The 57,671-nt window shown below is 45.5% G+C and carries 54 protein-coding genes and 1 pseudogene (1 of these 55 running past the window's edge); 6 read left to right on the forward strand and 49 right to left on the reverse strand.

All coding sequences use genetic code 11. From position 1 onward, the window contains the following. The 21 genes from BUA14_RS24095 to BUA14_RS24195 form a co-directional block, all read right to left on the reverse strand. A partial coding sequence (locus BUA14_RS24095; protein WP_242954758.1) for a transposase occupies positions 1-243 on the reverse strand: 243 nt, incomplete at its 3' end. A gap of 178 nt (positions 244-421) precedes the next feature. Continuing rightward, complete coding sequence (locus BUA14_RS24100) at positions 422-649, reverse strand: hypothetical protein (RefSeq protein WP_072774915.1); 228 nt, start codon at positions 647-649, stop codon at positions 422-424. A gap of 263 nt (positions 650-912) precedes the next feature. Continuing rightward, on the reverse strand, positions 913-1,260 hold the full coding sequence (locus BUA14_RS24105) for a cupin domain-containing protein (protein ID WP_072774916.1): 348 nt from the start codon (positions 1,258-1,260) through the stop codon (positions 913-915). Between the two features lie 178 nt (positions 1,261-1,438). After that, positions 1,439-2,275, reverse strand: coding sequence for a class I SAM-dependent methyltransferase (locus BUA14_RS24110; protein ID WP_072774917.1), 837 nt, complete (start codon positions 2,273-2,275; stop codon positions 1,439-1,441). A gap of 412 nt (positions 2,276-2,687) precedes the next feature. Beyond that, positions 2,688-3,836, reverse strand: a complete 1,149-nt coding sequence (locus BUA14_RS24115) for a hypothetical protein (protein ID WP_072774918.1) — start codon at positions 3,834-3,836, stop codon at positions 2,688-2,690. 88 nt (positions 3,837-3,924) lie between these two features. Beyond that, positions 3,925-5,121 (reverse strand): hypothetical protein, encoded by a 1,197-nt coding sequence (locus tag BUA14_RS24120; protein WP_084078827.1) that lies wholly within the window; start codon positions 5,119-5,121, stop codon positions 3,925-3,927. 83 nt (positions 5,122-5,204) lie between these two features. Then, positions 5,205-5,816: a hypothetical protein gene (locus BUA14_RS24125; RefSeq protein WP_072774919.1), complete on the reverse strand. Its 612-nt coding sequence runs from the start codon at positions 5,814-5,816 to the stop codon at positions 5,205-5,207. A 261-nt stretch (positions 5,817-6,077) separates the two neighbouring features. Beyond that, complete coding sequence (locus tag BUA14_RS24130) at positions 6,078-6,698, reverse strand: KilA-N domain-containing protein (protein ID WP_072774920.1); 621 nt, start codon at positions 6,696-6,698, stop codon at positions 6,078-6,080. Between the two features lie 62 nt (positions 6,699-6,760). Further along, positions 6,761-7,393 carry a recombinase family protein gene (locus BUA14_RS24135; RefSeq protein ID WP_072774921.1) on the reverse strand — a complete coding sequence of 211 codons (633 nt, stop codon included), beginning with the start codon at positions 7,391-7,393 and terminating at the stop codon, positions 6,761-6,763. 659 nt (positions 7,394-8,052) lie between these two features. Further along, positions 8,053-8,700 carry a type A chloramphenicol O-acetyltransferase gene (gene catA / locus BUA14_RS24140; protein ID WP_072774922.1) on the reverse strand — a complete coding sequence of 216 codons (648 nt, stop codon included), beginning with the start codon at positions 8,698-8,700 and terminating at the stop codon, positions 8,053-8,055. A gap of 152 nt (positions 8,701-8,852) precedes the next feature. After that, complete coding sequence (locus BUA14_RS24145) at positions 8,853-9,203, reverse strand: DUF2200 domain-containing protein (protein ID WP_072774923.1); 351 nt, start codon at positions 9,201-9,203, stop codon at positions 8,853-8,855. 60 nt (positions 9,204-9,263) lie between these two features. After that, positions 9,264-9,557 carry an SRPBCC family protein gene (locus tag BUA14_RS24150; protein WP_072774924.1) on the reverse strand — a complete coding sequence of 98 codons (294 nt, stop codon included), beginning with the start codon at positions 9,555-9,557 and terminating at the stop codon, positions 9,264-9,266. Between the two features lie 38 nt (positions 9,558-9,595). Beyond that, complete coding sequence (locus tag BUA14_RS24155; protein ID WP_072774925.1) at positions 9,596-10,465, reverse strand: aldo/keto reductase; 870 nt, start codon at positions 10,463-10,465, stop codon at positions 9,596-9,598. Positions 10,466-10,487: 22 nt separating this feature from the next. Beyond that, positions 10,488-11,492: a lipoate--protein ligase gene (gene lplA, locus BUA14_RS24160; RefSeq protein ID WP_072774926.1), complete on the reverse strand. Its 1,005-nt coding sequence runs from the start codon at positions 11,490-11,492 to the stop codon at positions 10,488-10,490. A 46-nt stretch (positions 11,493-11,538) separates the two neighbouring features. Continuing rightward, complete coding sequence (gene dsdA / locus BUA14_RS24165; RefSeq protein WP_178371803.1) at positions 11,539-12,873, reverse strand: D-serine ammonia-lyase; 1,335 nt, start codon at positions 12,871-12,873, stop codon at positions 11,539-11,541. Between the two features lie 130 nt (positions 12,874-13,003). Beyond that, positions 13,004-13,861 (reverse strand): DUF6544 family protein, encoded by an 858-nt coding sequence (locus BUA14_RS24170; RefSeq protein WP_072774928.1) that lies wholly within the window; start codon positions 13,859-13,861, stop codon positions 13,004-13,006. A 182-nt stretch (positions 13,862-14,043) separates the two neighbouring features. Then, positions 14,044-15,141: a ribosome small subunit-dependent GTPase A gene (rsgA, locus tag BUA14_RS24175; protein WP_072774929.1), complete on the reverse strand. Its 1,098-nt coding sequence runs from the start codon at positions 15,139-15,141 to the stop codon at positions 14,044-14,046. 364 nt (positions 15,142-15,505) lie between these two features. Continuing rightward, complete coding sequence (locus tag BUA14_RS24180) at positions 15,506-16,111, reverse strand: hypothetical protein (protein ID WP_072774930.1); 606 nt, start codon at positions 16,109-16,111, stop codon at positions 15,506-15,508. A 14-nt stretch (positions 16,112-16,125) separates the two neighbouring features. Further along, on the reverse strand, positions 16,126-17,127 hold the full coding sequence (floA, locus tag BUA14_RS24185) for a flotillin-like protein FloA (RefSeq protein WP_084078829.1): 1,002 nt from the start codon (positions 17,125-17,127) through the stop codon (positions 16,126-16,128). A gap of 39 nt (positions 17,128-17,166) precedes the next feature. Next, positions 17,167-17,643, reverse strand: coding sequence for an NfeD family protein (locus BUA14_RS24190; protein WP_072774931.1), 477 nt, complete (start codon positions 17,641-17,643; stop codon positions 17,167-17,169). 46 nt (positions 17,644-17,689) lie between these two features. After that, positions 17,690-18,277 (reverse strand): DUF1836 domain-containing protein, encoded by a 588-nt coding sequence (locus BUA14_RS24195; protein WP_072774932.1) that lies wholly within the window; start codon positions 18,275-18,277, stop codon positions 17,690-17,692. Between the two features lie 271 nt (positions 18,278-18,548). Between BUA14_RS24195 and BUA14_RS24200 the strand changes: the two genes are divergently transcribed. Together BUA14_RS24200 and BUA14_RS24205 are read left to right on the forward strand one after the other, a co-directional pair. Continuing rightward, positions 18,549-19,778 (forward strand): aminopeptidase, encoded by a 1,230-nt coding sequence (locus BUA14_RS24200; protein ID WP_072774933.1) that lies wholly within the window; start codon positions 18,549-18,551, stop codon positions 19,776-19,778. Between the two features lie 94 nt (positions 19,779-19,872). After that, complete coding sequence (locus BUA14_RS24205) at positions 19,873-20,709, forward strand: CvfB family protein (RefSeq protein WP_072774995.1); 837 nt, start codon at positions 19,873-19,875, stop codon at positions 20,707-20,709. Between the two features lie 96 nt (positions 20,710-20,805). Here the strand turns inward: BUA14_RS24205 and BUA14_RS24210 are convergent, their stop codons facing one another. From BUA14_RS24210 to trkA, 4 genes are read right to left on the reverse strand one after another with little or no spacing between them, the layout of a single operon-like run. After that, the gene (locus BUA14_RS24210) at positions 20,806-22,050 is read right to left on the reverse strand and encodes a DUF401 family protein (RefSeq protein WP_072774934.1); all 1,245 of its coding nucleotides are present in this window, start codon (positions 22,048-22,050) and stop codon (positions 20,806-20,808) included. 59 nt (positions 22,051-22,109) lie between these two features. Continuing rightward, a complete protein-coding gene (locus BUA14_RS24215; RefSeq protein ID WP_072774935.1) occupies positions 22,110-23,567 on the reverse strand; it encodes a TrkH family potassium uptake protein in 1,458 nt (485 codons plus the stop codon). Positions 23,568-23,610: 43 nt separating this feature from the next. After that, positions 23,611-25,068: a TrkH family potassium uptake protein gene (locus BUA14_RS24220; RefSeq protein WP_072774936.1), complete on the reverse strand. Its 1,458-nt coding sequence runs from the start codon at positions 25,066-25,068 to the stop codon at positions 23,611-23,613. 1 nt (position 25,069) lies between these two features. Next, on the reverse strand, positions 25,070-26,422 hold the full coding sequence (gene trkA, locus BUA14_RS24225) for a Trk system potassium transporter TrkA (RefSeq protein ID WP_072774937.1): 1,353 nt from the start codon (positions 26,420-26,422) through the stop codon (positions 25,070-25,072). 189 nt (positions 26,423-26,611) lie between these two features. On the opposite strand from trkA, the gene BUA14_RS24230 reads away from it, so the two are divergent. After that, on the forward strand, positions 26,612-27,193 hold the full coding sequence (locus BUA14_RS24230; RefSeq protein WP_072774938.1) for a hypothetical protein: 582 nt from the start codon (positions 26,612-26,614) through the stop codon (positions 27,191-27,193). Positions 27,194-27,312: 119 nt separating this feature from the next. Further along, positions 27,313-28,662 (forward strand): MATE family efflux transporter, encoded by a 1,350-nt coding sequence (locus BUA14_RS24235; protein WP_072774939.1) that lies wholly within the window; start codon positions 27,313-27,315, stop codon positions 28,660-28,662. Here the strand turns inward: BUA14_RS24235 and BUA14_RS28895 are convergent. The 8 genes and pseudogenes from BUA14_RS28895 to BUA14_RS24280 form a co-directional block, all read right to left on the reverse strand. Beyond that, a pseudogene (locus BUA14_RS28895) lies at positions 28,627-28,819 on the reverse strand (hypothetical protein). The gene BUA14_RS24235 and the pseudogene BUA14_RS28895 overlap by 36 nt on opposite strands. A gap of 224 nt (positions 28,820-29,043) precedes the next feature. Next, positions 29,044-30,246 carry an LUD domain-containing protein gene (locus tag BUA14_RS24250; RefSeq protein WP_072774940.1) on the reverse strand — a complete coding sequence of 401 codons (1,203 nt, stop codon included), beginning with the start codon at positions 30,244-30,246 and terminating at the stop codon, positions 29,044-29,046. Beyond that, positions 30,243-31,211: a (Fe-S)-binding protein gene (locus BUA14_RS24255; RefSeq protein ID WP_178371804.1), complete on the reverse strand. Its 969-nt coding sequence runs from the start codon at positions 31,209-31,211 to the stop codon at positions 30,243-30,245. The genes BUA14_RS24250 and BUA14_RS24255 overlap by 4 nt, the downstream gene beginning before the upstream one ends. A gap of 238 nt (positions 31,212-31,449) precedes the next feature. Then, positions 31,450-32,211, reverse strand: a complete 762-nt coding sequence (gene larB / locus BUA14_RS24260; protein ID WP_072774941.1) for a nickel pincer cofactor biosynthesis protein LarB — start codon at positions 32,209-32,211, stop codon at positions 31,450-31,452. 135 nt (positions 32,212-32,346) lie between these two features. Next, entirely contained in the window at positions 32,347-33,099 is a 753-nt protein-coding gene (locus tag BUA14_RS24265) for an iron ABC transporter ATP-binding protein (RefSeq protein ID WP_072774942.1), read from the reverse strand. Next, on the reverse strand, positions 33,096-34,160 hold the full coding sequence (locus BUA14_RS24270; protein ID WP_072774943.1) for an iron chelate uptake ABC transporter family permease subunit: 1,065 nt from the start codon (positions 34,158-34,160) through the stop codon (positions 33,096-33,098). The genes BUA14_RS24265 and BUA14_RS24270 overlap by 4 nt, the downstream gene beginning before the upstream one ends. After that, entirely contained in the window at positions 34,157-35,170 is a 1,014-nt protein-coding gene (locus BUA14_RS24275; protein WP_072774944.1) for an ABC transporter permease, read from the reverse strand. Before BUA14_RS24275 ends, BUA14_RS24270 begins: the two co-directional genes overlap by 4 nt. 19 nt (positions 35,171-35,189) lie before the next feature. Further along, positions 35,190-36,203 (reverse strand): siderophore ABC transporter substrate-binding protein, encoded by a 1,014-nt coding sequence (locus BUA14_RS24280; RefSeq protein WP_072774945.1) that lies wholly within the window; start codon positions 36,201-36,203, stop codon positions 35,190-35,192. A gap of 415 nt (positions 36,204-36,618) precedes the next feature. Here BUA14_RS24280 and BUA14_RS24285 point away from each other — a divergent pair, with 415 nt between their 5' ends. After that, positions 36,619-36,975 (forward strand): helix-turn-helix transcriptional regulator, encoded by a 357-nt coding sequence (locus tag BUA14_RS24285; protein WP_072774946.1) that lies wholly within the window; start codon positions 36,619-36,621, stop codon positions 36,973-36,975. Here the strand turns inward: BUA14_RS24285 and BUA14_RS24290 are convergent. From BUA14_RS24290 to ytvI, 6 genes are all read right to left on the reverse strand, one after another. Then, positions 36,972-37,670 carry a response regulator transcription factor gene (locus BUA14_RS24290; RefSeq protein WP_072774947.1) on the reverse strand — a complete coding sequence of 233 codons (699 nt, stop codon included), beginning with the start codon at positions 37,668-37,670 and terminating at the stop codon, positions 36,972-36,974. The genes BUA14_RS24285 and BUA14_RS24290 overlap by 4 nt on opposite strands. A 934-nt stretch (positions 37,671-38,604) precedes the next feature. Beyond that, on the reverse strand, positions 38,605-40,050 hold the full coding sequence (locus BUA14_RS24305; RefSeq protein ID WP_072774949.1) for a sensor histidine kinase: 1,446 nt from the start codon (positions 40,048-40,050) through the stop codon (positions 38,605-38,607). A 9-nt stretch (positions 40,051-40,059) separates the two neighbouring features. Beyond that, complete coding sequence (locus BUA14_RS24310) at positions 40,060-40,812, reverse strand: ABC transporter permease (protein WP_072774950.1); 753 nt, start codon at positions 40,810-40,812, stop codon at positions 40,060-40,062. Next, positions 40,781-41,524: an ABC transporter ATP-binding protein gene (locus tag BUA14_RS24315; RefSeq protein WP_072774951.1), complete on the reverse strand. Its 744-nt coding sequence runs from the start codon at positions 41,522-41,524 to the stop codon at positions 40,781-40,783. The genes BUA14_RS24310 and BUA14_RS24315 overlap by 32 nt, the downstream gene beginning before the upstream one ends. Before the next feature lie 136 nt (positions 41,525-41,660). Beyond that, a complete protein-coding gene (locus BUA14_RS24320; RefSeq protein WP_072774952.1) occupies positions 41,661-42,908 on the reverse strand; it encodes a hypothetical protein in 1,248 nt (415 codons plus the stop codon). A gap of 155 nt (positions 42,909-43,063) precedes the next feature. Further along, positions 43,064-44,128, reverse strand: coding sequence for a sporulation integral membrane protein YtvI (gene ytvI, locus BUA14_RS24325; RefSeq protein ID WP_072774953.1), 1,065 nt, complete (start codon positions 44,126-44,128; stop codon positions 43,064-43,066). Positions 44,129-44,298: 170 nt separating this feature from the next. Here ytvI and BUA14_RS24330 point away from each other — a divergent pair, with 170 nt between their 5' ends. Beyond that, positions 44,299-45,621, forward strand: a complete 1,323-nt coding sequence (locus BUA14_RS24330) for a radical SAM protein (protein ID WP_072774954.1) — start codon at positions 44,299-44,301, stop codon at positions 45,619-45,621. An 8-nt stretch (positions 45,622-45,629) separates the two neighbouring features. Here BUA14_RS24330 and BUA14_RS24335 read toward each other — a convergent pair whose 3' ends face one another. The 10 genes from BUA14_RS24335 to BUA14_RS24370 form a co-directional block, all read right to left on the reverse strand. After that, positions 45,630-45,977 carry a hypothetical protein gene (locus BUA14_RS24335; RefSeq protein ID WP_072774955.1) on the reverse strand — a complete coding sequence of 116 codons (348 nt, stop codon included), beginning with the start codon at positions 45,975-45,977 and terminating at the stop codon, positions 45,630-45,632. After that, a complete protein-coding gene (locus BUA14_RS28630; RefSeq protein WP_143153506.1) occupies positions 45,970-46,113 on the reverse strand; it encodes a helix-turn-helix domain-containing protein in 144 nt (47 codons plus the stop codon). Before BUA14_RS28630 ends, BUA14_RS24335 begins: the two co-directional genes overlap by 8 nt. A 167-nt stretch (positions 46,114-46,280) precedes the next feature. Further along, positions 46,281-46,988 (reverse strand): TorD/DmsD family molecular chaperone, encoded by a 708-nt coding sequence (locus BUA14_RS24340; RefSeq protein ID WP_072774956.1) that lies wholly within the window; start codon positions 46,986-46,988, stop codon positions 46,281-46,283. A 263-nt stretch (positions 46,989-47,251) separates the two neighbouring features. Next, positions 47,252-48,589: a DEAD/DEAH box helicase gene (locus BUA14_RS24345; RefSeq protein WP_072774957.1), complete on the reverse strand. Its 1,338-nt coding sequence runs from the start codon at positions 48,587-48,589 to the stop codon at positions 47,252-47,254. 255 nt (positions 48,590-48,844) lie between these two features. Continuing rightward, positions 48,845-51,043: a DNA helicase RecQ gene (gene recQ, locus BUA14_RS24350; protein ID WP_072774958.1), complete on the reverse strand. Its 2,199-nt coding sequence runs from the start codon at positions 51,041-51,043 to the stop codon at positions 48,845-48,847. Position 51,044: 1 nt separating this feature from the next. Then, the gene (locus BUA14_RS24355) at positions 51,045-51,695 is read right to left on the reverse strand and encodes a cobalamin B12-binding domain-containing protein (RefSeq protein WP_011459878.1); all 651 of its coding nucleotides are present in this window, start codon (positions 51,693-51,695) and stop codon (positions 51,045-51,047) included. Next, a complete protein-coding gene (locus BUA14_RS24360; RefSeq protein WP_072774959.1) occupies positions 51,688-52,467 on the reverse strand; it encodes a GntR family transcriptional regulator in 780 nt (259 codons plus the stop codon). Before BUA14_RS24360 ends, BUA14_RS24355 begins: the two co-directional genes overlap by 8 nt. 106 nt (positions 52,468-52,573) lie before the next feature. Next, positions 52,574-52,744, reverse strand: coding sequence for a hypothetical protein (locus tag BUA14_RS28205; protein WP_178371800.1), 171 nt, complete (start codon positions 52,742-52,744; stop codon positions 52,574-52,576). Between the two features lie 40 nt (positions 52,745-52,784). Continuing rightward, positions 52,785-53,978 (reverse strand): uroporphyrinogen decarboxylase family protein, encoded by a 1,194-nt coding sequence (locus tag BUA14_RS24365; RefSeq protein ID WP_072774960.1) that lies wholly within the window; start codon positions 53,976-53,978, stop codon positions 52,785-52,787. Positions 53,979-54,057: 79 nt separating this feature from the next. Further along, positions 54,058-57,671, reverse strand: the 3' portion of a protein-coding gene (locus BUA14_RS24370) for a 2-hydroxyacyl-CoA dehydratase (protein ID WP_072774961.1). The gene runs 634 nt beyond the window's last position; the window shows 3,614 of its 4,248 coding nt (coding positions 635-4,248); its start codon lies off the right edge, out of view; it ends in the stop codon at positions 54,058-54,060.

Consider the following 57,671-nt stretch of genomic DNA (forward strand, 5'->3'; position numbering starts at 1 on the left):
GTTTCGGTCGCGAGGGACGGCAATTTCACTTTCGCCGTAATCGCTGATGATGGTCTTGCGATTATAGCCATTTCGGCTGTTACCGGAGTTGTTTCCTTCAATGCTGTTTTTTTCATACCCCAGATGGTCTTGCATCTCTGCTTCCAGCATCTGCTCAATGGTTCCGGCAAACAGTCTTTTCAGTTTCGACTGAATATCCCCTGTGCTTTGGCAGTCTTGCATCAGTAAGTTGACCAGTTCCATTTCCTTGTCTGTAAGAATGTTTTTTGACTGTTTCATTCCATAACCTCCACTTTTGTCTTATGTGGAGATTATTGCCATTTACACGGGTGTTTAGTCAGTCTCTAAACATGGTAAACAAATTCATTGTCATTACTGGTAAACTAATTCGCTGTCACGTGGTAAAGAAATTCGTTGACATTCACAGATAGAATTCATCTTCTGTCCAATAGAATAATTCCTTAAATACCTTTAAACATTTAAAATATTGCTCTCTAAAAAGATACTTAGGCAATAGGTCTTCAATTCGATCAGCGATGCTCATATCATTTACTATTTCAATATTTGCTCCATAAAAAATTTCAACTTCTAAAAAATGATGGACAATATAATTAAATGTTTTAATATGCTCAGTTTGGAAAACAATCACATGCACACCTCATTTTAGATTAAGTTAAGGAATATAATATTAAAGGTTATGATATCAATTATACACCGTTTGATCTGCTGATTGCGAATTAACTCACTATGCAAAACACTCCCTGGTTCTTTTCCCCAAGGAGTGTTTCCCGTATTCGACTTGCCTTCCACAAATTGTCCCTATGATACCGTGGACTTGGCGGAAAGCTATGTTCTTTTTACATTAACAGTATAAAAAAGAGTTCTTCACATGGCAAGGATAAAGATAAGTCATTAAACATTGGCATCTGTTGCAAAAGCCTCTGAACCCATTGGTGAAATTGTGACGTAAAGGCGCAAGACCCCTTCGCCGATGTTTATAACCTGCAGGCTTTCCTGCCCATCAACCTGCATTAACTCACCCACTTGCAACGAGGTCTCATTGCCATCCGTGACAACCTTGGCATTTCCCTCCATGACCTGCAGGAAAAGGGTGGATTCCAGATGGGTGTGTCCCGGTAGTATTTCCCCTTTTGCAATGTTTAGAACAAAGGCAATGACATTATCGCTTTTGAAAAGCATCCGCTTGGCGATTTTGCCTTGGGGCTCATGAAAATAATCATTGAAAATGAACTTATTCATAGATAAATCCTCCTTTAATTTAAACCTGAATTTTAATATACCCTATTTGACATATAATAACTGATTCCTTTTCTGCAACATGTTCAAATATACAAAAAAGCACCTCACAGGAAATGCTACATCTTTTTGGGAATAACAGTGCGAAAAAATTTATGCCAGTCTCGCTTTACGCAGCTACTCACTTCTGAGAAATTGCTAAGATATGTGTGGAAAGTCCCATAATATCATCTCTTATATCAAGCATTCTTACAGTTTTCATCAGTGCCTCACGGGAATCAGTATTTTTCCATAGTTCGTCAATATTCGGAGCCAACCAGGCACCACCAACTACACCATGAACAACATGAGAATGAAATCCGCCTTCAGATAATTCAGCCTTCAGTTCATCCGCACTATGAAAATGCGAACGTCCTATTCCTCTATAGTTGCTGTTCGTTGGCTTTATATGCTCACCGTCCAGAAGCTCTCTGGCAACCATATTCATAAAAGAGTCTTCTTCAAGCAATCTATTTCGAGTTCCAAAAACGGAGGTTGCCCATAATAACGTTGCGTATGGCGTAATAGCCGCCGTAAACAAATGGCCATTTTTCTTCAAAAGGCGAAAACACTCTTTTATAGCCAATAGCCGCTCTGATTTTTCCACAATATGATAAAGAGGTCCCATCAATAGTATTGCGTCTGCGCTTGAATCAGAACGTGGGATATCTCTTGCATCAGCTACTTCTCTTGCTGCCAGTTTTACTTCCGGATAACATGAACTCAACTCTTCAGACATCGCAATGTTCGTTTCGGAAATGTCAAAGAGATGCACCTCATATCCAAGAGAGGCAAGCCACCATGAGTATTCACCATATCCCCCGCCAATATCATATATAACTGACGGAGGTTTGGGGAGCGTCTCCATCAACAATTCCTTTGTGCGTTCAAATTCAATAAGGCCCAAATCTGTTCGAAGCCTATCGCGTTCAATTCCGGCATTATATCCAGCCAGAACATTTTTGTCTATAGTTTTCATATGAAATCCTCCCATAATTATTCCTGCTGCATACTTTATAATTCTGTTGGGGGAGATCTTGTTGTTCCGGCATGATATTCACCTTCCCTCTTTGATGAGTGGTTTACGATAGTCTTTGCATCATAGTATCAGGTTTTTGGATAGAAAGAAAGACATCGCTTCTCCTTGTCTGAAGCTATGTCTTTTCTGTGAAAACAGTGGGAAAAAGATTTTTGAGTTTTAGCAAAACATATCTCAAGTAAGTAAAATAATATGCTTAGTTTAAACATAATGGGAAATTCATAATGCTCAGAGATGTTTCTACTTATTTATTGTGGAGTGGAGTTGACTTTGACGAAATGGTCACAGAAGACGGAGGATTCCATCTGCCGGTATTTTGTTTTGCTTATAGTATCCATTCATGCTACATTGCCTAATATAGCGGGTATTCTGCAATATCATCTTTTGTAAATCCAATCCATAGCAAACTCATATTCCTGATTAACTTGTCGAGGAGGATGATCAAATGCTGTGTGTTAGAATCGTTTTTGAAATCATAGTAATACGCATATCCATGGGCAATAGTGCGCCTGATTTCCTTGATTTGTTCGCTGACCTTGTCTGAAGACAATTTAGAGCTCGATAACAATTGTGGGAATTCTTTGAACATATATGCCAACTCATTTTTTAGCGTAAACTTAGAATTCTGAGCTTTCTTATGATCCAGTTTGTCGAACAAATACTCGAATGCCATAACCTGTTCCACAAATCGTTGCGGCGAAAACATAGAATCAAAATTCCCTAAATGTCCCAATGGTATGCTTTGCGTTATTTTATTCCCCGAATCTAATGCTATGTTATGCAAGATTTTCGGGATGTATTTCATAACGTCAAGTTCATGGAAGAATCCATCATGCCACGAGAACGCATCATCTGAAACGAGAGGACAGTAAAACCAGCCTGCTTTTAAGCCCTTTTTATATAAGGTAATCCGATTGAATGGGACCTCTGCGTAGGATATCATAAACATTGCGAGTCGGTACAAAACCACCGAAATATCATAGCACTCCTGTATGTCATCAGTTTGAAGCGGGAGCAGTAGTTCTCCCTTTCGATCAAAGTCTTCCAAAAGGCCAAGACGATTATCGTGTCCTATACGGAATGTTAATTCATATTGCCTACCTTTCATAGAAAACGGTACTTTGTATGCATCTTTGGGCTCCACTGCCAGATTAGAACCTGCTCTGACCATATTCAAGTATTTATATTTGTACCTGAAAATGTCGTCGAGAAACGGTGATTGAAGGCCTATGGTGTCGTATCCATCTTCCGATGCAAGCATATTGATGATATAACAGCGCAAATAGCAAGTGCTTCCCATAGAGTGCTCTACAAAAAAAGTTGCTTTTTGCCCTTGGATTCCGCTGCCAAAATACTGTCCCTGAAGAATATAATTCGTCTTAAAATTGTATTCCTTTGAAAAATCATTCAGTAAACTATCATCTGTAAATAGTTCCATACGATAATTTTCAATTACGAACGGAATTTTCCCTTCTTTGAAGAAAACAAACCCTTTAACCATCAAATCACCTCATTTCACCTGTTTATACATTAATGACTGTAGGTTTTTTCCGATAAAACCTTATTACAGCTGGTTCGGTTGCCCAGCCTTATTCTTCGTTTTCGCTATTTTTAATTTTCATTTTCGACAAGGATCCGGCAACTATTCCGCTCATTTGATCGATTTCATCCACAGTCAGCAATTCGTTATGTTCTACGAAATATGGTGTATCGTCAAAACGAAAAACAGAAATATACGCCTCATCATAAGGCTGATTCACCAGATTTTCTGCTTCAGAAAAACACTTGAAATCGAGCCCAGACCACGACATCGCCTTTCTATTTGTGTTTCTATCAGTAAAATACATACTCAGTCCATGACTGCTGTAGATTTTTACTGCCTTTTCACATGATGATATAAGCAGTACGCTAATAATATCATCCTTGGGCAGAAGATGCAGTTGAGCAAAAATCTCATCCAGCCTGCTTGAATCAATATACTGATGTTTCATTACATTGAACGTAGCCTCATTCTTCTTTTCCTCAGATGAAAAAGAATCATATGTGCCCATATACAGTTCGGTACGCTTATATTGTTCTATCGTGGACACCCCAATATATTTTTTGACAAACTCCTCGCTATAGGGGTCGGTCATGGAATCAAAGCAACGATAAAGAATATCCTCGTCCATAATCAAAACAGGAAAAGGATCAATAGCCAGACGCATTACAGCTACAACGCCTATGCACCGCTGGAGATGTTTTTCAAACATATGTATAAAAAATTCTTGAGGTTTGTTCTGATTCATCGGATGATTCCGTAATACATAGAAATGCTGCAATCCCTGTTTGTGAACATATTTGTTCAATTCTGCGCTTAGACTCTTGGCGCCAGAAAAGAAAGCTGGCATTTTTGTTTTCATATCAACAAAGACATTTCCACATTGGGACAGTTGCTTAATCATCTGTCCTTGCATTGGGAAGTCTGCTGTAGATTTCCATGCACTCAAAAACTTCTCACGCCCATCATCAGGCATATCGTCCAAAAACACCATCGTCGTTGATATGTCCACGGCTGATCGCAAGGAGTAATAAGCGCAATCAAAATAGCCTTGCTCAAACAGTTCTATCGCATTTACCAGTTGTTGCTCTGCCTCCATAATGAAGGTATTGCAAATATTCCCATCTATTCGTCCAGACCAACTATGCTCAATATTGATCAAATCGGAATAGAATTGCTCCTTGTTCTTTAACTCAACAGGGCGTACATTTTCATGGCTGCGCCAGTCCATGTATGGATTGCCCAAATCATTTCACTCCCTTACAATTAAGCCCGTCAATATAGATGTCACAGAGACAGCAACCGTCCAATCTAACAATCGCCACCTGTTTAATTGTCGTATTCCTGGATTAAAGTCCGGCCTTTGAAGTAGACCTCGATCTTTGAAAGAACCTTTGCCGGATCCATGTCTTTATGATCACTCGTTAGTTGCCCTTTTTCTGGCTTGATAAAGAATTGTGCCTTTTCAGAAGAGTCCTTGTGCCCTACATAGACCACGATAATGGTATCGCCGTCTTTATCAGTCTTTACATTAGTGGTAATCCAATAACCGGATTCATCCTTTTTTCTTTCTTTTATTTCATGGACATACCAATCATCTAAACGTACAAGCTTAGCATCCTTGAACTCAGGAATATTCAACATTCTCAAGCATCTGCTTTTCAATTCACGGGGATTTTCAATTTCAATATTTTTACGGCACTTGGGGCATTGATAAACGACAGAACTGTATGATGTATCCACAATTCCTAACTCTATCTCCGGATGAGCAGTGCAGTGGAAATGGATACCATCTTGGTTGCAGCTGTAGTATGTTCTCCAATTTCTTTCCAACGTGCTAAAGTTTGTACAATCGCCAAACGTTAGTTTGTCATCATCAAATAAGAAACATTTCCGAAAAGAAATATCATCATTCAAGCGGTAAATTTCTTTGTCTCCCATTATTATACCTCCATCAGAGCTTTTTGATTTTCTTTATTGGTGCCAACGTACAAAGGAAGGCTTTATTTGTTTTCAATCCTCATCATGTAAATCTTTCAACTTCTCACGCAGCCTAATTGTCTCCGCAAGCAATCCTACCACATTTTCAATGTGGGTAAAAGTATGGCACAATAGAAGTTTAAACTTCCCATTATTGCTAAACTGGAAACCCTACAAAAAATATATTTAGGTTTGCACCTATCTAAACCGCAACTCTGTGCATCAAGATTCAGCCTCGTTCCCATGAGCTGGTGATTCATCCGATTCAAGCTGATAACTCCTATACCTTTTCACCATCTCCAGCATCACCTCTGGAAACAGCCAAGCACGAAATGCTTCAGCTATTTCTGGATGTGCCATTGTTCCGCCATTCTTGCCTGCTTTTGATTCGATTCCGACTGCCTTAGTAGCACTGATCCATATCTTTGGCGTTAGGGTAGCGCTGCTTGTCCGAATGGTTTGGATGAGCTTTTCACACTCATCATCAAGAAAGTTTGGATTAAACCTTTTTTCCCATAGTCTTAAATACTCAATGGTATTGCTGTTGCGCAGCCAACTTTGAACAAGGTACCCTGGAGATTTCCCATTCTTTTCTCGTGCGATATCCGTAAGTGATATATAAGGACTGTGTCCCCAATTGGCATCGACCATCTTTTCTCCAATAGAAGATAGATGGGAACCGGGGACATCCAACAGATTCAGTTGTTCAAAGAGATGATCAGACATATAGTCCGCGTGTTCTTGTGTAAAGATTCCCTTCTCGACAAGGCTCTTCAAAACTTTTTCCTGTGATATCCTATACGTCCAAATTGCTTCAGCACGCCGTTTTTCAGCTTCAGTCATGCCGCTCACCTCAATTCTACTTATACGGATATTATATCAAGATGAGCGTGACTTGCATAGCCTTAATATTCCAAATCATGCCTCATTTCGTGTTTATACTCGATTTCTAACCCGCCATCATGTCGAATCAGGATTCGTTCAATAGCGCTTTTGATAGCTTCCTCATCCCATTCCGCCATGTTAAGTGCCGTGCAAAGATATTCCTTAATTACGTCTTTACTGAGAGACGGTGCGTTTTGACAAATCTTCTTTCCATGCTCGACTTTATTGGCGCAGCGCCAGACTACCTCGCCGGAAGGGCGGGGGATGCGCCGATAATGAGCGCCACATTCCACACAAACCAAAAGACTACTCAGTACATTCTGTGAACTGTACCGAGTGGCCTTCCTCTGGTTGGTATCTTCATCTATGTTGCTACGGTTTCCCTTGTCGACTTGAACGGCGAAGTAATCCTCGAAGCTGATAATATAGCCGATATACTTAGCGTTGGACAAAAGTTTACTGATCGCCGGTCGTGTCCATTTTTCCTGCCCGGTTGGGGAAGAGATCCCGTGTCTAAAAAGAAAATCCGCGATACCACCCAAGCTATCACCGTTTAAATACCGCTGAAAGATTTCTTTTACTACCTCTGCCTGCTGAGGTTCTACAAAGATACCATCCTGCTTCTGAACAAAACCATATGGGATATATACCATGATTCTTACCTCTCTTTCTTAACTATAAAAGCCACGTATATTAGGATTTAAATTAAAGAAAGTACCAAAAGTCAATATACGTGACTTTTGGTGCTTGTCTTTTGTTTTGACACTGGCTCCAATCCTGAGTTTCGTGTCATTTTCTTATAAAATAGCAACAGACCTGTCTTTTGCTTCTGCAAAAAACAGGTCTGTTTACGTGGTGTCGATGGCCGGAGTCGAACCGGCAGGGGGTATTATCCGACACTTATAATATATCTAAATAAGTTTTATGTTGAAGGGCAGGAAAGGCGAGGTTCATTCCCCGCCAATCTTCCTCTTTGATTGAGATATCATAACCTGAGCATTATTCTTGACATGGTTGAGTTGAGAAGCCTTGGGTATAGCCATGACATTCTCCTGCCGTAAGGTAAAATAATGGAGTATCTGCTCGAAGACATCCGCGAATGTTGATATAGAATTCGTTTCCACAACAAGTTCCTTTTCCCGCCACAACGGTTCACAAGAGAGCACCATATCAACAATTTGATGATCCAACCGATAAGGGATGGGATTGCAGGCGATTGTTTCCGCTTCCAGCGAAGCCCAGTCTAAACAAGTTGTCGCTTAACCTGCTGAGCCGGAGACTTTCCTCCTCTATGATCGTAAGATACCGCAAATCAAAGCCATTCGTCCCAATTCACTGCCATATAACGCAACGCATCTATAAACCTCCCCACATGAAGACCGTCGCAAACTGCATGATGACATTGTATGGCAAGAGGCATTAGCGTCTTGCCCTTTTCTTTTCTATATTTTCCAATCGTGAAGATAGGCAAAAGATAGTTATCTTGTGAAGGAACATTTAGATTGAACGCCGTAAAATCCAGCCACGGGATACTGGAAATATTGAAAATGTTGGGCGGCAGATTGTCTTGGGGAAAAAGAACGCCGTTCGCATACTGTGTGGCATCTTCCAAACACGCGCGATAAAACCTGTGGAAGCAGCTGTCATACTTCGTCCATATTGCGGAAAAGGTTTCTGTTTCCCGATTCAAAACCGTATACATAGGGTTGATTACATCCCAATATCCTAAACGCTTTTCTTCATTTGTGGACATTCGGAACTCCTGAAATTGATTCGCCACTGCTGACAGCATATAAATTTGCGCCGGATAGGCTTTCCGCCCTTTTGCCTTTAAGCCGGTCAGCAGACCGGAAATATCAATCTCCACCGTCAGGCTATAGGAACAGCGAACATGTTTGCTGTAATGCTCGTAATGTTTTTTTCTCGCCCATTGCTCCATTTCTACTTCAATAAATTTCATAACATTGGCCTCCTAAAAATAAAAATCTAGATTTAGGAGGCCATATCACTTGCTTTCACCATATGACTCACCGCCTTCTAATCGACTGCAACACCACATACCCTCCCCATAACCACCTTGGGAAGTTGAAGGAGCTTCCGCCAGCTCTTGGTTCACTCTCTTAATATTTTCTGCATTGCTTTACCTTTAGCCAACTCGTCAATTAGTTTATCCAAATATCGGATTTGCCGCATTAATTCATCCTCTATTTCTTCTACCCGATATCCACAAATTACTCCTTTGATAAGTGAAGCATTGGGATTAATATGAGGTGCTTGTTTGAAGAAGGTTTCCAGATCCACTTCATCAATTATTTGTTGTTGTAATGACTGTTCATCATAACCGGTAAGCCAAAAAATGATTTCATTTACTTCTTTTTGGGTTCTTCCTTTTTTCTCTGCTTTTTGTAGATAGAGCGGATAGATGCTGGAAAAAGACATTGCAAAAATTCGCGGTTTCTCCATTTGGGAATTCTCCTTTGCTTTTTATCAAAAACCATGACAACATTATCTAAATACTGCACATTAACTATGAGAAACCTTCATCAACCTATCCTCCAATTGAGCAAGAACCAAAGGCCATGCTTGTTTGTGCTTATCCCTCGATTCTTCATCTGAAAACCCTGCCTGATTTAATCGTAATATTGTTCCACCCTCAACCTCTTTTAATTCCACAGTCACAACCGTTTCAGCACCTTTGGTTCCCTCAGCACCCGTTAGCCATGTAAGTTCAACCAGTTGGCCAGGCATAAGTCTAAGAAAACGACCATAGTGAGGATAACGATTCCCCTCATAGGCTGTTTCAAAGTAGAAAACAATGGATCATATATGTAAGATATAAACCTCTATCCGGAGTATTATAATATATCCAAGTAAGTTTTATGTTGGGGAGCCGGAAAAGCGAGATTAATTCTTTGCCAATCTTCCTCATGGATCGAGATATCGTAAACCCGGGCATTATCCTTGACATGGTCGAGCTGAGACGCCTTGGGTATGGCCATGATATTCTCCTGCCCCAAGACAAAGTAAAGGAGTATCTGCTCTACAGTCAGGCCATAGTTTTGGGCAATCTCCTGAACTACTGGATTTTGGGCTATTCTTTGCCGTGTACTCAGGTTATGAGCCATGGGGCAGTAAGCCATCATCGGCAGCTGATGCGCTTTGAGCCAGGGCTGCAAATCATATTCAGTTCCCCGGGAATTTAAGTGGTAGAGCACTTGATTGGTTGCACACCGCTCCCCTCCCGGTGTTTGCCAAAGCTCTTCCATATCCTCCGTATCAAAGTTGGATACGCCCCAATGCTTGATCTTTCCTTGGGCCACTAATTCGTTCATGCACTCCACAGTCTCTGCAAGGGGGATATTTCCCCGCCAGTGGAGCAGATACAGATCAAGATAGTCCAGGCCAAGACGCTTTAAAGAAGCCTCACAGCTTTTGAAGATCGTCTTGCGCCCGGCATGATGAGGGTAGACTTTCGAGACGATATGAAGGGTTTCCCGATCATAAGGCTTGATCGCTTCTCCTACCAGTTCCTCAGCCGCTCCCTCTCCATACATCTCAGCCGTATCGATCAAGGTCATTCCGTACTCGATTCCCATGGCCAGGGCTTTGACCTCTTGCTGCCAGAGCCGGCTTTTCTCCCCCATATACCAGGTCCCCTGGCCGAGTTTGGGCAGTTTGGTTCCATCGGGCAGAAGGATTTCCCGGAGGATCTTTTTCTGATTCATTCTCTCTACCTCCCTTTCCTCCTTAAACGTTTTTCACCTTTTCGCCAATCCATTCTTTCATATCCTGAAGAATCATCTGATCTTCTTCCTGAACCTGAAGTGACTCTAAAGCAAGGAGCAATTCAGCACTGTTTAGCGTTCGGTTAAGAAATGAAGCACTGATCTCCTGGATGAGGTGTGCATTCATGGCATCGGAATAGATGGTTGAGCCAATAATCTTGCCTTGGCGCAGAGTAAAGCCTAATTCTATCCCTCCCCAGGGAAAACGGGTTTCCAGCACAAGGTCAAATTGGGGCGTTTTACCGTAGCGCCAATCCCAGGAAGCGTATTTTTCATAAAGCTCGCCCAGGTCATACTCTGTGTCCTTTATCCGCAGCGGTTCCGGGCAGGCACCGTAGAGGCTTTGAAAGCTCTCCATCAGAGTCCCCTTCATCTCCTCAATGGACAAATCCGGCAAATAATTGCGGAGGTTGGTGATCCGGGATTGAACCGACTGTACTCCCTTGGCCGCCATTTTTTCCTTGGATACCTGAAGGTACTTCCCCACTTTTTCCCCGTCCACATGAACAAGAACTGTACCGTGGTGGTATGCTTTATCTTTTTCAAAATAGAAGGCATTCCCCGAAAACTTTTTTCCCTCCACAGTCAGATCGTTGCGGCCGGTAAACTCGGCTTGAATCCCTAAACTGTTTACTCCATCTAAGATAACCTGGAGCTGTTTATGCAAATCATAAAGCTCCCGATCCATGATAAAAGTAAAATTGAGATTGCCTAAATCATGAAAAACTGCTCCTCCCCCGGAAAGGCGACGGGCAAGTTTTCCTCCATCTTGTTCAAGGAGAGTACAGCGGCATTCCTGCCAGGGATTTTGATTTCTTCCGATAACTACAGTGTTTTGATTTTGCCATAGATAAAGGAGGATCTGATCTTTCTCCACCTTATGTAAAAGGAATTCTTCCAAGGCCAGATTGTGCCAAGGGTCAAAAGAATCAGACAGCACAATTTGAGTTTTTACCGGGCAAGACATGGGGACCACCTTCCTCTATTCTGTTAGTATTACCTGAAATAACCCTCTATTTTCCTCGTGACAGATAGTCTTTCATAACTTCCTCAGGGACGAGACTGCCGCCGGTCGCCCAAATCAGATGGGTTCCCTTTTTTAATCCCTCTTCAAGCCGGTGCTCCCTGATATATTGAGGGCCTTCCTGGCACAACAGGAGCCGGGCCGGGCCGGCCATTCCTGCCAAAGCCGAGGGCTCGCATTGTATCCCCTCTGCTTGATCAAGAGCCTGCAGCAAGCGGAAAAGTTCTGCATCCTCCACGGTGAAGGCCCCACTCAGCAAGCCTTCCATGATCTTGCCTACGAAGCGGGAAGCTCTGCCTACGGCCAACCCATCGGCTTCGGTCTTGTTATCCAGCCCAATATCCTGAACAGCGATGCCATCGTGGAGTCCTGTCGCTAATCCCAACACCATACAGGGAGAATGGGTCGGCTCGGCAAAGAAACAATGAACATGCTCCTGGAACACCTGCTTTAAGCCAAAGGTCACTCCCCCCGGTCCTCCTCCCACCCCACAGGGCAGGTAGACAAAAAGAGGGTGGTCGGCATCAACCTTACGGTTCAATTTTTCTAATTGCTCCTTAAGTCTCAGTCCTGCTACAGCATAGCCTAAAAATAGATCCCGGGAATTTTCATCGTCAATAAAATGACAGCGGGGATCATCTTCAGCCTGCCGGCGGCCTTCTTCCACAGCCTTACTATAGTCGGAGGTGTATTCAATCACCTCCACCCCCTTGGCGCGCAAAAGAGCCTTTTTCCACCCTTTGGCATCGGCAGACATATGGATTGTGACTTTAAAGCCCAATTCAGCTCCCATCACGCCGATGCTCAAGCCGAGATTTCCTGTGGAGCCCACCGCAATTCTATAATGGGACAAAACGTCTCTGAACGAAGAATCCTTTAATATGGCATAATCGTCTTCCCTGGTCAATCGGCCCTGTTTGATAAGAATTTCTTCGGCATGTTTGAGAACTTCATAAATCCCACCCCGTGCTTTGATGGAGCCGGAAATCGGCAGCTGATGATCGCATTTCAGCCAGATATCCCCAGGTATCTGCACGCCATAACGGGATTCTAAATAGCTCTGCATCCTTTTTATAGAGACAATGGGGGACTCAATGAGACCTTGAGCCGGCTGTGTCTCCGGGAAAGCTTTAGCCAGGTAAGGTGCAAAGCGCCGCAATCGTTCTTCTGCAGCGAGGATATCGGAGAGACTGATTCCGAATTGGGCCTCCTTGACTTCCTTCGTTGCCTGATAATGAGGATTAATCCAGAAAATTTCCCTGGCTGCCCGCAAATCCTCCATCACGGGAGTATGGGGTATAACCTCAGGGCTTTTCCCTGTCATGTCGCGCTTGTCCACCTCATTCCTCCTTCGCTTCCCTCTAAAGCTCATTATATCCTGACTTTATTAATAAAAACAGACCAGGAGCCAGGCCCTAATCTGTTTTACCGCAATATCTTCCCCACACTTCTGATCACTGATATGGAAAAGGCTTATTGTATTCCAGCTCTTTGACCTGAAAATGATACCAGTGGAAATCACCCGAATCCAGTTTCCAGATGAGATCTCCTTGGAAAGGAACAATCACTCCATTAAACTCCTGATGCTCTTGGATGGCACAAACCCATGTCTCCAGACGGTATTCACCATCAAATTCTCCATAGCGTTCAGCTTCGAAGCCAAGTGTTTCACCCTGCTCATTAAAGGTGAAGATTCCTGAAGCAGTTACCCCTTCATAACTCATGGTTGCTTCAGCCGATGTATCGCTTAGCTCCCGCCACTGAATATAATCATTTAAAGCCGCTGCGGGAGACCACATCATCTCAGCGAGATAGCGCAGGAGAGACCCTTGATCGATTTCCTTCCCCTGGCCGTCGGCTACAGTGAACAGGGACAGTGCTTTGATCAGCATCCGACCATGTCCGTCAACATACTTATCCCGGCCTGATATATGGAACAAAGGCGCCATTTGAATATCGGCATACCATATAAACCCAGGTTCGGCCATGCGAAAATACTGTTCGACCTCCCCCTTCATCCAAGGCTGATCGGCCTTTAATCTTAAACTTATATCCTGTTTTGTCCTTGCGGCTATCACCCGCTCTTTTCCCACAACCTGAGAATGCCGAAGCCATTTTTGAACAGCAGGGGGAAGTTTCTCAAGCTCAGAAAGCTGCACGGTCCCTTGGGTATTTTCTATTCCCTTATAAAATTGGTCAACTTCCTCAGCGACCCTTTGGGCAAATCGAAGTTTAGCAATTGTGGTTACAACGGCACAGACTATGAAAATCATGAGAATTATGGCGAGAATAACAAGAAGAATTTTTCCCACAGGAAATCCCCCTCACTCATTGATATCATTTAGCTATATCACTCCAAGTCAAGTTATACTATTCACATAGCGAGGTGAGGAAAGGGTCAGATGACCCTTTCCTACAGCCTTTTACGATATACTTCATTGAAACCGTGCCATTGAACCTATTCCATAAAACGCTATTCAATTGGGGTTAATCCCTAGCGCTTCGTCTGATAGTGCTCTTTGATCTGCTGAGTGATCTTTTTCCACTTCTTCTTTTCTTCAAGCTGTTCTTGAAGATTGGTCTTGCGGGAAATATAACGGGCTTCCCGCTGCAGCTTTTTATAGCTTTCATAGCGTTCCTCGCTGAGCATTCCTTCAGCAATAGCCTTTTGCACAGCGCAGCCAGGCTCACTTTCATGCTGACAATCGGAGAAACGGCAGTTCCCGGCATAGGCCGCGATATCTTCAAAAGCTTCACTTAAGCCCTCGCCGCTGCCAAAAAGCTGAATCTCCCGCATGCCTGGGGTATCAATCAACACCCCACCCTGGGGCAGGAGAAAAAGCTCACGGGAAGTGGTGGTGTGACGGCCCCGGCTGTCTTTCTCCCGAACCTCATAAGTCAGCTGGACATTCTGGCCCAAGAGATAGTTGACCAAGGTGGACTTGCCGGCTCCTGATGAACCCAGCAAAGCAATGGTCTGCCCCTGCCGGGTATAGGGAGCTATGGCACTTACTCCATCTCCTGTAGCACAGCTTATGGGCAGAATATCCACACCGGGGGCGGCATCTTGAACTTGCCCGACTTTCTCCTCAACATCATCACAAAGATCCGTCTTACTCAAAATGAGCACTGGATGAGCCCCACTCTCCCAAGCAAGGGTCAGGTAACGTTCAATTCTGCGCACATTGAAATCGAAATTCAAAGCATTGACAAGAAACACTGTGTCAATGTTGGTGGCAACAATTTGCTCAGCCGAGGTTTTTCCGGCAGCTTTGCGGGAAAATTTGCTTTTTCTGGGCAGTATGCTCTGAATGATGACATCCTGATCCTCATGATCCATCATACTCTCCGCCCTGCCCTCCAGAGCGACCCAATCTCCTACAGCAGGCAAATCACTGCGCTCCAAAGCAGCATAACGCATTTTTCCCGAAACGACGGCCCAGACCTCGCCCAATTCCGTCCATACTTTAAATCGATCGCGATATTCCGCCGCGATACGGCCCGGATAGAAACCAGACTTTAAATAAGGTTGAAAAAGCTCCTGCCAAGCATCATTCCAACCCAGTTCTTTAAGTTCATATTGACAATTCAAATGGGAATCCTCCTTGACTGCTAAAATGGTCACGGAAGTCCCGTTTTAGGTGAGCGTATCAGCTAAAAATAGGTCCTTTCGTGACGTTGAAAATTTGCATGGACCCTAAGACAATGACCGACTCTTTATTTAACATAATTCAACACCTCTCCATCTATTAAGCAGGCTTTACTTCAGATGAGGCTTTAATCCTATCCGAAGGCCAGCCGCCCTTATCCTCACTGAGGATAAGCTATAATTATTGTACGCTTAATGAGAAATTAATCAAGCTTCCCTAGTATGAAAAAATCGCCCAAGTTTTTACACTCAGGCGATTAATCTGTAATCTTATTCTTTGTTCAGTTCATTGCTAGCTTGCACCGGGTTAAATTCTGCGGTTATAAGCATATTTATTGTGAGCCCGCGGTTTACCCAGCACCTCTGCCCAGACAATCCCCTGGACAAGGGGGTTTTCCGACACGGCCGGGAAAACCGGCCTTGCCTGCTCTATGGGTTGAGAAGAAGCATTCCCCGGTTTACGCTCAGGTTTTCCAGAAGATCCCTGGCCTATTTCTCCGCTAAAAGTGCTTAACATCCCTTCCCTGCCGGCGCTGCCTTCAACACCGGCGGTCCCTTCCGTTCCCCAAGACCCTTCGGTAGAAAAACTATCGACCCTTTCGCTGCCTTCTCTGCCATAGCTCTGAGAGGTGCTTGGATATCTTGGGGCGGGTGAAGGCTGGGAAGGCTGGGAAGGCCGGCTGATCGGCTCTTCTTTAGGAAACAATTCCCGCTCCAGCTCTTCAAACATCTCCCGCCAGCCGGTCCGTGCCGGCTTTGTCTCCTGCCGCGAGTAGGGAGCACGGTTGTCTTGCGGTCCTTGAGTCCGGGTAGTGGGTGGGCGTCGGTTTTGTGGTTTTTTCTTGTTCGAACCGAAGATCGTGGATATTGCATAGATGAAAATTATAATCGGTAACCATGAGAATAGATCCATGTCATGTCACCACCCTACTTTTTCGGGTTGGAGTCAGTGTTGGAGCTGCTGGAACGGGCAATGTTATCCCGCATACTCGTATCAGCCATAATATTTTGCATATTGTAATAATCCATAACTCCCAGTTTACCTTCTTTTAATGCTTCCGCTAAAGCTCTGGGCACTTCAGATTCGGCTTCAACAACTTTGGCACGCATTTCTTGAACATAGGCAATCATTTCCTGCTCTCTTGCTACCGCCATAGCACGGCGCTCTTCAGCCTTGGCCTGAGCAATGCGCTTATCTGCCTCCGCTTGGTCTGTTTGCAGTTGGGCACCGATATTCTTACCCACATCCACATCGGCAATATCAATGGAAAGAATCTCGAAGGCCGTTCCTGAATCCAAGCCTTTGGCCAAAACCGTACGGGATACCATGTCCGGGTTTTCCAGGACTTGCTCATGGGACTGGGAAGAACCGATACTGGTGACAATTCCCTCTCCGACACGGGCGATAATGGTTTCTTCCCCCGCTCCACCGACGAGACGGTCGATGTTGGCCCGCACGGTTACCCGGGCTTTAACACGAAGCTCAATACCATTCTTAGCCACAGCGGAGACAATGGGTGTTTCAATGACTTTAGGGTTAACGGACATTTGGACTGCTTCCAATACATCACGACCCGCCAGATCAATAGCGGCTGCCCTTACAAATTGGAGAGGAATAGCTGCACGTTCTGCTGCAATCAAAGCATTGACGACTCTGTCTACATTACCGCCGGCCAAATAATGGGCTTCCAGTTGAGCCGTGGTCACACTTAAACCCGCTTTATGGGCTTTAATTAAAGGATTGACGATCCGGGAAGGAGTAACACGTCTTAACCGCATCCCGACTAAAGTAAAGATTCCTACATTAACACCTGCAGCTAAAGCTGAAATCCAGAGACCTACCGGAATAAAGGTAAAGATGACACTGATGAGAATAAAAGCTAACGCTAAAAGAATGATTGGCATTAAAACTTCAATTGGCATATTCATTCGCCCAAAAAGGGCTCCACCTCCATTTATTATAATCTACTAAGACACTTGCCGAACCACAACCCGTGTCCCTTCTACATCAATAACCTTGACACGGCTGTGAGTTTCAATGAAACCTCCTTCCGTAACAACATCCAGTCTCTTGCCGTCAAAATCTGCTGTTCCGGCTGGACGCAAAGGGCTGATAGCCACGCCTTCGCAACCGATATAACTCTCCAGATCCACGGTGGGAGCAACATAACCTTCTTGATTGGATTGCTTGGCATTTAAGGAAAACCGCTTCCAGAACCGCCGGGTGCGGGGAAAGCGAAAGCTCAAAGCCACAAGGATTCCCAGGATGAGCAGCATCGTACTGACATATGCCACCCCATGCAAAGCCGATTCTGCCGTCAGGAAAATTCCTGCCGATAAAAGAATCAGTCCTGCTATGCCCAGAATTCCACCAGGAATAAAAATCTCCAAAAACAAAAAAGATAAGCCTAAAATAACCAGCGCCACAACTCCACCTGTTACCATAAATTCTTCCCTCCTCTCATCTTATCCATGTATCTATGATTGTTTATCAGGACTCTTCTCCTGGAGTGCCAGCCTGGGAAATATTCTTCAACCATTGCTGAGCTATCTGCTTATAGAGGTTTGCCCTGGCCAAAAGATCTAAAATAACCAGAGTCGCTGCTACTTTATCTTTGTCATCTTCACTAAGATCTTCACCAGCAAGAATCTGATTGACTTCCTTAGGCAATTGCTCAAGAGAAGTGACCCAATCCTTTTGCGAGAGATCAAAGATCTCGCTGTAATACCTGTAGAGCTTAGCGGGATTAATTCGATCATCGCTGTTATCTTCAAGATTCAAGTTGACAAAGCTCAATAATTGGGATGCCTCTTCAAGGGATAGAATATTTCTTAAATCGTTGATCAGAAGAATATTGGCAACCTGCTCCCGGGTATATTTCTTCTTCTGAGGATTAGGCAGGTACTTCCTCTTTACCCAATTCTGGATTTGGGTGTTATTGATATCATTCTGGGCAACCCGGTGAGCCACTTCCACCACCTGAGAAAGCATCATCGAATCCAGTTCCAGATAAGGCAAAGCTTTCTTTTTCGGTTCAAAATGATTGGCTATTTCCATAATTTCCTTGAGATGATTCATAAATTGATCACCTCCTTTTCTATATTTACTCTTCCAAAGCAATCACATCATCAAAGCTAACTCATTTAATCATTTAACTTAACTCATTTAGTAATCTCATTAACTATATTATAGGTTCATAATGACCATGTGTCAATAGTCTTTTGACCTTTTTAAAGAATAATTTTCTTGCACCTTCGCCGGCTTTGAGTTCACTTCCTTAAGGAGGATATGCTATAATCTTTCATTAGAGGTAATTTATGTCCAGGAAATTGGAAAGGAGCCAACCAGCATGAATAAACAATTTCTCGATAAATACGCCCGCCTTGTCGTTAAAACCGGTATCAACCTCCAGCCTAAGCAAATTCTGGTGATTAAGTCGCCTATTGAATGCGCCGAATTCACCCGCAAGATTTCTGAGATCGCTTTTCAGGAAGGAGCGAAAGATGTCGTTATTTTTTGGGGAGATGAGCTCACCGCCAAAATTCGCTATCTCCATGGGCCGGAGGAAATCTTCGATGAGTTCCCCGCATGGCAGAAAACCTTCTTCGTCGACTATGCCCGGCAAGGGGCAGCTTTCCTGAGTATCGCGGCCTCCGATCCGGAGCTGATGAAAGAGGTTGATCCCGAACGTATGGTGAGAGCGCAAAGAACTCAATCCATCGCTTTAAAGGAGCACCGGGAGCGCCTTATGAGCAATCAAAATTCCTGGTGCGTGGTTTCCGTACCCACCCAGGCCTGGGCTCAAAAAGTCTTCCCCGATGCCGGCCCGGAAGCGGCCGTGGAAAAGCTTTGGGAAGCCATCTTGGCATCCGTTCGGGCCGACCAGGACGACCCGGTCCAAGCCTGGGAGGAGCACAAAGCAAACCTTAAACACAGTATGGATTTTATGAATACCCATCGTTTCCGCACCCTGCATTTCCAAAATTCTTTAGGTACGGATTTATGGGTTGAGCTGCCGGAAGACCATCTTTGGCTTGCCGGAGCAGAGCACACAGCCGAAGGCCTTGAATTTATTGCCAACATGCCGACGGAGGAAGTGTTTACCCTTCCCAAGAAGACCGGGGTCAACGGCAAGGCCGTCAGCTCTATGCCCTTAAATCACAACGGCAACCTCATCAGGAATTTTACCCTGACCTTTAAAGATGGCCGGGTCATTGATTACAGTGCCAAAGAGGGGTTAGAAAGCTTAAAAGGCCTCATCACCACCGATGAAGGTTCTCATTATCTTGGTGAAGTTGCTCTGGTGCCTTACGACTCCCCTATTTCCAATGCCAAGATCCTCTTCTACAATACCCTATTTGATGAAAATGCCGCCTGTCACTTAGCTCTGGGCAAAGCTTATGCCGTCACTCTGAAAAACGGCGATAAGCTAAGCGAAAAAGAATTAGAGGAAGCCGGTGTTAATGATTCCTTGCTTCATGAAGATTTTATGATCGGTACAGCCGATCTGAACATCACCGGAGTTACCGCCGAGGGTCAGGAGATTCCCATCTTTATTCAAGGGAACTTTGCCTTTTAATCACTGAAAGAAGTCTCGTTCAATCTGCCGGGGCCGCTTGAGCGGTATAGCCCTGATTCATTGCCTATTAAAACATGTTAAGGAGGCGCTTCCCATTATCCAGGTCGGTAAAATCAATCAGCTCAATGTAGCTAACCTTGCCTCTTTTGGGGTCTATCTCGATGCCGGGACAGGTAACCGCAAAGATAATGTTCTGCTGCCGGGAAATGAATGCCCTGACGACATCAAAGAAGGGGATAATTTAGAGGTATTCATTTACCATGATTCGGAAGACCGCTTGATCGCTACACGCCAAAAGCCCTTAGCCCAAGCGGGAGAACTTGCCTATCTGAAGGTTACCGCCAAGACAAAATTTGGCGCTTTCCTGGACTTTGGCCTGGAACGCGGTCTCTTCCTGCCCTTCCGGGAGCAGAAATACCCCATAGAAGTGGCTAAAAGTTATCTTGTTTACCTTTATTTAGATAAAAGCGGGCGCTTATCTTCCACAACGGATATCACTGACTTTCTCAGCTCCGCTTCTCCTTATCAAAAAAATGACTCCGTCACGGGGACAGTCTACCAAATTCATCCCGATATCGGCGTTTTTGTAGCAGTGGATAATCAATACCTGGGCCTGATTCCCCGTACAGAGAACTATTCAGATCTCAAATGGGGGGACCGGGTTCAGGCTCGGGTGATTCGAGTCCGGGACGACGGAAAACTGGACCTTTCTTCCCGCAATCTCTCCCACCAGCAGATGAGTGTGGATGCTGAGCTTCTCGTCAACGCCATGAATGCCCACGGAGGTGTACTTCCTCTCCATGAAAAAGCCAGCCCCGAGGAGATCGAAAGGGTTTTTCACATGAGCAAAGCCGCCTTTAAACGGGCTGTGGGAGCGCTGCTTAAGAGCGGGCGGATTAAGAAGAACGGTGACGAGCTCCGGCTTCCCTGATTTATAAGCTCTGGACAACCAAAATAAGAGAAACGGCAGAGGCCGGTCCTTCAGAGGACGGCATCTGCCGTTTTTACTTCATTATGAAACTGCTGCCTAAATCAAATGAACGGCCGCCATAAAGGTCAAGATAATCACTTCCAGCAAAAGCACCGGCTTTAAAATCTTAAAGAGATCGGCTTTGAAATACTCCGCCGTAACAATCAGACAAAGATGGGCCGGCGACAGCATGGCTCCAGCAATCGCCATGATATAAGCGACTGTAGCCGTCTCCAGATTTCCCGGGTAAAAGGCCGAAAGGATGGGGAAAATAACGGCCACCGCTCCCTGAGGGGAACCGGTGAGCAAGGCCACGATCAAAGAGCCCAGGCCCAGCATGACGACAACCGGAATATTTGTTCCCTGAAAAAAGGCAATAAGCTCCTGGACAATTCCAGATACCGTTAGGACATGCTGGAAAAACAAAATACCCAAAATGCCCCAAAGAATCTTCTTTTCAAAGGCTTCCCGAAGCATGGTGGCCAGCTGCTGCCTGGTAAAGCGGAGAATGATCACCATACCTAAGACGACTATGCCCATAGAAAGCGCGGCACTTAAATCAAAGGCCACCACTAAAATAATATTTACCAGAATGGGACCTACTCCCAGCAGAAAATAATGAAACGGACTTCTGGTCTTTAACGAATCAGCCTGATTTTTGCCGGCATCTGAATCCTTGACTAAATCATTTTGGACTGCAGGCCCACTCTCAAACCCTTTGCCTGTCAGAATAAATACCACCCCAAGGAGCAAGGCAAGCAGAGTATAGCCGATCATATTGGCCACAAAGGTTCCTAAAGGTATGCCTGTGATTTGGCTTGCCAGGAGAACTCCCGGAATAATCGGGTTGCCATACTCCCAAACATGGCGAAACCAATAGTTTATTGCCCCTTTTTTCTCAGGAGACAGCGAAAATTTCTTGCTTGCCTGCTCTACCATAGGGGCTGAGAAGATCGCTCCTCCCAAAGAAGGAAGCAGACCCAGGAAGGTGGGCATAAAGGCCAGCAGGACGCGATCACTGCGCAGCAAGGGTTTCATGGCAGCCATGAAGCCTTCGATGATGCCGGTGGTCCGCAAAAGCTGCTCCAGGCACATGACAAAATACATGGCAAAGACGACTTCCCAGGTGCCAACCTCCCGCAGAGTTGTCTGGACGGCGGCGTCCGCTTTGCCCAGGGTTGGCGAGGATATCAGGAATAAGACGATGGACCCGGCCAGCATGGCATGGCCGATTTGAATTTTTTTGCGCAGAAGCCAAACAACCATGGCTAAAGTAGCACCAATTTTAACTATGACAAACACAAACTTCAGCGTCCCTTCTTTAGTACCTGTAACACTTAAACCACACCATCATGCTCAGCTTACCAGCCGCCTTTGGTTCTCCAAAACTCGGGACGCAATAAAATGAGCAGGGTAAACAGCTCCAAGCGGCCAAGCAGCATACAAAGGGACAAGATAAATTTACCGAAGAGTGTGATACCTGCATACGTTGTGGTTGGACCTACTATGCCAAAGCCGGGCCCCACATTGCCCAATGAAGCGGCTACCGCACTCATGGCATCAAAAGGCTCCAGCCCTGTTCCCGCGATAATAATCGTAGCCAAAGCGAAAATCCCTACATAAAGGAAGAAAAACACACTGACCATATTGACTACGACAGCATCCACAGGCCTTCCATCCAGCTTGATGCTGGATACAGCCCGGGGATGCAGGCCGCGGGTTAATACGGCCCAAACATGCTTCGTAAGCAGCATGATTCGCGATACTTTCATCCCGCCTGTGGTGGAGCCGGCACATCCGCCAATGAACATCAGAGCCAGCAGAATTAACTTGGTGACAGCCGGCCATTGATTATAGTCCGTGGAAGAGAAGCCCGTCCCCGTAACCAGTGAGACCACTTGGAATAAAGCATGCCGCATGGCATAATCAGGCGGTTTATCGTGAGCCAGCCATAGTCCTCCCACAATCAGCAGGGTACTGCCTATGATAATGGCCAGATAGGTAATAAACTCCGTATTCCGCAAAGGCTTTAAACTCTTCTTCGTCCAAATCTCCAGATAGATACGGAAATTCCCCCCGGCAATCGTAATAAATAAGATCACCACAAGCTCAATCCACAGATTACCATAATGCATCATACTTGTGTTTTTGGTGGAAAATCCTCCGGCGGAAATAGTGGAGAAGCCATGGTTGACGGCGTCAAAGGGGCTCATTCCCGCCAGCATCAGCAGAGTGATGAGGACCATGGTCAAAAAGGCATAGATTTTCCAGATAGTAATCGCCGTATCGCGAATCCGGGGCATGGTGCGCTTGCTTAAAGGCCCCGGCACTTCGGCATTGAATAAATGCACCGCACCAAAGCCCGTACTGGGCAGCAAAATGATGAAGAGAACAATAATCCCGATTCCGCCCAGCCAGTGGGTGATGCTTCGCCAAAGGAGGATGGATAAAGGCAAGGCTTCAACATCATTGATCACACTGGAGCCCGTGGTCGTTAATCCGGAGACGGATTCAAACAAAGCATCGATAAAAGTCGGAACACTATCCGCCAGCCAAAAAGGCAAAGCCCCCAGCAAGGAGGTCAGCATCCAGGCCCCGCCAACAATGACAAAGCTCTCCCGAATACTCATTTTTTCCTGGGTAGGTTTTCGAAAATAAACCATGGCAGCACCAAGACAAGCAGTAATCAACAGGGTCAGCAAAAATGCCCACATGCTGTTTTCATTCTTAAAAGCCGCTAGGACCAAGGGAACGAACATGGTTAAAGCATATCCCATGAGAAGCCTGCCAACGATCCCTTGCACAAGCGAATAATTCATTTCTGTTCTGCTCCCTCACTTAAGATTCAACAGGTCAAAACCTCTACCAAATTTTTCGCCTTCGCCAAAATTCAGGACGAAAGATCATGAGCAGAGTAAAAAACTCCAAGCGCCCTAACAGCATACATAGTGTGAGCACCGCCTTGCCCCCAAGGCTGATCCCGGCATAGGTCGTCGTCGGTCCCACAGCCCCGAACCCCGGACCAACATTTCCCAAAGCGGCGGCTGCCGCACTCATGGCATCAAAAGACTCTAATCCTGTGCCGGCCATGGCGATGCTTGCTATAGTGAATGTCATGACATAGAGAAAGAAAAAAATCCCCACTCTGTTCAGGCTTTCTCCATCGATGACTTTCCCGTCAAGTTTTATACTGGAGACAACCCGGGGGTGAATCCCCCTCTTCAGTTCCGCCCAAGCGGCTTTGGCCAGCAGGATAAACCGGGAGATCTTCAGACCCCCTGATACCGAACCCACACTGCCACCAATGAACATAAAGAGGAATAAGATGATCTTGGTCATAGAAGGCCACTGCGCAAAGTCTGCCGAAGCATACCCTGTGGTGGAAAGAAGAGAAGCTGCTTGAAATAAGGCATGGCGAAAAGCATCCTCCGGCGAATTTCCACTACGAAACCACAGGCTTCCGGCGATCACCAAAGCTGCAGCCGCAATCAGCGCCAGATAAACCAGCAATTCCGTATTACGAAAAACTTTCATGGTTCTTTTCCGCCAAAGGCTGAGATAAATGGCAAAATTGACACCGGAAAGGATCATAAAGAAAGTAATAATCATTTCAATAGCCAAACTATCGTAATACATAATATTGTTATTTTTAGTGGAGAAGCCGCCGGTAGCTATGGTGGAAAAGGCGTGGTTGACGGCATCCAGGAAGGTCATGCCGGCACTCCAGAGGAGCAAGGCACAAAGCGCTGTAAAAACAAGATAGATCTTCCATAAAGAAATAGCTATATCGCGAATCCGTGGCATCATGCGGTCATTGGTCGGTCCAGGAACCTCGGCATTAAAGAGAAGGACCGAGCCCATGCCGGCTTTCGGGAGCAAGACGATAAACAGAACGATGATGCCCATTCCCCCCAGCCAATGGGTTAAGCTCCGCCATAAAAGGAGAGATTGGGGTAAAATCTCCACATCATTAATGACGCTGGCCCCGGTTGTGGTAAGGCCTGATACCGTCTCAAACAAAGCGTCCATATACGTGGGCACCACCTGGGCGAACCAATAAGGCAAGGCTCCCGTGCAGGAGGCGAGCAGCCAAGCCCCGGCCACCACGGCAAAGGCTTCACGGACACCCATCTTCATTTCAGGAGTCTTAAACCGCTTCATAAGCAAAAAGCCTGGAATCCCGGTAATCAATACCGACAGCAGGAAGGAAGTGATACTCCACTCCCCTAAGGCGATGGCCAAAATCATAGGGATACACATGGCTCCTGCATATAAAACCAGGAGCCTGCCCAGCACCCCCAGAATGACTGGAAGGTTCATCTTATTTACTCTCCAATTTATTCTCAAATAACCGGACAACAGTGGGAACCGTATCCGGCAAAGCAAAGACAATGACTCTGTCTCCGGGCTTGAGCACAGTATCTCCGTTGGGGATGATAATTTCTTCATCGCGAACGATACTGCCGATCAATGAATTCCTGGGAAGTTTGGCATCTCTCAGTTTTTTATGGGTCACCGGGCTTGAGGCAGGGATGATGATTTCCATAGCTTCCGCTTTGGCACCCTCGAGAAGAGATACGGATACCACATCCGAACGGCGTACATAACGCAGGATAACCCCGGCCGTAAGAATACGGGGTGACAGGACAACATCGACCCCTACTTTTTCCATGAGAGCAATATAATCGGGACGGCCAACCCGGACAAAAGTCCGCGGCGCCCCCAGATGCTTCGCCAGTAAAGCGATCAGAAGATTGAGCTTATCATCATCAGTCAGGCACATGACCGCGTCCGCTTCTCCTACCCCTTCTTCCGTTAATAAATCAATATCCGTTCCTTCCCCGCATAAAACCAAGCCCTCATCCAGGGTTTCCGCCAGTTCCTGGCAGCGTTCCAGATCCTTATCGATGATCTTCACGGATATGTCGGACTTTTCCAGGATCATGGCCAAATGGCGGCCGATTCTGCCGGCCCCAATAATCAGGACACGTTCTACTTTCGACTTTCTGACCGTAAAATGATCTTCAAGCTTCTTGATTGCGGATACTTCCCCGACAAAGAAAGCACAATCATTGGGTAAAAGCATATCCGAGCCATGAGGAATCAACATACGGCCATTTCTTAAAATACCCGCCACCAGGGTATGGGAGGGTAAGGTCAATTGGGTTAAAGATGTGTTAATCAGCTTCGAGTCAGAAGGCATTTTTACTTCGATCATCCTTACCCGGTCTCCGGCAAAGTCTTCCACATCCAAAGCGGAAGGGGTGAGAAGAATACGTTTTATTTCCAGGGCGGTGACCATCTCCGGATTGATAGTCAGGTCGATCCCCAAAGCTTCATTAAATTTAATCTTATCCTTTTCAGCATACTCCTGATTTCTGACCCGGGCAATGGTCCGTTTAATTCCCACTTGCTTAGCCGCCATGCAGGCAATCATATTAACCTCATCCATATCGGTCACCGCAATCATCAGATCAGCTTTGCGGACTTCAGGATCCAGCAGCACTCTCGGACTGGCGCCGTTTCCGGGGATCGTCATGACATCCAAAGTATTTTGCACAATGGCCCTGCGTTCTTCATTTTCTTCAACGACAATAACCTCATGATCTTCTTGGGTTAAATACTGAGCCAGACTATAACCGACTTTACCGGCTCCGACGATTACCACACGCACTAAAATAACCTCCATCACACCAAATCAATTGCTTAGAATTTCCTTTCATATCATCATAGTACAAGGCTCAGGTTCTATCAAGTCCAACCTGCTGCCGAAAACCGTCAAAGCAGGAAAAATATCCAGAAATGAATGTTTCCTCCCCATAACTCATAAATATAATTGCAAAAAAATAATTTTGGGGGAAGTATGCTGAAGAAGATAAAAAAGCCTACCTGGTCAACTTTTTTGGTTTCCGGATCGACGGCAGTTTTCGCCATCATATCCCTGATCAGCGTTTTTATAACCATCAATACCTGGCAGACCCAAAGAGAAGCAGCCCGGCCTTACTTTACCTTTAAAGAATCCCCAAGCATTCAATTAACCCATCAAGTCAGTTTTGAATTTAAATTTGTTAACACAGGCACCCACCCGGCCACAGAACTCACCAGCAAGGCCCTGGTCTTTCATGAGAATTTACAGGAACAGCCCATTTTAATCGATACCTATAGTGTAGTGAACGATATTCCCAGAGATACCGCCACAAGCCTTCTCTTATATCTCAATCCCAGCCAGCTGGATCCTGCCGCTTCCGACCTGGATGCTCATTATATCGTCATCAATTTAGATTATAGAGATCCCATACTTAAGGAAACCTATCATCAGATCATCTATCTCAAATGGCCCGGGGTAAATAATGGACATGTCCAACCCCTGATTCACATGGAAGCAGGTGAAAAAACGCAGGTTATTCAATACATTCAGAACAGAGAGCTTCTTTCCCTTCCTTAGCGAACATGCTAAATTTTAATTTAGGATCCTTTACTGCTTGATTTTTACCCCGCATTTGATAAGATGTTCATCATGCAGGCGTAATTCTGGCGTAATTTTTAGGAAGGGATCCTGTTTTTATGGAGCAAATCACAACACTAAAGCTAAAAGTTCACCAATTCATTCATATTCTTCTGCCCATTCTGATTTCCCAGGTCGCTTTGTTCTCCATGTCTTTTTTTGACACGGTAATGTCGGGACAAGCCAGCTCCGTCGATCTGGCCGGAGTCGCCATCGGTGCCAGTCTATGGGCCCCTGTCAGCACCGGATTAGGCGGGATATTAATTGCGATCACACCTATCGTCGGACATTTATTAGGAGCCAGAAGAAAGAACGAGGTTCCTTACAATGTTCTGCAAGGAATTTATCTGGCCCTGGCCATCTCTTTCCTTTTAATTCTGGCGGGAAGCATGAGCCTGGATGGACTGCTCTCCCTTATGAACCTGGAGCCCCAGGTGCGTCTCATTGCCCGGGGGTTTCTTACTGCTATCGCTTTTGGCATTCCTCCCTATTTTATCTACCAAGTGTTGAGGGGCTTTATTGATGCCCTGGGGTATACACGCATTACCATGCTGATTACTCTCCTCTCCCTGCCCGTGAATATCTTCCTCAATTATGTCCTTATCTTCGGCAAATTTGGGTTTCCGGCCTTTGGCGGCATCGGAGCCGGCATCGCTACTTCTATAGCTTATTATTGCTTGATGCTCATTGCTCTGCTCATTATTCACTTTCATCCCTATTTTAAAGAATTTGCGATCTTCAAACGCCTCCCCCCACTCTCCTGGAAGACCTGGCTGAAGCAATTGAAAATCGGCATCCCCATCGGTTTTTCTATCTTCTTCGAGACCGGCATGTTTTGCGCGGTAACCCTGCTCATGAGCCGCTTTAATACCGTAACTATAGCCGCCCATCAAGGGGCCATGAATTTTGCCTCCATGATCTACATGATTCCTTTAAGCTTTTCTATGGCTTTAACGATCCTGGTCGGGTTTGAAGTAGGGGCCCGCCGCTATCATGATGCCCGCCAGTATTCCTTGATCGGGTTGGCTTTTTCCTTCTCCATAGCCCTTCTCACCGCTCTCCTGCTTTTTCTGTTCAAAGAGCAAGTGGCTTTGCTCTACTCCAAGGAGTGGGATGTAATCCTCCTGGCCAAACAATTTCTCATTTACGCCATCTTCTTTCAGTTTTCCGATGCCCTGGCCACGCCCATTCAAGGGATTCTGCGCGGTTATAAGGATGTCAACCTTCCTTTTATCACCTCCCTCATCTCCTATTGGTTCATTGCCCTGCCGGTTGGTTATTTTTTGGCGGCTTATACCAGCTTCGGAGCCTTTGGCTTCTGGATTGGCCTGATTTCGGGAATTACTGCCAACGCTTGCTGCCTGTTGCTTAGGTTAAGGTATATTCTGCGTCGACAGCTCGCTGTTTAATCCCAAGTGCCCGCAAACTAATTCTCCAGGATTTTGCTTTACACCGTTCGCTCCATAAGCTGCGCGGACAAAACTAACGCTCAAGCTCTCCGCTCCTAAAGGTATCCGGCTAAATCGGCTCCTGCCTCATAGCCGGTTGGAAACGTCCTGTTTCCAACCTTTCTCCGCTACGTGCTTTTCGCGAAGTTTTGTTTCCACTCGCTTAAATTCGCTCCCTTGTGTAAATCAAAATCCTTGGGCTGCTTTTCGGGTCTGAGGGATGCAGCTAATCTGCGTAGAAGTCCGATATGCAAAACTCCCCTTGAATTATGGTGTTCCATAATCCAAGGGGAGTTATTTCGCTATCAGATTTCCCATCGCTCAGAGAAGCTTTGACTGATTTTACTCCATCACTTCGCCGCTTGCCAGGCGATTTCTTAATTCTCCGATCATATTGGGCACCTCGATCTGCATGGGGCAACGCTCCACACAGCGCCCGCAGCGCAGACAGGTATGGATTTGCGGTGCGGTAGCCTCTAATCCTCCGGAAGTAAAGACATTCCAGATGGTGCCGATACCGCCCAGATAGGTTTCGCCAAAGGTTCCCGCCGTGATCTGGAAGACTGGACATTCATACATGCATCCTCCACAGCGCAGGCAATGGGATGCTTGTTTGAAGTCATCATCCACAGCCATTTTCTCCCGGCCGTTATCGACGAAGATAACATAAAACTCTTTGGGGCCGTGGGCGCCATAAGTGGTCACTTTTTCGATGTCCCCGGTTTTGCTTGGCCCGGTGACGATATTGACATAAGAAGGCACACCATACTGGGCATACCGCCAGGTCACTTCAGCGACTTTCATCGCTTCCTGGAAGGTAGGCACCAATTTTTCGGTTCCTACAATCATCAAGTGAACCGGAGGCACCGCTGTTGACAAGCGCACATTGCCTTCGTTTTCAATGATTACAAAAGCCCCGGTGTCGGCCGCCACCACATTGGCTGAACTGATGCCCACATCAGCGGTAAAATATTTTTCACGCATAAACTCCCGGACAATGGCTACCTCTTTGGCAATATCGGGCTCCACTTCTTTGCCAAAGAATTGGGTAAAGATTTCCGCCACCTTTTCCCGGGGAATATGAATCGCCGGGGAAAGGATATGCATGGGACGATCTTTTTTCAGCTGGAGGATGAATTCCCCGAGATCCGTTTCCCAAACCTCAATGCCCTCTTCCTCCAAGTACTCCCGGAGATGGAGTTCTTCCCCTAACATGCTTTTGCCCTTAACAACAGTCTTCCCTTTACCAATGATCTCCGCAGCCATCACTAAGGCTTCCTGTTTATCCTTGGCATAAAAGGCTTTCCCTTTATTGCGTTCAACCGCCTCCATGGCCTGAGCAAGCAGTTCCTGCCGCTGAGCGACAGAACGGCGTTTGATTTCCCGCACTTCTTCAGCGAGAGCCGGCGTATGGGGAAAACGCTCCATGGTGCTGTCCGTGGTTTCACGATAGGCTTTTACCGCCCGGGAGATGGCTTTGCGAATATTCTCATCATGCTTGGCACGATCGATCTCTTTGGAGTACTCTTTAAATTCTTTTCTCATCCCACTATCCCCTTATATAAGAATTCGATCAAGTCGGCAATGCCATGTTGCTCCTTTTTATCTATGGCACCTTGCAAAGAAGATAGACAGTACGGACAAGAGGTTAAGATGAGGTCCGCTCCGGTATCCTGCAGCTCCACAACCCGTCTTTCCGCTATGGTATGAGACAGCTCCGGGAACATGAATTTATTGGGACCGCCGCAGCAGGTTGTCCAGGCGCGGTTGCGCATGGGTTCCTTGAATTCAACCCCCATGGCAATCAGGATCTCCCGGATCTCCTCCGTAACCCCTAAGTCACGGGCCAGCCGGCAGGAATCATGAATCACAACGGATTGCTGTGAGTCTATTTTTGGTAATTTGTGCCTTTGTTCCCATACCAACTCAACAAAAGTCTTCACTTCCAGATCATGATGAACTCCGAACTTGGGATACATAATCTTTATGACTTCCGCGGCATGAGGGGAAAGGCAAACCATGGTCTTGGCCTGGGTTCCTTTAAGAACTTTAGTGACCTTTTGGGCATAGGCGGCAAAGTCATCCCAATAGCCCAGTTCATACAACAAAGCCCCGCTGTAGAGTTCCTCATCCCCTGAATAGCATAGATCATAGCCCAAACTTTGCAGAATCCGTGCCGCTTTTAAGGAGACTTGATTAAAGCGCTCTTTGTCCGAGGCCAGTACGGAAGCATAGATCTTCTCAGGGGCGATGCCCGTTTTTTCCACAATGTTCCGCACGCCCATCAGCATGGAAAAGCCGGCACTGTTGGGATCCATAACGGTCATGGTTTTCACCAGGGAGTCTATATAGGGAAGAAGCTGATACTCACCACCGGTATAAAAAAGAAGATTCCCTGTCTTGGGTAACTTAAGTTCCTTAGCCCAGGAAGAAACTTCGCTTCCCTTGAGAGCTAAAGGATTGCCGTATTTGACAATATTACCGCGAATTAATTCTAATACAGGTGGCATCTTGCGCTCCACCGTTGTCGGCATTTCAATGGGATTGGTTGCCACTACATCCACCGCCTTCTCCGCTGATCGTTTGATTATAGATTACTTAAAACAAGATGTCCTTGTAAACACAAAGTCTCTATGTATTATGTATTATTACACCATAATTACCTAGAGAATGGATACAAAGAGAATTATACTATAGCTTATTCCTCTTTTTCAACACAAAAAGTATAGCTTTATTTTTAAATGTACATCATACTTCCCCAGTATGGATAGCTCGGATAATGGAATTGGCTAAAACTCCGGCTCCAAAGCCATTGTCGATGTTGACTACTCCTATTCCGGCTGAACAGCTGTTCAGCATAGCCAGCAAAGCGGCTAACCCTCCAAAACTGGCTCCATAGCCGACACTGGTAGGGACAGCAATCACCGGCTTATCGGTTAACCCGCCCACCACACTGGCCAGGGCCCCTTCCATGCCAGCGACAACAATCAGAACCTGAGCCTCATCCAGCCTCTCTTTATTATCAAAAAGCCGGTGAATGCCTGCTACACCGACATCGTATAACCGCTCTACCTGACATCCCATGATCTCCGCCGTTATGGCGGCCTCCTCCGCTACCGGCAAATCCGCTGTCCCGGCACTTAAGACCAGAATTCTCCCTCTCTTGGGAATCGCCTCTTTAACAACGGTGATGACACGGGCCAGCTCAGAATAGGAAGCCTCAGGGATAGCAGCCTGCACCGCTGCATAGACTTCAGGCGTGGCCCGGGTGGCCAGGATATTATGGCCACGCTGACCAAGGTTCGCTAAAATTTGAATAATATGCTCCTTCGCTTTCCCCTGACAAAAGACGACCTCAGGAAACCCATTGCGCAGAGCCCGGTGATGATCCACTTTGGCAAATCCCAAATCTTCATAAGGCAGATTTTTAAGCTCCAGCAGGGCACTGTCGCAGGATATCTGACCATCCTTTACTCCCTGCAATAATGCTCTCAATTGTTCTTCGTTCATCCCTTACCTCCATGACCAATGATGGTAAATTATAGCACATTTAGACGGTGATTAAAAATCAAAAAAACAGAAGAGACCGCTCATCGTGTGAGCCGTCCCTCCTGACACTTCTTCAACTATCGTTTTAAATTATAACTAATAAATCGCTACCGGCCCATGAGGTCCATCAATAATTTCGATTTTCGTTTCAAAGATATCTGTCAAAACTTCTGGATCCATCACCTCTTCTACTGTCCCAAAAGCGGCAATCCGACCATCTTTCATAGCACAGATTCGATCAGAATATTTCGCTGCAAAATTTATATCATGGAGAACAGTGAGAATTGTTCTGCCAAATTCATTAGCAGCATGCCGCAAATGCTCCATCATTTGCACAGAACGAGCAACATCAAGATTGTTCAGAGGTTCATCCAAAAGCACATATTCAGTCTCCTGACACAAAACCATAGCTACATAAGCCCTTTGCCTTTGACCACCGGAAAGCTCATCTAGATATCTGCTTTCCAGATCAGTCAAACCTAAAAAATCAATATATTTAGAAATAATCGCCTCATCCTCTTTTGTTAATCTTCCCTTTGAATAAGGGAAACGTCCAAAGCCAACGAGTTGTCTGACCGTAAGCCTTGTTACAAAATGATTTTCTTGTCGTAAAATAGTCAAAACTTTGGCTAAATCTGCTGATTTAGATTCAGAAACATCCATATTGGCCACCTTAATTTGGCCTTCATCCATATCCAAAAGTCTTCCGATCATCAAAAGTGTCGTCGACTTTCCAGCGCCGTTTGGTCCAATTAATGAAGTAAGACCGGCTTTGGGTATATTAATATGCAAAGGTCCTATTTTCACCTCATCAGTATACACCTTTTTAACCTGATTAATCTTTATCATAACGTTCCCTTCCTTAAAATCACAATTAAAAATGTTATGCCGCCAAACAACTCGATAATAATTGAAACCACACCTTGAGCATTGAATATATGATACATAAAGAAGTAGGCAGCCGTTATGATCAAAAACCCTATGGCAAGAGCCATGGGAAAAATATATCTGTGATCATAAGTTGGTGCCGCTTGATAACACAAGGTTGCCACTAAAAATCCATAGAAAGTAAGCGGTCCGACCAAAGCCGTGGAAATTGACATCAAAACAGCAACCAATATAAGCGTATAAATAACGCTGAATTGCTGATTAACCCCCAAAGAAGTGCTGGGATTCTTGCCAAGGGACAATACATTTAATTTTTTAGAATAAGCAAGAAGAAGTAAGGCGGCAATGATGACAACGGGAATTGCCACAGGAAAGTATCCAGCATCCGCATTATTGACAGAACCAAACAACCTGGTCAGTAAAATATCAAATTCAGACGGCGCAAGCAGCCTTCTCATAAAAGATGATAAAGACTTCAGCCCGGTGCCAATAATAACCCCAACCAAAAGCATAAGTTGTAAATTTCCATACTTTCCGGAAAGCAACCAGCCATAAAGTATCAAACACATCAGGACCATAGCCACAACTTGAAAGACAAAGGAGCCAACACCATTAAAACCTATAAATGCACCGGCACCAAAGAAAAATATTGTACTCGTATGAATTGTTGAGTAAAGTGCTTCAAAACCTAAAAGTGAAGGAGTAATAATCCGATTATTCGTAATCGATTGGAAAGCAACCGTCGACAAACTCTGACAGACTGCAGCAATGATCATGGCAACAAGAGCTACCAGCCTTCGTTTAACAACCGGGATAAAAGAAGGGGAATCTATCGGAACCGGATTGTTATAAACCAAAAGTCCATAGCTGGCAAAAATCCCCAAAGCAATCAATGTTATCAGCAATATCCAATAACGTTTTTCCTCTTTCTTAGAGCGAAAAGCTCCGGCTGATCTATTTTCATGATGAAGGCCGGCCTCGATTTCGCTGTTTTCTTTATGACTATAGACTAATTCGCTCATCTTAGCCTCCTTTGTCTCAATAAAATAGCAATAAACAGGACTGCTCCCACTGTTCCAAGTATCAAAGAAACAGGTACTTCAAAAGGCATGATGATGATTCGAGAAATTATGTCACAAAGTGTTATCGTACCCATTCCCAACACACATACCCAGGGCAAATTACTTCTAAGATCATCGCCTCTATACATGGAAACAATGTTAGGGACAATTAAACCTAAAAAGGGCAAATTGCCAATAACAGCTGCCACAATGCCAACTGCAAATGAAATAAGGGCAGTACCAAGAAGAACTATCCTATTATAATTTAAGCCAAGACTTTTTGTAACATCTTCCCCCAGCCCAGCTAAGGTCAATCGATCAGCATAGATAAAAATAAGAACAGTAGCAATAATAATCAGCCATAAGTATTCATACCTGCCAATTTGAACCGGTGCAAAAGAACCTACAAACCAGGTTTCAATATTTTGCGTCATATGAAAAACCAGACCAACAAAAGTGGAGACTGCAGATATAACTGCTCCCAGCATCATCCCAATAATGGGAACAATTAAAGACGAACGCAGTTTAACTCTTCTTAAGAACAAAAAGAAAATCATCGTTCCTATAAAAGAAAAAATGATGGCACCCGTCATTCTTAGAACTAAAGTGGGCGCAGGAAAAAACAAATAAACAAAAACAAGCCCTAAACCTGCCCATTCAATAGTTCCTGTTGTAGTAGGTTCAACTAAACGGTTCTGTGTAACAAGCTGCATTACCAGACCTGACATGGCCATGGCTGCTCCAGTAAGCATGAGTGCCGCTGTTCTTGGCACACGGGTTATGAAAAACATTTCCCTTCCATCCGCTTGTCCTTTTAGATCATAAACTCCAGTAAACAATGATATAATACCGACAGCAACAACAGCCAGAACCGCTAATGCAAAAGGTTTTGTCCATATTTTATTGTGATTATAACGTTGGGGCTGAGAATCCTCAGCCCCGGTCATTTTTTGTATGGTATTCCTCGGCACTACGTTATACTCCTTTATACTACTTAGCTAAAGCCTTGGCGAGTTCTTCAAATAACTCCAGATAAGTTTGTATTGATTCATTTGTGTAAGTATCTTTTGGTGCATAGACTATCTGTCCTTTAGTAACGGCAGTTGTTTTTTGCAGAGCAGGTGATTTATCGATAACATCCTGAGCCGGAACTGCATCAGTCATCGAAGATACCGCAGCATCACGATCCAGTACAAAAATCCAATCAGGATTACTTTGGGCAATAGCTTCAACAGAAATATCATCACCTTGATGATCCGAAGAGGCACCGTCAATTTTTAATGCCGGAGTCCAGCCAAAAATTTCATACATTGGTCCCCAAACACGTCCGGAATGAGGAGCTGAAAAGCCAATATTTCCACCGGAAACCACAACGCTCATCACTGTATCCGTCCCATTATAGGCAGACTTAGCCTCTGCGATAGCTTGATCAAAATCAGCTACCAATTGTTCAGCCTCTTTATTTTTATCGAAAATTTGCCCCAAAGCGATTGTAGAATCCTTAAGTCCATTGACTAAGTTTTCTCCAGGTGCATCCGCTTCTGTAGAAACATCAAAATTAAGATCAATAACAGCTGCATTGGGTACTAGCTTTTTGATATCTTCATAATATCTGGCAAATCTTTGACCAATAATAACAAGTTCAGGGTCTACAGCTGCTATAATTTCAAGGTTCGGCTCGCCATGATTGCCAATATTCTGAACTGATTCATCCTTTACATAGGGTGAATCTGCAGGCATTACAGGCTTTGGCACAGCCGCTAGTTCAATTCCCCAATCAGATAACGTTTCAAACGTTCTATTATCCAAAGCAACCACATTCTTGGGATTTACAGGAACAGTAACGGTTCCATGAACATCAGTGATTTCAACCGTTGAAGCTTCGCTTACTTGATCATTGCCTTGAGGGTTAACAGTTGGATTGCTTGAGTTTGTGCAAGCTGTCAACATCAAAGCAAAAGTTGCCATAATAACGGCTGATTTAAAAAATTTAGTTTTTCTCATACATCTCTCTCCTTAAATATATAAGCATTATTGACAAGCAGATTATTGAATTGATGAATCAATACCTATGTAATATTTTTTTATGATTTAAACCTTATGCGTATCACCTGCACTCTCTTCTTTGATTCCTATCTTCATACTGGAAAGACGTCTTTCACCAAAAGATACCTGATACTTCAAGCTTGATACTACTGTCTGCCGGTCAGGACACTGGGGCGCCATATTTAAACTCTTGCGCCGTTGACTATAATTTGGTATATTCAAAGAAGTAATTGATAATAAGTATCATTGTCATTACAACTTTATTAAGACTATATCATCACCCATCCCAAAAAATCTTAACTAAATTTGTTTTTCCCAGGTGAAGTTATACACTTTTCTTATTTGAATTTAAACGGGTTAAAAGGAGGCGCTTATGGACAAAAAAAGAACTATAAACCCACCGGTTTATAGTCCTCATGTAAAAAAAGCCGTCGATTTTACTTTTCAAAACCTCAACGAAGAATTAAGCCTGGAAAGGATCACCGGGCATCTCAATCTCAACAAATCCTATTTTTGCAAGCTGTTTAAGCATCATATGGGTACGACCTACACCAAATTCGTCAACGAGCTGCGCATTGAACAAGGTAAACAGCTATTGCTGGAAACAGAATTATCCATTCTCGATATCGCCCTTGCTCTGGGGTACAATAATCCTAATTACTTTATCAAGGCATTTAAGCAGCATTTAGGAACCACTCCCCTTAAGTACCGCAAAGCAAGGGAAATCTAAACTCGAAAACGATAGCCTGCTCCCCAGACGGTTTCAATATATTGGGGCTTGGAAGGGTCTATCTCCGTTTTCTCGCGAATCCGGGCAATATGCACAGTAACCGTTGCCGAATCCCCTAAAGATTCCAATCCCCAGATCCGCTCAAAAAGCTCTTCCCTACCAAAAACCCGGTTGGGGTTTTGCGCTAAATATAACAGCAAGTCGAATTCTTTCTGGGCAAGGTTCACTTCCTGATGGTTAACAAAGACTCGCCGTGAGTCTTTTTCGATTTTCAGCCCCCGGATGGTAATGGATTGGCGTTTTTTGATCCCGGCATTAAAACGTTCTTTAAGCCGTTCATAATTTTCAATATGGGCTTTGACCCGGGCCACCAGCTCCCCCGGACTGAAGGGCTTCGTGATATAGTCATCAGCTCCCAGGCTTAAGCCTTTGATCTTATCGATCTCCTCTTTTTTGGCTGAGACCAATAAAACGGGAATATCCTTATCCTCTTTCATACTCTTGAGAATCTCCAGTCCATCTAAGCCGGGCAGCATGATGTCGAGAATGATTAAGTCGAATTCGTTGTTCTGGATAGCTCTCAACCCTTCTACTCCGTCCGTGGAGAGAGTGACATCAAAACCTGCCACCTCCAGATAATCTCTTTCCAGCTCAGCAATACTGGAGTCATCCTCGACGATTAAAATGTGTTTCATGTTTGGCCCTCCTTGAGTAGCGTTTTCTTGCGTCCTTGAGTATTCTCCCTTGAATCCTTGGGTATTCTTATGGTGAAATATCTGGGTCGCGTAGCTTTACCCACAACGTACCTTCGGGCGTGAGCTCCTGAAACCCTCCACTGGAGGCTTTCTTCATCGGATCTCACGTACTCCATAGCTCCGGAGCTGGTCAACTCGCCTTCTTAACAGCTCCACCAAACCCCGCTGCTTTCTGCATGTTAACCGTGGCTCCGCTATGTTAAGAAGGCCTCGTTGACCCGGCCGCTCCTCCGCTAAAGCCGTTACCTTCGGGCGTGAATCCTAAAACCTTCCACCGGAAGGTTTCTTCTCCGGAGTTCACGTCTTTTGTGTGCAAAGCTACGGCTTGCAAGTCTTTTCAGTCCACATTATGAGCCTTCTGGGGATCTTTTTGGGTTCTCCTCAGGACAGGACCTTCTCAGGGCTCTTCCCTGAGCCGCCGGTCATGCCGCCAGCGGCATCGGCGAAAGCTGCAAAAACCGACGGGGACTGACCTTATCCCGTAACACCTTCTCAAGCCTTATCCTTCAACGCCTTTCTCAAGCCTAAACCCTGAAGCCCGAGAAGCAGCCCAAGGATTTTGCTTTACGGGAGGAAGCGGATTTAAGCGAGCGGAGACAAAACTTCGCGAAAAGCACGCTGCGGAGAAAGGTTGGAAACAGGACGTTTCCAACCGGCTATGAGGCAGGAGCCGATTTAGCCACGAAACCCGGACGAGGGTTTCGCCCAAGCCGCCGCGCCACAGAGAACGACTTAGCGGCGCAGGTGGACCTTTCGGAGCGGAGTGCTTTGAGCGTTAGTTTTGTCCGCGCAGCTTATGGAGCGACCGATGTAAAGCAAAATCCTGGAGACCTACTCCCCAGACCCAAAAGGCACGCAAGATGTGAAATGCGGCTCACCCCTCACCCCGGGGCAGCGAAATAAGCACACTGGTCCCTTTGCCCTCCCGGCTGACAGCCCATATCCGGCCCTCATGCCCTTCCACAATCTGTTTGGCGATGGCCAGGCCCAGGCCGCTGCCTTTGATTTCAGTGCGGGCCGTATCCGAGCGATAAAACCGCTCAAAAATCTGAGCCACATCTTTTTTCGGTATTCCCCGGCCATTATCCTTAATTTCAATGATGATGCTGGAATGGGTTTCCCGCAAGGATAGGGTGATGACCCCCTCTTCTTTATCCATATACTTACGGGAATTATCGATGATATTGAGAATGACCCGCATCATGCGTTCCCGATCCAAGGGAATTTCCTGAGCTGTAGTAAGCTCAGATTCGAAGAGGATTTTAATCCCGTTTCTCTCCATCTCCGGTTCTATTTCCTGAAGTCCGTCATCTAAAAATTCCCCGATATTGGTTTTTTCAAAACTAAAGGGAATTTGATTAAGATCCAGTTTGGCATAGAGCAGCAAGTCGTCGATCATGGTATCCACTTGCTCTGCCTTGCGGTAAATTGTCTTTAAGTATTTTTCTTTCTTCTCCGGAGAATTGGCAATCCCGTCCAGCAGCCCTTCCACATAGCCTTTAATGGAGGTCACCGGGGTCTTTAAGTCGTGAGAAATACTGGATATGAGCATCTTGCGGTTATCCTCATATTTAAGCTGGGTATGCACAGAATTCTTTAACTGAATACGCATGCGCTCAAGGTCGCGGCAAAGTTCCCGCACCTCTTGGTCCCCTTCTTCGACGATTTCATAATCCAAATTGCCTAAGGTGATTTCCATGGCCGCTTTCTGCAGGTTGTTAAGGGGGGTAAGAATTCGCAAGGAAAAATAGTAGGAGGCAATGGCATTGGCGCCGATAAAGGACAAAAGGAACACCAAGCCGCTGAAGACTAAAAAATTCGTCATATCAAAGGAGGCCGGATTGATCGGAACAAGGAGATAAAGAGTAGTTTGCTTCTCCCCTTGCGCCTCGTCACGAGATACATCAAAGGACTGGACAGTGTAAGACTGAGTTCCCAAATCCACCCGGGCACTGCGGAATTGTATCGCCGGTTTCTTCAGTTTAACCACATCGATGGCCGTTAAGCTGCGTGAGGAAAAAAGCACCCTTTCCCCTTCCAGCACCACGACTTCGCCATCCAGGATATCCATCCGCGCCTGGAGCTCCTTTTGAAAGGAGCTGTCCCTGATCTTCTCAGGATTTTGGCGAAGAACACTATTCTCACGGCCGACTAATTCCATAGTCAGCTGAGCAACCTCCTGAGTATTCTGAAAGGCCTGCTCCGTGTCCGCCAGCTTGCCGGCAATGTAAATATAAGCCATAGCACTAATAACCGTAATCATCACCGGGAGGATTACGGTTAAAGCATTGGCTGAAATAAGTCGTCCTTTCAGATTCATCCTGTCACCTTAAAATTCTTTTTTATCAAAAAGATAGTAGGCTCCTGTGAAAAACAGCAGAGCATATCCCAGCATTAAGAGGAATTGCCGTACTATCTTCATCAGGGGAAACGAGTTGGCCAACCAAAGATTATACCAATCAAAATAGGATGTCAGAAGAATTCCGGAATATTGAGAAAAAAGCATACCCAAGCCTTTAAAAAGAATGAAGGCTAGAATCGATACGAAAAAAACCGAAATACCGCTTTTCAATACATTAGCCAGGAAAACGATGCCTAAGGCCAGCACAAATAAAGGAATAAAGCTTACTGTGTAGGAAAGCGCGCTTTGCCATACCCCTTTCAGACTCATCGTACCGCCGTCAAATAAAAGCCCTGCCAGTAAAGAAAAGATCAACAACAAACCCAGATTGGTTAAGATAAAGATACCGATAGCCGACACTTTCGCTGAAAACAGCTTAAAACGGCTCACAGGCCTTGTCAAGGTTATGCGCATGGTATTTTGAGCAAACTCCCCTGAGAAGCTGTCAATGGCTACCAAGGCCGCAAAGAGAGGCAGAAGAGTATTAACGGCTACCGACAGGACCAGCATAGAAAAATCCGCGCTGCCCGCTCCGCGAATACCAAACCCTAAGCGAACCCCCAAAACCAAAAGCTGCCCCACAACAATCACCAGCAAAGAAAGAATGACCGCCACCATAACCTTCTTTTTCTTGCGTAATTTCTCAAGTTCATTGATTAATGCTGCTTGAAACACGGCCATTGCGCTCTACCTCACTCACAAAATAATTCTCCAGGGTAGCATAATTCTTAAGAATGTCTTCAGTGGTCTGGACATTGAGAAGCATCCCGTTATAAATAACGCCAATCTTGTTACAGGTTAATTCCACATCGTGAATTAGATGACTGGAGATAAAAAAAGTGGTCCGCTCCTGTTCTGCCAAATATAAAATCAACTTGCGGATATCGATCATGCCTTCGACATCAAGACCGTTTAAAGGCTCATCAAGAATAACCACTTTAGGCCGGGACAGAATGGCCGCCGAAAGTCCCAGGCGTTGTTTCATACCCAGAGAGAACCGTTTCGGCTTCTCATTTTTATAGCGGAGCATTCCCGTCAATTCCAGGACTTCTTCGATTCGTTGCCCATCCACATCCGGATAAAACCGGGCCAGTTGTCTGAGATTATCGTAAGCGCTGAGATAGGGATAGGTCTCCGGTATTTCAATGATACAGCCCACGTGAGCCATGGCTTTTTCATACTCTTCCAGGATACTGTGACCAAATATCTTAACATCACCCCGATCCGGAGCGATCAATCCTGTCATAATTTTCATTGCCGTGCTCTTCCCTGCGCCATTGGGACCAAGAAAACCGAAGATCTCACCTTTATAAATATCCAGACTGAGATCGTTAATACCACGACCGTTCTTATAAAGTTTCGTGAGATTTTGAATCTCAATGACTTTTTCCATGTGCTAACCTCCAAATGAAGCCCCTAAAGGAGCTGCCGGAGTCCCACTCCGGCAGCTCAAGCTATTTTGCTCTAATTATCACTGAACTAATCCGCCCTAAAACCCCCGCCTCTACAGGCGGGTGCCTAAGTCTCGTTCAATCCAAAACCGGATTAAAGGTTGAGTCATACATCAGGTTCATATTCGAATAATCGTTATTGATATAGAAGTTTATTTTACCCATATAGTTATCAAGGTAAATATGCCCTTCCCTGTTACTTCCCTCTCCGGCGGAGCCTTCAAAGCTTGCGTCACGCATATCTTCACTTAAGAACTTCGCGTTAAAGGTGAAGTCTTCGCTCTTATTGACTGAGCTTACGTAGTCCGCTTTATATACTTCCTGGTAGCGGCCGGTGATGCCGTTTTGATCAATATTGGTGATCTCCAGGATTCTCTCCCCGGCTTTCACCAGTCGTCCGTCTTTTTCCGTAATGATATCATTCTTAAAGGTCCCCACAAATTTCTGAGGATTGCTCATCACATTGCGATCCCTAATGATATCTTTGACCACTTCCTGGCCGGTGAGATCCGGTTTCGTGACAACGGTAGTATTGATATCTTTAATAGTGCCCAAAACTTCAACAGTCAACTCATGAACCTGGCCGTCCGCGTCTTTACCGGTTATGGTTGCCTGAGCCAGCAGATTCTGCAACGCTCCTGTTTCATCAATGCTGGCGGAGCCTGTCACTTCCTTCACGGCGATATCTTTTGTCATCCGTGGCCAGCCATTCTCCATTCTGGAATCATGAAACTGTTGTTTGATTGCAAAGGAGGAGACGGCATTGATCAAAGTAGGAATCTGCATTTCCGAAAGAGATCCTGACAATTCCTTCGACCCGTCGGGATTTTCCTTGACAATCACATGGTCTTTCAGGCTTCCCACAACGGCATCGATAATCCGCTCCACATCTTCAAACTCGTCTTCGGCAAAAGGATTATCAAAGGCCTGAAAATTCCGGCCCTCCGGATATTCCCCCACATAGATCTTGTCTCCATCCATACCCTTGCGGATCATGGTGTTATTGTCATTATAATAGCTATAGTTGGATACCTGGCCTTGGAAATTCTCAGAGGTAGTGGTACTTTCTGTAGCATTCTTGACCCGATCGATTTTCTGCACCGAACTTTCGGATTCCAGAACTTTCCCATTGGCTTTAAGTACTGCGGTCATTTCCATAGTATAATTGTCATACTGGCCACTGGCCTTTTCCGCAGTCATCTTTATACCATCCTTGAGTTGATCATAACCGCTTTTGCTGACGATATCAGCAAAGGCTGTGGTGGCAAACAGCAAAGCACCTATGGTAAAACCAGCGATGATTGCTGTTTTCTTTTTTAATTTCACATTGATTCCTCCTTTTACTTTGTGGAAGCTTCCCTTAGCTTTATTCTAACCTTCGTGTCTTGACTTTTCGTAAACAGATTCTAAATAAAGTATAAACTAACTATTAGCATTAATAAACTTGCTCAATCATAAAAGCAAAGCCGGAGTAAATCCGGCTAAATGCTGAAGCGATATTGGATTACTTTTGCTCTGACTAAGGCTTTATAGAAGATGATCAGCAGCGGGGCCAGGAAGACACCCAAGACTCCCATGACCTTAAAGCCGACCCAAATAGAAATCAACGTTGATAAAGGACCCAGACCAATTCTTTCCCCGAGAATTTTCGGTTCAATAATCTTGCGCAATACTGTGATCACGATAAAGAGAAGAATCAGGCCAAGGCCGCTGAAAATATCCCCCAGGGTAATTAAAACGATTCCCCAGGGAACGAGAACGGAGCCTGTGCCGAGAATGGGTAAAATATCGACAATCACAATCAAAAGCGCCAATACCAGGGCATAGCGCATGTCTAAGATCAAGAGTCCCCCGAGACTCACAATGTAGGTAAAGGTACTCAACACCACCTGAGCCTTTAAAAAGCCAATGGTTGCGTTGCGTAAATCGGAAAGGACGACAATTGCCTTAGGCTTCGACTCCTTTTTAAAATAAGAAAAAAAGTGTGCAGTTATATGATTCAAATTCAAATTAATCATATAAAGGGCAATGAAGAAGATCAGGAAAGTAATGAAAAAGAGGGGTATGGACGCCGTAATGGAGATGGTTTGGGCCCCCCAGGTGGACAGCAGATTGATACTGGATAATTGGTTGGCAAAGCCGGTAATGGTTTGATTGATCTGTGCCACCATCTCAGGGGGCAACACCATGATCAATTCATTGATGCGCTGATTAGCATCATTAAACCAAAACTGGATATTAGGAATATTGCGTTGGATGAACTTGATTAATTCATAAGCCTCACTTGTGATCTTGGTAATCAAGAAATAAGCCAGCAGCAGGAATCCGCCCAGAAACACAAAATAGGAAATATTAGCGGCAATAGGCCGGTTGATCTTCGGCCATTTCATGAGCCATTGATTGAAAGGCTCCAAAAGCAGAGCAAACACCAGAGCAAAGATAAAGGGAGCAAAATGAGGCAAAGCATAATAAGCAACCAGGGGGACCAAAATAAAGGCTATGATAACAAGCAGCGTCACCGCTACTTTCTTGGCAAATTCTTTCATGTAAGGCACTCTCTCCTATCTGCGAAAAATGTACTTATCACTCATTTTAGGGTATATGTCCACCTTTTGCAATGAAATAACAAGAAGGTTATAATGTGTTAATATAGTGTTAATAATACAATCTCTGCTCACCTTAAACTAAGGACTTTTTTCGTAAAAAGGAGTTATGTATGATCATCGAAACGACTAAGCAAAACCTTTCCCAAATCAGAAACCCGGATTTCTCCCAGTATGCTCAGATTTATGCCCGGGTCTATGATCATTTTATTGAGCAAATCAAGCAAACGGGCATGGCCCTGGATGAAAATCTTGAAAAAGAGACCGCCGCTAAACTGGAAAAAATCAAGCAACTGCAAGGAGTTTTCCGAAACTCTGATAAAAGCATCGTCAACACCTGGATTTCCTCAGCCTGTGAAGCCTGTCAAAAAGGTGTCGGAACAGTGACTATGTATGTCTCCCTGATGTGTCACCGTAACTGTTACTTTTGTTTTAATCCTAATCAGGAAGATTACGAGCATTTTACGCATAACAAAAGGGATCTGGTAAGTGAACTCTCTCAACATCTCAAACACGGCCCTAAACTGACCCATCTGGCCTTGACAGGTGGAGAACCCCTGCTGCATAAAAAAGAGATGCTGGATTTTTTCCGTCTGGCTAAGGAAAATTCCCCCAAAACCCATACCCGTCTCTATACCTCCGGAGATTTCCTCGACCGGGAAATACTTCAGGACCTCAAAGACGCCGGTCTCCGTGAAATTCGTTTCAGCATTAAAATGGAAGACCCTGAACGCCTCAAGCAGGAAGTCTATGAGAGGATTGCTTTAAGCAAGGAATATATCCCCGATGTTATGGTAGAAATGCCTGTTTTGCCGGGAAGCTTTGCCGAAATGAGGGAAGTCCTCCTTGAACTTGACCGCATCGGCATCTCCGGCATTAATCTCTTGGAGTTTTGTTTTCCCTTTAACAATGCCGATGAGTTTATAAAACGGGGCTATAAGGTAAAAAACCCTCCCTTTAAAGTCCTTTACGACTATTGGTATGCCGGCGGGCTGCCCATCTCCCGCAGCGAACTGGAATGCCTGGATTTAATGGCCTTCGCCCTGGAAGAAAAGCTGGAGCTGGGCGTCCACTACTGTTCTTTAGAGAATAAACAAACCGGACAAATCTATCAGCAAAATTACGGACAAAAAGTGTCCTCTCTTATGTTCTTTTCCCCAAGAGACTATTTCTTTAAATCGGCAAAAGTCTTCGGCGAAGATATTTCTAAAGTCAAGAAAATATTCAAAAAGAAAAACGTGACCCAATATCAATTCAATGCCGACTATAATTATCTGGAATTCCACGTCAGTCAGATCAAGCTCCTCAAGGACCTTGGTATTGAAATCGGCATCTCCTCAAATGTCATGGAAGTCCGGGAAGATGGCAAGTATCTGCGGGAGTTGAAAATCGATAGGACTTATCCCAAAGACTTTGACTTGTCAAAGGATATCTGACTCCTCGCTCAATGTAAAAGAAAACTGTTTACCATTCCGACAACCAATAAACCGATTATGAACAGCGCACAGGCGGCACAAATAAACCCCGGAAAAAAGATGAGCATAAAATTCCGTATTTTGTGAGAGCTGTCTTTGATTGCATTGAATTTATAAACCGCCATACAAGCTAAGAGCATAGGAATTGCCCCAAAGGCGAGCCACATAAACGCTTGCTCTCTCCAAGTGAATGGGATCATCACGTCAGGGTTTATCATTTGGTTTGAACCGAGAAGCGCAACACAGCCAAGACTGATAGCGATTGCCACACCTATGCCATAAATAGTATTACTGATAATTCTTACAGGTTTATTCATCGCTTTCTACCTCTTTTCTATATTCCAAAATATCGCCCGGCGTCAACATTTTGAGTGCCTTGTCCTTGCCATTCTTGATTATAGACACTTTTGACATCGTAAATCCGACACGCTCGCCAAGCTCCGTGACACTCATTTTGCGTTTCTTTCATTATATTACATTATAATATGAGCCATTGGCATATTACTGAGGCAGACAGCAGTTTAAACTGTCTGCCTTTGCCATGTGCGCCACGTACAAAAGGGCTCTTTGAAATTTAATTTCAAGAGCCCTTTCTCGTCAACAGACCTGCGTAAATCAATTTAAACGACTTCTTCTGTATTAATAAATTCATAATCCCACATCAGAAACTCGTGAGCTAATAGAGCCATCCCCTGAAAATACTCTGTGCGCGCATTCTGGATCACGTTTAAAGTAAAGTCCAAACTCCACTTTAATAGATGTTCCTCTAAGAATCTTTGCTGCTCTTTGAACAAATAAAGTGCTTCCTTAACAATTCCTGTCCTTAAATAATAAGACTGACGACGTATTAACTCAGCCATAAATTCGAGCTCTACGCTGTAATGATCCTCCGGTTCCTTGTGTTTCAGTACATATGCCAAGCCATGGCGGCCATAGAACTTCCGCACCTTCAGGGTGGTAAGGTCAGCGGTTGCTCTTTCCTCAGTGCGGTAAACATACTCCCAAGGTGGAGCAAGCAGTTGGCAAGGATCAATAAACAGCTTATTATAATCTTGATTCAATTGTGCTACCCTGTCTTCCAGATTCCACTCATCAAGGGAAGCAAACCAGGCTCTTAACAGAGCGAGACCTTGTTGGAAGCCTTCTCTATTGATTTCCAATGGTAAAGACTCAAACAGCTTCTCTTCAATGATAGCTTTAAGCAATTCCACACTGGGCGGGCTAAAAAAGCCTAAGTTTATCGTTTGGTACATGTGCTCCCTGACTTCGGAAAAGTGAGATTCTGCAAAGGGTACCTTTATGGTTTCATCAATATCCATATCCACCATATTCTTTACACCTTCTCACCAGCTTTGATATTTCTCCTCTACCCGGCATTTGACAATAAAATTTCTACTTCTATGTTAAAATTTAGGGTAATTTCTTCTTATATTGTGTATCCTATCACGTTTTTCTTAATTATTTATAAAAACTTCTTAACGAAATATTAATATTCCCTTACTTTTTCCACTTTTACCACATGTTATCTGAGCCATACCTATAATTCCGCAAAAAAGGCCCCCTATGACTTCTCATAAGGAGCTTCTAAGAATTACTTATAAAGTTGAGATTTGGATTTGTGCGGCTTGGTCTTAGCCTTAGTCCCGGTCTTTGCCTTAGCTTTAGCTTCGGTCTTTGCCTTAGCCTTAGCCTCGATCTTTGTCTTACCTTTAGTCTCGGTCTTAGCCCCGACCCCGGCCTTTGTCCTGGTCTTAGTTTGCTGTCCCTTCTGTTCCTCCTCACCGAGCACTTTGCCGAAAGACAGTCTCCGCAAAGGGATTGATATTTTCAAGTTATTTTCGATCTTATGCAACAAAGGAAGTTCTCTTTGAGTTACCAGTGATACAGCCATCCCACTCTGTCCTGCTCGTCCGGTTCTACCCACCCGGTGCAAGTAAAGTTGAGGTTCCTCCGGAATATCGAGATTAAAGATATGGGTGATATTCTTAATGTCAAGACCTCTGGCCGCCAGATCAGAAGCCACTAATAGCTGTGTTTTCCCGGCGCGGAAATCTGCCATGGCTTGACGGCGGTTCTCTTTTTGAGAAGCTCCTGATATAGCCACCGCATCCAAACCATGATAGCTGAGCCTTTCCACCGTTTTCTCAATCTCTTCAGTTCTATTGATAAAGATCAAAGCCCGCCCAGGCTCCAGGTGCCGGACTAACTTACGCAGAAGCTCCAGTTTATCTCTCTGCTCACACATAAAGTGCTGATGAATAATCGTTGGCACAACCATAGCCTTCATCGTCATTCTCTGGACTGCAGGATCTTTAAGAAAGCCGGCAGCCTGCCCTATGGCATCCTGAGATAGGGTCGCCGAAAACAAAAGAATCTGGCTGTCCTTATAGGCCGTTTTCAATACAGCTTTGACTGTCTGGATATTTCTTTCATCAAGCAATTGATCAGCCTCATCGAGCACAATGGTCTTGAGAGATTGAGCCGATATCTTTCTTTTCTGGATAAGTTCCAGGATGCGGCCAGCGGAGCCTACAATAATATGGGGCTTCTCTTTCAGCTTCTCAATTTGCCGCGCGATGTTAACATTGCCAATTATGGCTGCCGAAGTGATCATTGCGGCCAAATGCCGGGATAAATCCTGGATTTGCCGCTGAACCTGCAAGGCCAGTTCATGAGTAGGAGTAAGAATCAATACCTGATTCTCTCGTTTATTGTGGTCGATCTTTTGCACAACAGGCAGGAGATAGGCTAAGGTCTTCCCCGACCCAGTTTCAGATTGACCTGCAACATCCCGGTTGCTGAGAATGAGTGGTATGGTGATCTTTTGGATCTCGGTAGGCTGAACTATCCCCTCTTTCGCGAGGGCTTCCACAAGCTCTGCCTGGATTCCTAATTCTATAAAGGACTCTGGTCTTTCCATATTATCCATATTCGTTATATCCTCTTCTTTTATTCATTAACCAGGCTTGCGCGAAGGCGCTGCCCATGATGGTAGTATTGTTCATTATAGCTTGTTTTATAGGAAAGTAGTAGTAAGGATGGCTTTAGGCCAGGGAATAGTCAACTTCGCGAAAGACGCGACAGAGAAAGGTTGGAAACAGGATGTTTCCAACCAGCCAATTCGCACCATGCTACAAAGACTGCTCAGCGGCGCAGATGTACCTTTCCAAGCCCTGATTCACGGCTAAGTGCCAAAATTCTTGGCAATCACCGATTTGATCGCCATCCAATCCACCTCGGCCGGCAAAGCGTCTTTGATTGGCCGCAGCTTTTCCATGCCTACTTGTTGAATCGCGGTTAAGATAAGCTGCTCCTGATCCTCAGGAATAAAGTCGCTCCAGGAGAGGGGCTGCCCTTCCTTGAAAGCGCGCAGAAGATGATCCTGCAGGGTGATCAGCTTATAGCTTCTGAGCTTGGCAATCTCCTCCAGGGATTTCCCTTCCTGATAGAGCCGATAGGTGATCAGATGACTGGGGATTTTACTCTCACTTTTGTTCTCACCTTTTTGAGGCTCTTTCCACCCTGCAGGTTCAGGCTGAGGCTCAGGAGCCCTCTCCAATGGGGGCTTTGCCGGGGTTCTGTCCATCGTCTCAGAGGGATTTATCCCCTGTTTCCGAAAGAACTCCTCAATCCCTTGGAGGAAAATATCCCCGTACTTTTCCAGCTTTTTCTCCCCTACCCCGCCCAGCCGCAGAAACTCTGCACGGTTGCGCGGGCAGGATTCGGCCATTTCTCTTAAGGTACTATCGGGAAAAATCATATAAGGCGGCAAACTTTCCTTGGCTGCCGCTTCCCGGCGCAAGCCTCTCAGGTAGTCAAATAAAGTGAGGCTCTCTTCTTCCTGAAGCTTTGCTTTGCGCAGAACCTTTTGCAATACTTGTTCATTCCCTTTCAGTACCGGTACCGCTTTCCTGCCGCATTTAACCACAGGATATTCACCTGTGGACAAGCGTAAATAATCTTCAGCAATGAGGTAGTTGATCTGATCTTTAACCTCTTGAATCGTGCGCTTACTCATCAATCCGTAAGTACTCAACTGATGGAAACGAAAGTCCATGATTTTCTTATTGCCGGACCCTTTGAGGACTTCCGCCACCAGGTTAACCCCGAAACGCTCCCCCATGCGCAGGACACAGGAGAGGATCTTCTGGGTATCCACCGTAATATCCACAACATCCCAGTCATCAGTGCAATTGCCGCAGTTCCCGCACTCCGCCGGGATCTCGGTTTCCCCGAAATACTCCAGGATTTCCTTGCGCAAACAACGGGCCGTATGACAATAGTCCGCCATGTCCTGAAGCTTTTTATGTTCATTGGCCTTACGCTCCGGGTTAAAGGTGTTATTATCGATCAAATACCGCTGCAGCACCACATCCTGTGGAGCAAAGAGCAGGATGCACTCAGCCGGTTCTCCGTCCCGTCCCGCTCGTCCCGCCTCCTGATAATAAGCCTCCATGTTTTTAGGCATGTTATAATGAATGACAAACCGCACATTGGATTTATCGATCCCCATACCAAAGGCATTGGTAGCCACCATAAGGGGGGTTTTGTCATACAGAAACGCTTCCTGTGATTTTTGCCGCTCCAGGTCGCTCATTCCGGCGTGATACTTGCCCACTAAAAGTCCTTTGCCCTTCAGATAGGTTTGCAGCTGATCCACTTCCTTGCGGGTTGCAGCGTAAATAATGCCCGACTCACTGCGATGCTGGAGACAATAGGTGGATATAAAGACCTTTTTATTTTCTCCCTTCAAGGTGGAAAACTTCAGGTTGGGGCGATCAAACCCCGTTACAAACACTTGAGGATTCTCAAGTGTTAATAGACTCACGATATCCTCTCTGACCTCTTGGGTCGCCGTAGCGGTAAAGGCCCCTATGATAGGTCGATGGGGAAGGGATTCCACAAAAGCGCCGATCTTTCTGTAACTGGGACGGAAATCATGTCCCCATTGGGAAACACAATGAGCCTCATCCACAGCCACAAAGGAGATGGTCAAGGATTCTAACAGGGTTAAGAAGCTCTCAGCCTCCAGGCGTTCCGGAGCAATATAAAGGAGCTTATATCTCCCCTGGCGGGCTTTGCTGATCCTCTCCCAGGCTTCCTGCATCGACAGAGAACTGTTAATAAAGGTGGCGGGAACACCTGCCTCATGAAGGGAATCCACTTGATCTTTCATCAGGGAGATCAGAGGTGAAATGACCAGGGTAACGCCATCAAAAAGCAGGGCCGGAATTTGGTAGGATAAAGATTTTCCGGCCCCTGTAGGCATAATCGCCACAGTATCTGAGGATTGGAGTAAACTATGAATCACCTTGTCTTGACCTTTGCGGAATTGAGAATACCCGAAATAGCGTTTAAGCAGACTAAGCGCTTGATTCATCATCTTAAGACGTCTCCTCCGGTATTGGCAATTCATCCTTGAGCATCTGACAGATCTCGAAGAGTTTGGTGATATCATTAGTGTAATAGTCCACCCCGGTGTAATCCTTGACAATTTCGTTGACCGGATATCCTCCCACAATGATTTTTACTTGATCGCGCAAACCCGACTCCACCAATAAATCCACAACCTTTTTTACCGCACTCACGCAAAAAGATAATAAAACACTGATCCCCAGAACTGGAGCTTTTGTTTGATTCACGGCCTGAACAAAAGTTTCCGGAGCTACATCCACCCCTAGATCGACGACTTTAAAGCCTGAAGACTTTAACATATAGTGGATAATGTTCTTGCCCAGATCGTGGATATCTCCCTCAATGGTGCCTAGGATAATGGTCATGCCATTGGAGGGAATATCGCTTGTAATCAGTGGTTCCAGAATCACCATGACCTCTTTTAATATTTCCTCAGACATAATGAGATCCGATAGGTAATACTCGCCATTGCAATAGCGTTTACCGACAACCTCCACTCCCTGCTGGCATAATTCAACCACTTTTAAGGGAGAGACCCCTTTGCTGAGATATTCCTTGACCAGGTTTATGGTTTTTTCTTCATCGAGATCGGCAAGGGCGTTAAGTAATTGGTCATCCAAGATTAATCCCTCCATGATTATCCTTTCTCAGCCACCCATCATAGCCCGTCAATTGATAGCGATCACCGCGATAGATGGATTTGCTCCATCCTACCGGTTTATTTTCCAGATCATATAGGGTTTCTTCAATCACAAAGACAGGGGCATTGACTCCAATTCCCAGTATTGCTGCTTCCTCGGCAGTAGTCACCGATACCTGCAATACTTTTTTGGTACTTACAGGCAAAACATCATTATTGGCCGTTACCAGCCCGGAAAGGGTCGGGTCTTTGAGATTGGACTCCAAAATCGGCTTGCTTTTCGAATAAATAGTATACTTTCTCTCATAAGCGAGACGTTCATCCTCAGCAGAGACTACCGTACGAAAATACAAGAGACGGGGTGTGCTGCTATCCAATTGAAAAATCCTCATCAATCTCTCATCAGCCCGAACGATATGAGCGCCCAATAAGGTGGTGCTCCGCTTTAGGCCAAAGTCTTTAATTTCTTGATTGAAATTATTCAACTCAAACACAACATTGTTCAACTTAGGCGGGGAGACAAACGTCCCCTTTCCTTGCTGAGCGTGAACCATGCCTGCCGTGATCAACTCTGCAATAGCCCGCCGAACGGTCATCCGGCTAATTTCAAAGCGATTGGCGATTTCTGTCTCCGTAGGCAGGGCTTCACCCGGTTTGAGCTCTCCGCGCAGGATTTGACTTTCGAGAAGTTTGGCCAGCTGATAATAGATAGGGATGACCGAATTTTTATCTATGAACTGTTCTTCATTCATATACGAACACCTTGCTTTAAATTCTGATATCGATCTCACTTGGAAAAAGAATGACTATTTGCTTAATCTATTCGGGATTAATTGACATAAACCCTTTTTTATGGACTCATCTTTGTACCCACCACCAAAGATAGAGATAGGCAAAGGCATCCAGCTGTTCCCACTGATCTTTGATGAGGGATTCATCCCCGGAGGGAGGACCATAATCCTTAAGGACCTGCTCCCAGGGGAGACAAGTGCCTGGCGAAATACTAGGAACCTTGTCCTCTTCTGACATACTAAGTCTCCTCTCTTTAGCACTATACCGGCATCACAGCTCATGTGTACACTCCATACTGGCGTGTGGTTTCTATCAAAGCGATGACATTTTCCACCTTCACATCCGTCTGCATAATCCCGGCTGTATCCATAATAAAGCCACCATCTGCCGCATAATCGTGCAGGAGACGCTTGACATAGTCACTGACCTGGGAGGGTGATCCGTAGGCCATCAAGGAATTAGGGACATTGCCGCTGATACAGAACTTATGGCCAAGCACCGCTTTAGCTTTAGCTATATCCGTCTGATCCGCATGAAAAACAATACTGGCTGCAGGCAGTTCGGCAATTCTTTCCAAATAGGGATTCCAGTTTCCTTCAGCGTAAAACATGGTTCGCTTGCCCTGGGCCCAAAGACCCTCGATTACTTTTTTTAGAGGGGGCCAATAAAAGGTATCCCACTCATGGGGGTTCAAGAAGGGGTAACTGCCCCGGTGCAGAGGCAGGAAAGCAGGCAGCAGGCGCTCTCCCTCTGAAGTCGCCAGGCCGTAATAGATATTATGAGGTACAAGTACCTCCAAAGCAGAGAGAATTTTTTCCGGGCGTTTCCTTAAATCCTTCATAATACCCTTCAGCCCCCGCAGGGTGTCTCCTAAGGTATCAAAGGGTGCCTTAACCATACCCGAGACCCCCAGAGGCATCCCATAATTCTGTGCCCAATGAGCGACTGCCTGTTTATTTTTTTCGTTCACCATCACCATTCCCGCCGCCCCTTTAATCAAGGCAAGATTGGCACGAAAGGACCCCGGTTCAGAAAATTCACTATGGATCCTGGGTAAAAAAGACTCCAAAATCCATTGAGTAGGATTGGCTATGAAGGCATCATAATCTTCGGGAACCATATATTCTTTTTCCACAAATTGAAACTGTTGATTGGGAGTAAGCTGACGACCAGCGAATTTTAAGTATTTGGCACCCACCGCATCATGCAGGGTTCCCCACCATAGGCTTGGGCCTCCCATGGTCACGTCCACATCAAAATCGGCGAGAATTCTGTCCGCCGCTTCAATATTTTTATCCAAATCATAGTAGACTTCCTGAAGCTCTAATCCCGCATATTTGGCCATGAACTCACTCAGTTGCAGACGAATAGGCACTTTATCGGGTTTTTTGCCTGCCATTGCTGTCAGATAACGAGTTAATCGTTCCTGATACAAAGATTCGCTGTTCTTAATGGTAGTTCCGCTTGCCATAGGCCCTCCTTTAAGAAAAGGCTGTTCTATTATCACGAGTATAAAGAACAGCCTTTTGATTGATAACCTTTTTCATTTGCTACTTAGCAACTTCCCCAGTCTTCATATTCTCTTTGGCAACAGATAACATCAATTTGATCCGGTTCAATTGATTGACTTCACTGGCTCCAGGATCATAGTCGATGACAGCAATGTTGGCTTTAGGGTAGGAGCGGCGCAGGGAGCGAATCATTCCTTTGCCGATGATATGGTTGGGCAGGCAGCCAAAAGGCTGCAGGCAAGCGATATTCATGACCCCATTGTGCAGGAGCTCCACCATCTCTCCGGTCAGATACCAGCCCTCTCCTGTCTGATTGGCCAAGGAGATATGCTCCTCAGCGCTGCGGGCAATCTCTTCGATGGCAGCGGGAGGGGTGAACCGCCGGCTGGCGGCCAAAGCTTTGCGCATATCCTTACGGTAATACTCCATGACCTTGACTGTCAACATACCATTAAACATCGCTTTAAAACTGCCCGACAAAACGTCAAATTTAATTTTATAGCAATAGGCGCAATAAAGCAGGAAGCCCATCAAATCCGGTTGAGTGACTTCTGCCCCTTCTGCCTCCAGAAGTTCCACCAGATTATTATTAGCCGTCGGATGATATTTGACGAGAATCTCGCCGACGATGCCTACTTTGGGTTTGACCCGGTCCTCATAAATTTCAAGGCTGTCGAAGTCCGCGACGATCTTGTAAATATTGGCTTTAATCTCCTTCTTGTCCCCTCGCCTCAAGGCCTCCTGGCATTTCTCCACCCACTGATCATAGAGAGCGTTGGCGGAGCCGGGAACCTTCTCATAGGGGCGGACACGATGAAGGACATTCATCAGCAGATCACCATAGACAATTCCCCAAAGCAGATCGGGCAGCATCCTCGCTGTGATCTTAAAGCCGGGGTTGGCTTCCAGCCCGGAAGCATTCAAAGAAATGACCGGAACCTGGTCCATACCTGTATCTTTCAGAGCCTTGCGGATGAAGGCGATATAGTTGGTAGCCCGGCACCCGCCGCCTGTTTGAGAAATGAGCACAGCGGTCCGGTTCAAATCATACCTACCTGATTTCAAAGCTTCCAAGAGCTGCCCGACCACGATGATCGTCGGATAACAGGCATCGTTGTGAACATGCTTCAATCCTTCATCAATGGCTCCCCGGTCAACTGAAGGGAGGACCTCAATCGTATAGCCCGCCTTTTCGAAGCCTGTCTTTAAGAATTGGAACTGATGGGGCGCCATCTGTGGGGCAATAATCGTGTAGTTTTTCTTCATCTCTTCCGTAAAAACCACCCGGCCTTCCGGATCATAAAGCTTCTCGGGCCTGAAATTGCGCTTATCCCGCTCCTGGACAGCTGCCAGCAAAGAGCGAATGCGGATCCGGGCCGCTCCCAGATTGGTGATCTCATCGATCTTCAGAACTGTATATATTTTACCATAACGCTCTAATATTTCCGAAACCTGATCGGTGGTTACGGCGTCCAGACCGCAGCCAAAGGAGTTTAGCTGGATCAGCTCCAGATTAGGTTTATCGGCGACAAACTGAGCTGCAGCATAGAGCCGGGTATGATACATCCACTGATCCACCACGCGCATAGGGCGTTCTGGATTCATCATATGACGGATGGCGTCTTCGGAGATCACGACCAGGCCAAAACCTTGCAATAGCTCAGGGATGCCGTGGTGAATCTCAGGATCGATGTGATAAGGTCGTCCAGCCAGGACAATCCCCTTGCTGCCATGAGTCTCAATATAGCGAAGAGCCTCTTCTCCTTTTTGGCGAACATCCTTTTTATAGTTCGCCAATTCCCCATAAGCCTTGTCCATAGCCTGCGCAATTTCCCGTGGTGTTAAACCCTCCCTTTTCGACAATTCCTCGATGAGGCGTTTCCTCATATGCTTAGGACTGTCAATAGGCAGAAAAGGCTGATAAAAGGTAATGTTTTCTTCCTTCAGGATATCCATATTGGCACGGATCGTTTCCGGGTAGGAGGTGACAATCGGGCAGTTGAAATGGTTGTTTGCTTCTGAATCTTCTTTAACATTAAAGGGAATCGAGGGGTAGAATATTTTCTTAACCCCTTTTTTCACCAAATCCACAATATGACCGTGGACCAGCTTGGCGGGGAAGCATTCCGATTCCGAAGGAATGGTATCCATCCCTGATTCATAAAGGGCCTTGGTCGAACGGCCGGATAGAACCACCCGATAGCCTAATTCCGTAAAAAAGGTGAACCAGAAAGGATAGTCCTCATAAATATTCAGAACCCGGGGAATGCCGACTACCCCGCGGGGGGCCTCCTGAGCGGACAAAGACTTATAACGAAATACCCTTTGATATTTATAATCGTACAGGTTAGGAAGTTCCGTCTTAACCTTTTCATGGCCGGCTCCCCGCTCACAGCGGTTTCCGGAAATGAAATTCTCGCCGTTGGAAAAATGCTTGACCGTAAGCAAGCAGTTATTCCCACATAAGCCGCAGCGTTTCATAGTCGTTTCCGTAGCGAAGGATTCCAGCTGTTCCGCCGGCAACAGCGCTGTTTTATGGCCTAAGTCGCAGCGCTCTTTAGCGATCAGCGCGGCTCCAAAAGCTCCCATGATTCCGGCGATATCGGGGCGGACCACTTCCCTACCCAGCAATTTCTCCAAAGAACGCAGGACGGCCTCGTTATAAAAGGTTCCACCCTGAACAACAATTTTTTCTCCCAACTCTTCTGTATTGCGCAGGCGAATCACCTTAAACAAGGCATTCTTAATCACGGACATGGAGATCCCGGCGGATATATCGCTGACTGTTGCCCCTTCTTTTTGGGCCTGCTTCACTTTGGAATTCATAAAGACAGTGCAGCGTGTCCCCAGATCCACCGCGTTTTGAGATTTCAGGCCAATTCGGGCAAATTCCTTTACATCCATATTGAGCGAGTTGGCAAAGGTCTCCACGAAAGAGCCGCAACCGGAAGAACAGGCCTCATTGAGCATGATGGAATCGATGACTCCATTTTTAATCACCAGGCTTTTCATATCCTGACCGCCGATATCCAGAACAAAATTAACACCGGGCAGGAAAAAGTCGGCGGCTTTAGCATGGGCAACCGTCTCGATCTCACCAATATCCACTTTAAGTGCCGTTTTAATCAGCTGTTCTCCATAACCTGTTACCGTAGAATTGAGTATAGTGATGCCAGGATTCAATTGGGAATACATCTCTTTCAGAGCACCTATGGTTGATTCCAGGGGGCTGCCCAGATTGCTGCCATAATAGGAGTACAGCAGTCCACCCTCTTCATCGATTAAGGCAACCTTGGTGGTGGTCGAGCCGGCGTCGATACCCAGATAAGCATGGCCTGTATACCCCTGAGGATCTTTACGGTTTACCTTATGGCGTGCATGCCTCTCCTGGAAGGCCTCATATGCTGCTTGATCAGCAAAAAGGGGCTCGGCAGTGGTCTCTTCATCCTGGGTAATGCTATTAATATGAGGTGCGTTATCATAAACAGTCTGGGAGAGGAATGCCTGCTCATCCTGTGCTACCAAAGCCGCTCCGATAGCGACAAAGTATTGGGCATCCTCAGGGAAAACAGCATAATCTCCTTCCAGTTTTAACGTCTCGATAAAGCGTTGGCGCAACTCGGACAGGAAGAACAAAGGTCCGCCGAGAAAGG

The sequence above is a fragment of the Desulfitobacterium chlororespirans DSM 11544 genome, assembly GCF_900143285.1.
Lineage (GTDB): Bacteria > Bacillota > Desulfitobacteriia > Desulfitobacteriales > Desulfitobacteriaceae > Desulfitobacterium > Desulfitobacterium chlororespirans.

Excerpts from the sequence above, each read along its gene's own strand:
- BUA14_RS24105 (WP_072774916.1), bottom strand. The coding sequence starts at position 1,260 with ATGAATAAGTTCATTTTCAATGATTATTTTCATGAGCCCCAAGGCAAA.
- BUA14_RS24110 (WP_072774917.1), bottom strand. The coding sequence starts at position 2,275 with ATGAAAACTATAGACAAAAATGTTCTGGCTGGATATAATGCCGGAATT.
- BUA14_RS24115 (WP_072774918.1), bottom strand. The coding sequence starts at position 3,836 with ATGGTTAAAGGGTTTGTTTTCTTCAAAGAAGGGAAAATTCCGTTCGTA.
- BUA14_RS24125 (WP_072774919.1), bottom strand. The coding sequence starts at position 5,816 with ATGGGAGACAAAGAAATTTACCGCTTGAATGATGATATTTCTTTTCGG.
- BUA14_RS24130 (WP_072774920.1), bottom strand. The coding sequence starts at position 6,698 with ATGACTGAAGCTGAAAAACGGCGTGCTGAAGCAATTTGGACGTATAGG.
- BUA14_RS24135 (WP_072774921.1), bottom strand. The coding sequence starts at position 7,393 with ATGGTATATATCCCATATGGTTTTGTTCAGAAGCAGGATGGTATCTTT.
- catA (WP_072774922.1), bottom strand. The coding sequence starts at position 8,700 with ATGAAATTTATTGAAGTAGAAATGGAGCAATGGGCGAGAAAAAAACAT.
- BUA14_RS24145 (WP_072774923.1), bottom strand. The coding sequence starts at position 9,203 with ATGGAGAAACCGCGAATTTTTGCAATGTCTTTTTCCAGCATCTATCCG.
- BUA14_RS24155 (WP_072774925.1), bottom strand. The coding sequence starts at position 10,465 with ATGAATCAGAAAAAGATCCTCCGGGAAATCCTTCTGCCCGATGGAACC.
- lplA (WP_072774926.1), bottom strand. The coding sequence starts at position 11,492 with ATGTCTTGCCCGGTAAAAACTCAAATTGTGCTGTCTGATTCTTTTGAC.
- dsdA (WP_178371803.1), bottom strand. The coding sequence starts at position 12,873 with ATGACAGGGAAAAGCCCTGAGGTTATACCCCATACTCCCGTGATGGAG.
- BUA14_RS24180 (WP_072774930.1), bottom strand. The coding sequence starts at position 16,111 with ATGGATCTATTCTCATGGTTACCGATTATAATTTTCATCTATGCAATA.
- floA (WP_084078829.1), bottom strand. The coding sequence starts at position 17,127 with ATGAATATGCCAATTGAAGTTTTAATGCCAATCATTCTTTTAGCGTTA.
- BUA14_RS24190 (WP_072774931.1), bottom strand. The coding sequence starts at position 17,643 with ATGGTAACAGGTGGAGTTGTGGCGCTGGTTATTTTAGGCTTATCTTTT.
- BUA14_RS24195 (WP_072774932.1), bottom strand. The coding sequence starts at position 18,277 with ATGAATCATCTCAAGGAAATTATGGAAATAGCCAATCATTTTGAACCG.
- BUA14_RS24200 (WP_072774933.1), top strand. The coding sequence starts at position 18,549 with ATGAATAAACAATTTCTCGATAAATACGCCCGCCTTGTCGTTAAAACC.
- BUA14_RS24215 (WP_072774935.1), bottom strand. The coding sequence starts at position 23,567 with ATGAATTATTCGCTTGTGCAAGGGATCGTTGGCAGGCTTCTCATGGGA.
- BUA14_RS24220 (WP_072774936.1), bottom strand. The coding sequence starts at position 25,068 with ATGAACCTTCCAGTCATTCTGGGGGTGCTGGGCAGGCTCCTGGTTTTA.
- BUA14_RS24230 (WP_072774938.1), top strand. The coding sequence starts at position 26,612 with ATGCTGAAGAAGATAAAAAAGCCTACCTGGTCAACTTTTTTGGTTTCC.
- BUA14_RS24235 (WP_072774939.1), top strand. The coding sequence starts at position 27,313 with ATGGAGCAAATCACAACACTAAAGCTAAAAGTTCACCAATTCATTCAT.
- BUA14_RS24250 (WP_072774940.1), bottom strand. The coding sequence starts at position 30,246 with ATGAGAAAAGAATTTAAAGAGTACTCCAAAGAGATCGATCGTGCCAAG.
- BUA14_RS24255 (WP_178371804.1), bottom strand. The coding sequence starts at position 31,211 with ATGCCACCTGTATTAGAATTAATTCGCGGTAATATTGTCAAATACGGC.
- larB (WP_072774941.1), bottom strand. The coding sequence starts at position 32,211 with ATGAACGAAGAACAATTGAGAGCATTATTGCAGGGAGTAAAGGATGGT.
- BUA14_RS24265 (WP_072774942.1), bottom strand. The coding sequence starts at position 33,099 with ATGATAAAGATTAATCAGGTTAAAAAGGTGTATACTGATGAGGTGAAA.
- BUA14_RS24270 (WP_072774943.1), bottom strand. The coding sequence starts at position 34,160 with ATGAGCGAATTAGTCTATAGTCATAAAGAAAACAGCGAAATCGAGGCC.
- BUA14_RS24280 (WP_072774945.1), bottom strand. The coding sequence starts at position 36,203 with ATGAGAAAAACTAAATTTTTTAAATCAGCCGTTATTATGGCAACTTTT.
- BUA14_RS24285 (WP_072774946.1), top strand. The coding sequence starts at position 36,619 with ATGGACAAAAAAAGAACTATAAACCCACCGGTTTATAGTCCTCATGTA.
- BUA14_RS24290 (WP_072774947.1), bottom strand. The coding sequence starts at position 37,670 with ATGAAACACATTTTAATCGTCGAGGATGACTCCAGTATTGCTGAGCTG.
- BUA14_RS24305 (WP_072774949.1), bottom strand. The coding sequence starts at position 40,050 with ATGAATCTGAAAGGACGACTTATTTCAGCCAATGCTTTAACCGTAATC.
- BUA14_RS24310 (WP_072774950.1), bottom strand. The coding sequence starts at position 40,812 with ATGGCCGTGTTTCAAGCAGCATTAATCAATGAACTTGAGAAATTACGC.
- BUA14_RS24315 (WP_072774951.1), bottom strand. The coding sequence starts at position 41,524 with ATGGAAAAAGTCATTGAGATTCAAAATCTCACGAAACTTTATAAGAAC.
- ytvI (WP_072774953.1), bottom strand. The coding sequence starts at position 44,128 with ATGAAAGAATTTGCCAAGAAAGTAGCGGTGACGCTGCTTGTTATCATA.
- BUA14_RS24330 (WP_072774954.1), top strand. The coding sequence starts at position 44,299 with ATGATCATCGAAACGACTAAGCAAAACCTTTCCCAAATCAGAAACCCG.
- BUA14_RS24335 (WP_072774955.1), bottom strand. The coding sequence starts at position 45,977 with ATGAATAAACCTGTAAGAATTATCAGTAATACTATTTATGGCATAGGT.
- BUA14_RS28630 (WP_143153506.1), bottom strand. The coding sequence starts at position 46,113 with ATGAGTGTCACGGAGCTTGGCGAGCGTGTCGGATTTACGATGTCAAAA.
- BUA14_RS24340 (WP_072774956.1), bottom strand. The coding sequence starts at position 46,988 with ATGGTGGATATGGATATTGATGAAACCATAAAGGTACCCTTTGCAGAA.
- BUA14_RS24345 (WP_072774957.1), bottom strand. The coding sequence starts at position 48,589 with ATGGATAATATGGAAAGACCAGAGTCCTTTATAGAATTAGGAATCCAG.
- recQ (WP_072774958.1), bottom strand. The coding sequence starts at position 51,043 with ATGATGAATCAAGCGCTTAGTCTGCTTAAACGCTATTTCGGGTATTCT.
- BUA14_RS24360 (WP_072774959.1), bottom strand. The coding sequence starts at position 52,467 with ATGAATGAAGAACAGTTCATAGATAAAAATTCGGTCATCCCTATCTAT.
- BUA14_RS28205 (WP_178371800.1), bottom strand. The coding sequence starts at position 52,744 with ATGTCAGAAGAGGACAAGGTTCCTAGTATTTCGCCAGGCACTTGTCTC.
- BUA14_RS24365 (WP_072774960.1), bottom strand. The coding sequence starts at position 53,978 with ATGGCAAGCGGAACTACCATTAAGAACAGCGAATCTTTGTATCAGGAA.